This window comes from Kosakonia oryzendophytica (assembly GCF_027886705.1).
Taxonomy (GTDB): Bacteria; Pseudomonadota; Gammaproteobacteria; order Enterobacterales; family Enterobacteriaceae; genus Kosakonia; species Kosakonia oryzendophytica.
Genome location: NZ_CP115659.1, coordinates 1208804 through 1261839, shown reverse-complemented (window position 1 = coordinate 1261839; position 53036 = coordinate 1208804). Strand labels below are relative to the sequence as shown.

72 protein-coding genes, 1 other RNA gene and 1 pseudogene (2 of these 74 running past the window's edge) are annotated in these 53036 nt (G+C 54.9%); 37 read left to right on the top strand and 37 right to left on the bottom strand.

Going from position 1 to position 53036, the window contains the following annotated elements:
- A protein-coding gene (locus O9K67_RS06245) for a site-specific integrase (protein WP_061493614.1) crosses the window boundary here: on the bottom strand, positions 1-900 show its 5' portion. 150 nt of this gene lie to the left of the window's left edge; the window shows 900 of its 1050 coding nt (coding positions 1-900); the start codon lies at positions 898-900; its stop codon lies off the left edge, out of view.
- Positions 901-907: 7 nt separating this feature from the next.
- Positions 908-1759, bottom strand: a complete 852-nt coding sequence (locus O9K67_RS06240; protein WP_061493613.1) for a phage repressor protein CI — start codon at positions 1757-1759, stop codon at positions 908-910.
- A gap of 193 nt (positions 1760-1952) precedes the next feature.
- Between O9K67_RS06240 and O9K67_RS06235 the strand changes: the two genes are divergently transcribed.
- From O9K67_RS06235 to O9K67_RS06100, 28 genes are all read left to right on the top strand, one after another.
- Entirely contained in the window at positions 1953-2252 is a 300-nt protein-coding gene (locus O9K67_RS06235) for a Cro/Cl family transcriptional regulator (RefSeq protein ID WP_408612866.1), read from the top strand.
- A 38-nt stretch (positions 2253-2290) separates the two neighbouring features.
- Positions 2291-2629 carry a DUF5347 domain-containing protein gene (locus O9K67_RS06230; protein WP_061493611.1) on the top strand — a complete coding sequence of 113 codons (339 nt, stop codon included), beginning with the start codon at positions 2291-2293 and terminating at the stop codon, positions 2627-2629.
- A gap of 95 nt (positions 2630-2724) precedes the next feature.
- Positions 2725-2946 (top strand): TraR/DksA C4-type zinc finger protein, encoded by a 222-nt coding sequence (locus O9K67_RS06225; RefSeq protein ID WP_061493610.1) that lies wholly within the window; start codon positions 2725-2727, stop codon positions 2944-2946.
- Positions 2947-4953, top strand: coding sequence for a replication endonuclease (locus O9K67_RS06220; protein ID WP_082794140.1), 2007 nt, complete (start codon positions 2947-2949; stop codon positions 4951-4953). It abuts the gene before it with no gap.
- 47 nt (positions 4954-5000) lie between these two features.
- Positions 5001-5186: a hypothetical protein gene (locus O9K67_RS06215; protein ID WP_061493609.1), complete on the top strand. Its 186-nt coding sequence runs from the start codon at positions 5001-5003 to the stop codon at positions 5184-5186.
- Between the two features lie 218 nt (positions 5187-5404).
- Positions 5405-5608 (top strand): tail protein X, encoded by a 204-nt coding sequence (locus tag O9K67_RS06210; protein ID WP_061493608.1) that lies wholly within the window; start codon positions 5405-5407, stop codon positions 5606-5608.
- Positions 5599-5820 (top strand): HP1 family phage holin, encoded by a 222-nt coding sequence (locus tag O9K67_RS06205; RefSeq protein WP_061493607.1) that lies wholly within the window; start codon positions 5599-5601, stop codon positions 5818-5820. Before O9K67_RS06210 ends, O9K67_RS06205 begins: the two co-directional genes overlap by 10 nt.
- Positions 5804-6313, top strand: a complete 510-nt coding sequence (locus O9K67_RS06200; RefSeq protein WP_061493606.1) for a lysozyme — start codon at positions 5804-5806, stop codon at positions 6311-6313. The genes O9K67_RS06205 and O9K67_RS06200 overlap by 17 nt, the downstream gene beginning before the upstream one ends.
- Entirely contained in the window at positions 6310-6723 is a 414-nt protein-coding gene (lysB, locus tag O9K67_RS06195) for an Rz-like lysis system protein LysB (protein WP_061493605.1), read from the top strand. The genes O9K67_RS06200 and lysB overlap by 4 nt, the downstream gene beginning before the upstream one ends.
- Positions 6623-6892, top strand: coding sequence for an Rz1-like lysis system protein LysC (gene lysC / locus O9K67_RS06190; RefSeq protein ID WP_082794139.1), 270 nt, complete (start codon positions 6623-6625; stop codon positions 6890-6892). The genes lysB and lysC overlap by 101 nt, the downstream gene beginning before the upstream one ends.
- Positions 6831-7298: a phage tail protein gene (locus O9K67_RS06185; RefSeq protein ID WP_061493604.1), complete on the top strand. Its 468-nt coding sequence runs from the start codon at positions 6831-6833 to the stop codon at positions 7296-7298. The genes lysC and O9K67_RS06185 overlap by 62 nt, the downstream gene beginning before the upstream one ends.
- An 86-nt stretch (positions 7299-7384) precedes the next feature.
- Positions 7385-8020: a phage baseplate assembly protein V gene (locus O9K67_RS06180; RefSeq protein ID WP_061493603.1), complete on the top strand. Its 636-nt coding sequence runs from the start codon at positions 7385-7387 to the stop codon at positions 8018-8020.
- On the top strand, positions 8017-8364 hold the full coding sequence (locus O9K67_RS06175) for a GPW/gp25 family protein (protein ID WP_061493602.1): 348 nt from the start codon (positions 8017-8019) through the stop codon (positions 8362-8364). Before O9K67_RS06180 ends, O9K67_RS06175 begins: the two co-directional genes overlap by 4 nt.
- A gap of 4 nt (positions 8365-8368) precedes the next feature.
- Positions 8369-9277 (top strand): baseplate assembly protein, encoded by a 909-nt coding sequence (locus tag O9K67_RS06170; RefSeq protein ID WP_061493601.1) that lies wholly within the window; start codon positions 8369-8371, stop codon positions 9275-9277.
- The gene (locus O9K67_RS06165) at positions 9270-9881 is read left to right on the top strand and encodes a phage tail protein I (protein ID WP_061493600.1); all 612 of its coding nucleotides are present in this window, start codon (positions 9270-9272) and stop codon (positions 9879-9881) included. Before O9K67_RS06170 ends, O9K67_RS06165 begins: the two co-directional genes overlap by 8 nt.
- The gene (locus tag O9K67_RS06160) at positions 9878-10912 is read left to right on the top strand and encodes a phage tail protein (protein ID WP_061493599.1); all 1035 of its coding nucleotides are present in this window, start codon (positions 9878-9880) and stop codon (positions 10910-10912) included. The genes O9K67_RS06165 and O9K67_RS06160 overlap by 4 nt, the downstream gene beginning before the upstream one ends.
- A 177-nt stretch (positions 10913-11089) precedes the next feature.
- Entirely contained in the window at positions 11090-12163 is a 1074-nt protein-coding gene (locus O9K67_RS06155) for a phage tail protein (protein WP_061493598.1), read from the top strand.
- Positions 12163-12759 (top strand): tail fiber assembly protein, encoded by a 597-nt coding sequence (locus tag O9K67_RS06150; RefSeq protein ID WP_061493597.1) that lies wholly within the window; start codon positions 12163-12165, stop codon positions 12757-12759. Before O9K67_RS06155 ends, O9K67_RS06150 begins: the two co-directional genes overlap by 1 nt.
- Before the next feature lie 129 nt (positions 12760-12888).
- Positions 12889-13812, top strand: a complete 924-nt coding sequence (locus O9K67_RS06145) for a phage tail protein (protein ID WP_082794199.1) — start codon at positions 12889-12891, stop codon at positions 13810-13812.
- Position 13813: 1 nt separating this feature from the next.
- A complete protein-coding gene (locus O9K67_RS06140) occupies positions 13814-14245 on the top strand; it encodes a tail fiber assembly protein (RefSeq protein ID WP_061493596.1) in 432 nt (143 codons plus the stop codon).
- Positions 14246-14376: 131 nt separating this feature from the next.
- Positions 14377-15558 (top strand): phage tail sheath protein, encoded by a 1182-nt coding sequence (locus O9K67_RS06135; protein WP_061493595.1) that lies wholly within the window; start codon positions 14377-14379, stop codon positions 15556-15558.
- Between the two features lie 12 nt (positions 15559-15570).
- Complete coding sequence (locus O9K67_RS06130) at positions 15571-16089, top strand: phage major tail tube protein (RefSeq protein ID WP_061493594.1); 519 nt, start codon at positions 15571-15573, stop codon at positions 16087-16089.
- Positions 16090-16151: 62 nt separating this feature from the next.
- Positions 16152-16433 carry a phage tail assembly protein gene (locus O9K67_RS06125; protein WP_061493593.1) on the top strand — a complete coding sequence of 94 codons (282 nt, stop codon included), beginning with the start codon at positions 16152-16154 and terminating at the stop codon, positions 16431-16433.
- 32 nt (positions 16434-16465) lie between these two features.
- Positions 16466-16585, top strand: coding sequence for a GpE family phage tail protein (locus tag O9K67_RS06120; RefSeq protein ID WP_061493592.1), 120 nt, complete (start codon positions 16466-16468; stop codon positions 16583-16585).
- A complete protein-coding gene (locus tag O9K67_RS06115) occupies positions 16578-18308 on the top strand; it encodes a phage tail tape measure protein (protein WP_061493591.1) in 1731 nt (576 codons plus the stop codon). The genes O9K67_RS06120 and O9K67_RS06115 overlap by 8 nt, the downstream gene beginning before the upstream one ends.
- Positions 18309-18310: 2 nt before the next feature.
- A complete protein-coding gene (locus O9K67_RS06110) occupies positions 18311-18772 on the top strand; it encodes a phage tail protein (protein ID WP_061493590.1) in 462 nt (153 codons plus the stop codon).
- Positions 18769-19923 carry a contractile injection system protein, VgrG/Pvc8 family gene (locus O9K67_RS06105; protein WP_061493589.1) on the top strand — a complete coding sequence of 385 codons (1155 nt, stop codon included), beginning with the start codon at positions 18769-18771 and terminating at the stop codon, positions 19921-19923. The genes O9K67_RS06110 and O9K67_RS06105 overlap by 4 nt, the downstream gene beginning before the upstream one ends.
- An 83-nt stretch (positions 19924-20006) precedes the next feature.
- On the top strand, positions 20007-20201 hold the full coding sequence (locus O9K67_RS06100; RefSeq protein WP_061493588.1) for a DNA-binding transcriptional regulator: 195 nt from the start codon (positions 20007-20009) through the stop codon (positions 20199-20201).
- A 176-nt stretch (positions 20202-20377) separates the two neighbouring features.
- On the opposite strand, the gene rplS is transcribed toward O9K67_RS06100, so the two are convergent.
- The 5 genes from rplS to ffh all read right to left on the bottom strand — a co-directional run bounded on the left by rplS (position 20378) and on the right by ffh (position 23996).
- Positions 20378-20725, bottom strand: a complete 348-nt coding sequence (gene rplS, locus O9K67_RS06095; protein WP_002914145.1) for a 50S ribosomal protein L19 — start codon at positions 20723-20725, stop codon at positions 20378-20380.
- A gap of 39 nt (positions 20726-20764) precedes the next feature.
- Entirely contained in the window at positions 20765-21538 is a 774-nt protein-coding gene (gene trmD, locus O9K67_RS06090; RefSeq protein WP_061493587.1) for a tRNA (guanosine(37)-N1)-methyltransferase TrmD, read from the bottom strand.
- A 30-nt stretch (positions 21539-21568) separates the two neighbouring features.
- On the bottom strand, positions 21569-22117 hold the full coding sequence (gene rimM, locus O9K67_RS06085; RefSeq protein ID WP_061493586.1) for a ribosome maturation factor RimM: 549 nt from the start codon (positions 22115-22117) through the stop codon (positions 21569-21571).
- An 18-nt stretch (positions 22118-22135) separates the two neighbouring features.
- Positions 22136-22384, bottom strand: a complete 249-nt coding sequence (gene rpsP, locus O9K67_RS06080) for a 30S ribosomal protein S16 (RefSeq protein ID WP_061493585.1) — start codon at positions 22382-22384, stop codon at positions 22136-22138.
- A 250-nt stretch (positions 22385-22634) separates the two neighbouring features.
- Positions 22635-23996 (bottom strand): signal recognition particle protein, encoded by a 1362-nt coding sequence (gene ffh / locus O9K67_RS06075; protein ID WP_061493584.1) that lies wholly within the window; start codon positions 23994-23996, stop codon positions 22635-22637.
- Between the two features lie 168 nt (positions 23997-24164).
- Between ffh and O9K67_RS06070 the strand changes: the two genes are divergently transcribed.
- Together O9K67_RS06070 and O9K67_RS06065 are read left to right on the top strand one after the other, a co-directional pair.
- A complete protein-coding gene (locus tag O9K67_RS06070; protein ID WP_061499811.1) occupies positions 24165-24953 on the top strand; it encodes a cytochrome C assembly family protein in 789 nt (262 codons plus the stop codon).
- A gap of 16 nt (positions 24954-24969) precedes the next feature.
- Positions 24970-26256, top strand: a complete 1287-nt coding sequence (locus O9K67_RS06065; protein ID WP_061493583.1) for an HlyC/CorC family transporter — start codon at positions 24970-24972, stop codon at positions 26254-26256.
- 51 nt (positions 26257-26307) lie between these two features.
- Here the strand turns inward: O9K67_RS06065 and grpE are convergent, their stop codons facing one another.
- Positions 26308-26904, bottom strand: coding sequence for a nucleotide exchange factor GrpE (grpE, locus tag O9K67_RS06060; RefSeq protein ID WP_148654693.1), 597 nt, complete (start codon positions 26902-26904; stop codon positions 26308-26310).
- Between the two features lie 121 nt (positions 26905-27025).
- On the opposite strand from grpE, the gene nadK reads away from it, so the two are divergent.
- From nadK to O9K67_RS06040, 4 genes are all read left to right on the top strand, one after another.
- Positions 27026-27904, top strand: coding sequence for an NAD(+) kinase (nadK, locus tag O9K67_RS06055; protein ID WP_061493581.1), 879 nt, complete (start codon positions 27026-27028; stop codon positions 27902-27904).
- Positions 27905-27991: 87 nt separating this feature from the next.
- A complete protein-coding gene (recN, locus tag O9K67_RS06050; protein ID WP_061493580.1) occupies positions 27992-29653 on the top strand; it encodes a DNA repair protein RecN in 1662 nt (553 codons plus the stop codon).
- A gap of 148 nt (positions 29654-29801) precedes the next feature.
- The gene (bamE, locus tag O9K67_RS06045; protein ID WP_061493579.1) at positions 29802-30146 is read left to right on the top strand and encodes an outer membrane protein assembly factor BamE; all 345 of its coding nucleotides are present in this window, start codon (positions 29802-29804) and stop codon (positions 30144-30146) included.
- Between the two features lie 56 nt (positions 30147-30202).
- Positions 30203-30721, top strand: a complete 519-nt coding sequence (locus tag O9K67_RS06040; protein WP_061493578.1) for a ClbS/DfsB family four-helix bundle protein — start codon at positions 30203-30205, stop codon at positions 30719-30721.
- A 6-nt stretch (positions 30722-30727) separates the two neighbouring features.
- Here the strand turns inward: O9K67_RS06040 and O9K67_RS06035 are convergent, their stop codons facing one another.
- Both O9K67_RS06035 and O9K67_RS06030 read right to left on the bottom strand, forming a co-directional pair.
- The gene (locus tag O9K67_RS06035) at positions 30728-31024 is read right to left on the bottom strand and encodes an RnfH family protein (RefSeq protein ID WP_061493577.1); all 297 of its coding nucleotides are present in this window, start codon (positions 31022-31024) and stop codon (positions 30728-30730) included.
- Complete coding sequence (locus tag O9K67_RS06030) at positions 31014-31451, bottom strand: type II toxin-antitoxin system RatA family toxin (protein WP_061493576.1); 438 nt, start codon at positions 31449-31451, stop codon at positions 31014-31016. The genes O9K67_RS06035 and O9K67_RS06030 overlap by 11 nt, the downstream gene beginning before the upstream one ends.
- Before the next feature lie 159 nt (positions 31452-31610).
- On the opposite strand from O9K67_RS06030, the gene smpB reads away from it, so the two are divergent.
- Positions 31611-32093, top strand: coding sequence for an SsrA-binding protein SmpB (smpB, locus tag O9K67_RS06025; RefSeq protein WP_061493575.1), 483 nt, complete (start codon positions 31611-31613; stop codon positions 32091-32093).
- A gap of 167 nt (positions 32094-32260) precedes the next feature.
- Positions 32261-32624, top strand: a transfer-messenger RNA (tmRNA) gene (ssrA, locus tag O9K67_RS06020).
- Between the two features lie 175 nt (positions 32625-32799).
- Here ssrA and O9K67_RS06015 read toward each other — a convergent pair.
- From O9K67_RS06015 to O9K67_RS05890, 26 genes and pseudogenes are all read right to left on the bottom strand, one after another.
- Positions 32800-33117 (bottom strand): S24/S26 family peptidase, encoded by a 318-nt coding sequence (locus tag O9K67_RS06015; protein ID WP_061493574.1) that lies wholly within the window; start codon positions 33115-33117, stop codon positions 32800-32802.
- Positions 33117-33356, bottom strand: a complete 240-nt coding sequence (locus O9K67_RS06010; protein WP_061493573.1) for a hypothetical protein — start codon at positions 33354-33356, stop codon at positions 33117-33119. The genes O9K67_RS06015 and O9K67_RS06010 overlap by 1 nt, the downstream gene beginning before the upstream one ends.
- A 1066-nt stretch (positions 33357-34422) precedes the next feature.
- Positions 34423-34741 (bottom strand): annotated as a pseudogene (locus O9K67_RS06005) (gp53-like domain-containing protein); the annotation flags it as partial.
- Positions 34742-34743: 2 nt separating this feature from the next.
- Positions 34744-35328: a YmfQ family protein gene (locus tag O9K67_RS06000; protein WP_061493571.1), complete on the bottom strand. Its 585-nt coding sequence runs from the start codon at positions 35326-35328 to the stop codon at positions 34744-34746.
- Positions 35319-36377 carry a baseplate J/gp47 family protein gene (locus O9K67_RS05995; RefSeq protein WP_061493570.1) on the bottom strand — a complete coding sequence of 353 codons (1059 nt, stop codon included), beginning with the start codon at positions 36375-36377 and terminating at the stop codon, positions 35319-35321. The genes O9K67_RS06000 and O9K67_RS05995 overlap by 10 nt, the downstream gene beginning before the upstream one ends.
- On the bottom strand, positions 36364-36789 hold the full coding sequence (locus O9K67_RS05990) for a phage GP46 family protein (RefSeq protein ID WP_061493569.1): 426 nt from the start codon (positions 36787-36789) through the stop codon (positions 36364-36366). Before O9K67_RS05990 ends, O9K67_RS05995 begins: the two co-directional genes overlap by 14 nt.
- Complete coding sequence (locus O9K67_RS05985; RefSeq protein ID WP_061493568.1) at positions 36789-37337, bottom strand: phage baseplate assembly protein V; 549 nt, start codon at positions 37335-37337, stop codon at positions 36789-36791. Before O9K67_RS05985 ends, O9K67_RS05990 begins: the two co-directional genes overlap by 1 nt.
- Positions 37337-38407 (bottom strand): phage baseplate assembly protein, encoded by a 1071-nt coding sequence (locus tag O9K67_RS05980; RefSeq protein WP_061493567.1) that lies wholly within the window; start codon positions 38405-38407, stop codon positions 37337-37339. Before O9K67_RS05980 ends, O9K67_RS05985 begins: the two co-directional genes overlap by 1 nt.
- The gene (locus O9K67_RS05975) at positions 38404-39714 is read right to left on the bottom strand and encodes a DNA circularization protein (RefSeq protein WP_061493566.1); all 1311 of its coding nucleotides are present in this window, start codon (positions 39712-39714) and stop codon (positions 38404-38406) included. The genes O9K67_RS05980 and O9K67_RS05975 overlap by 4 nt, the downstream gene beginning before the upstream one ends.
- Positions 39715-39801: 87 nt before the next feature.
- Positions 39802-40482, bottom strand: a complete 681-nt coding sequence (locus tag O9K67_RS05970; protein WP_061493565.1) for a DUF7424 family protein — start codon at positions 40480-40482, stop codon at positions 39802-39804.
- Positions 40483-40558: 76 nt separating this feature from the next.
- Positions 40559-42334 (bottom strand): phage tail tape measure protein, encoded by a 1776-nt coding sequence (locus tag O9K67_RS05965; protein WP_061493564.1) that lies wholly within the window; start codon positions 42332-42334, stop codon positions 40559-40561.
- A 141-nt stretch (positions 42335-42475) separates the two neighbouring features.
- Positions 42476-42745 (bottom strand): phage tail assembly protein, encoded by a 270-nt coding sequence (locus O9K67_RS05960; protein WP_061493563.1) that lies wholly within the window; start codon positions 42743-42745, stop codon positions 42476-42478.
- On the bottom strand, positions 42742-43098 hold the full coding sequence (locus O9K67_RS05955; protein ID WP_061493562.1) for a phage tail tube protein: 357 nt from the start codon (positions 43096-43098) through the stop codon (positions 42742-42744). Before O9K67_RS05955 ends, O9K67_RS05960 begins: the two co-directional genes overlap by 4 nt.
- A complete protein-coding gene (locus tag O9K67_RS05950; RefSeq protein WP_061493561.1) occupies positions 43098-44597 on the bottom strand; it encodes a phage tail sheath subtilisin-like domain-containing protein in 1500 nt (499 codons plus the stop codon). The genes O9K67_RS05955 and O9K67_RS05950 overlap by 1 nt, the downstream gene beginning before the upstream one ends.
- Positions 44587-44760: a DUF2635 domain-containing protein gene (locus O9K67_RS05945; RefSeq protein WP_071889894.1), complete on the bottom strand. Its 174-nt coding sequence runs from the start codon at positions 44758-44760 to the stop codon at positions 44587-44589. The genes O9K67_RS05950 and O9K67_RS05945 overlap by 11 nt, the downstream gene beginning before the upstream one ends.
- A gap of 7 nt (positions 44761-44767) precedes the next feature.
- A complete protein-coding gene (locus O9K67_RS05940) occupies positions 44768-45340 on the bottom strand; it encodes a phage tail terminator protein (protein ID WP_061493560.1) in 573 nt (190 codons plus the stop codon).
- Positions 45337-45843: a hypothetical protein gene (locus tag O9K67_RS05935; RefSeq protein WP_061493559.1), complete on the bottom strand. Its 507-nt coding sequence runs from the start codon at positions 45841-45843 to the stop codon at positions 45337-45339. Before O9K67_RS05935 ends, O9K67_RS05940 begins: the two co-directional genes overlap by 4 nt.
- The gene (locus O9K67_RS05930) at positions 45818-46228 is read right to left on the bottom strand and encodes a phage head closure protein (protein ID WP_061493558.1); all 411 of its coding nucleotides are present in this window, start codon (positions 46226-46228) and stop codon (positions 45818-45820) included. Before O9K67_RS05930 ends, O9K67_RS05935 begins: the two co-directional genes overlap by 26 nt.
- On the bottom strand, positions 46225-46548 hold the full coding sequence (locus O9K67_RS05925; protein ID WP_061493557.1) for a head-tail connector protein: 324 nt from the start codon (positions 46546-46548) through the stop codon (positions 46225-46227). Before O9K67_RS05925 ends, O9K67_RS05930 begins: the two co-directional genes overlap by 4 nt.
- A 74-nt stretch (positions 46549-46622) precedes the next feature.
- A complete protein-coding gene (locus O9K67_RS05920) occupies positions 46623-47849 on the bottom strand; it encodes a phage major capsid protein (RefSeq protein ID WP_061493556.1) in 1227 nt (408 codons plus the stop codon).
- A 9-nt stretch (positions 47850-47858) separates the two neighbouring features.
- Positions 47859-48458, bottom strand: a complete 600-nt coding sequence (locus O9K67_RS05915; protein WP_061493555.1) for an HK97 family phage prohead protease — start codon at positions 48456-48458, stop codon at positions 47859-47861.
- A complete protein-coding gene (locus tag O9K67_RS05910) occupies positions 48451-49677 on the bottom strand; it encodes a phage portal protein (RefSeq protein WP_061493554.1) in 1227 nt (408 codons plus the stop codon). Before O9K67_RS05910 ends, O9K67_RS05915 begins: the two co-directional genes overlap by 8 nt.
- A complete protein-coding gene (locus O9K67_RS05905) occupies positions 49667-49828 on the bottom strand; it encodes a hypothetical protein (RefSeq protein WP_263099679.1) in 162 nt (53 codons plus the stop codon). Before O9K67_RS05905 ends, O9K67_RS05910 begins: the two co-directional genes overlap by 11 nt.
- Positions 49825-51558, bottom strand: coding sequence for a terminase large subunit (locus O9K67_RS05900; RefSeq protein WP_061493553.1), 1734 nt, complete (start codon positions 51556-51558; stop codon positions 49825-49827). Before O9K67_RS05900 ends, O9K67_RS05905 begins: the two co-directional genes overlap by 4 nt.
- Positions 51555-52049, bottom strand: a complete 495-nt coding sequence (locus tag O9K67_RS05895) for a phage terminase small subunit P27 family (RefSeq protein WP_061493552.1) — start codon at positions 52047-52049, stop codon at positions 51555-51557. Before O9K67_RS05895 ends, O9K67_RS05900 begins: the two co-directional genes overlap by 4 nt.
- 127 nt (positions 52050-52176) lie before the next feature.
- Positions 52177-52527, bottom strand: coding sequence for an HNH endonuclease (locus tag O9K67_RS05890; protein ID WP_071889891.1), 351 nt, complete (start codon positions 52525-52527; stop codon positions 52177-52179).
- Positions 52528-52594: 67 nt separating this feature from the next.
- On the opposite strand from O9K67_RS05890, the gene O9K67_RS05885 reads away from it, so the two are divergent.
- The gene (locus O9K67_RS05885; protein WP_061493551.1) at positions 52595-52798 is read left to right on the top strand and encodes a hypothetical protein; all 204 of its coding nucleotides are present in this window, start codon (positions 52595-52597) and stop codon (positions 52796-52798) included.
- A gap of 87 nt (positions 52799-52885) precedes the next feature.
- Here the strand turns inward: O9K67_RS05885 and O9K67_RS24730 are convergent, their stop codons facing one another.
- A protein-coding gene (locus tag O9K67_RS24730) for a DUF551 domain-containing protein (RefSeq protein ID WP_082794137.1) crosses the window boundary here: on the bottom strand, positions 52886-53036 show its 3' portion. Its footprint extends 2 nt past the window's final position; 151 of the gene's 153 nt are visible here — the last part of the coding sequence; its start codon straddles the right edge of the window (only 1 of its three bases is visible, at position 53036); the stop codon is at positions 52886-52888.

Here is a 53036-nt window from a genome sequence, read left to right as displayed (position 1 = left end):
ATTGCCGCCATTGGTCATGAAATGCGCGGCAAAGGTATGGCGCAACACATGGGTTTTCTGCCCCTCGGCCAGTGCGATATCGGTGGACGCCAGCATTTTGCTGAACGCCGGATAGCACGGCTGGAACATCTGCCCCTGCAATGGCGCAAGCTCGTCATACAACCACTGCGGAATGGGCACGGTACGGTTCTTGCCGCCCTTGGTTTTCACAAACGTGATTTTATTGGCCGAAAGCTGCGTGCGCTGAAGGTTTTCCGCTTCGCGCCAGCGCGCGCCGGTGGCAAGACACACCTTCACCACCCGCGTTAAATCGCGATTCCCGAACGCGTCACAGGCCGCCAGCAGTGTGGCGATTTGCGGCGGTGTCAGCCACGTCATCTCGCGCTCTTTCTCGCGAAACGTCCGTACCCCCTCGAGCGGGTTCGGTAACTGCCACTCCCCCAACCGACTCAACTCGTTAAACACCGCACTGAGATACTGCTGCTCGCGGTTCACCGTCACCGGCTTCACCTTCCAGTTCGCCGGATCGCGCGTGTAACCATTATCGATTTCGCCACTCAAACGCCGATCGCGATAGTGCGCCCACACTTTCGCGGTCAGCTCCGTCGCCAGCGGGTCGCCGAGCCCCCGGCAGACAATCTCCAGCTTAGCCATCCGCGATTTCCCGGCCGCCAGCGACTGCCCATGCAACTTAAACCACAGCGCAATCAGATCGCTCAACCGACGGCGGTCCTCTTTTTCGCCAAGCCAGGGCTTCTCCTGCGCCTCCTGCTTTGTCCAGCGCTCAAATGCCTCGGCTTCACCTTTGGTAGGAAACTGCCGACGAATACGTCGCCCCTCCCGTCCCTGCGGATAGAGCTCGCACAGCCACTTCCCATTTTTCTGTTTGCTGACCGTCATGGTTACCCTAAACGTGTTTTTCCAGCGTAAAAATCACCACGCCAAACGGCTCAATCTCTGTCACGTTGCACTCAAAATCCGCCGAATGATTGGTAAGACGCACCTTGCCGCCCGGCAAGCGCACCACATCAAACACATCCAGCACATCATCAATGCGGATAAACCAGCGACCGTTACCGATTTTTTGCGCGGAAGTGTCCACCAGCCAGCCCGCATTCAGCCCTTCAATAAAATTCAGGCTGTCGACGGACGACGGTGCCAGGCTACGATCCAGCAACCACATGCCCGCCTCTTTCAGTTCGCCGGACTCATGGCGATATTTCGGGATACTCAGCGCCGCCTCGTGTTGCACAGCCGACGTGGACGCGGCGGGATACATCTCGCCTTTGCCGGTCGCCAACCAGTTGAGCGACACGCCGGTATCCAGCGCGCACGTCACCACCACATCGCCGGGGAAAAACTCACGCCGCACCCAGGTACTGATGGTTCCGGAAGAGATATCCAGCAAATCACCGAGATCTTTTTGCATCTGAAACCCGTATGCATCGAGGATTCGGCGCAGCACCGGGCGCCCGCCGGTCGATAAAATCTCGTTGTACAACGCTTTGCCTTTCGGTGCGGGTTTATCGGTTAATTTTGCATTTGCAAACTCACCTTCCACCAGCCAGTGCAGATCGGCCCCGGTATCGAGCGCACATTTGACCACTGCTTTATAGGGCACGCTCTCGCGCTGGATCCAGCTACTGATATTGTTCGCCGGCACATCCAGCGCTTCGGCGAGCGCTTTCTGGCTGGAGACGGAATAGGACGCGGCAATGCGCTCAATCACATCCTGAACACTCATCTTGTTTTCACTCATGCATACCAACTTCGAAAAAGTGATTTACACAATCGCATTTGCGATTTATATTGCTGTGCATAGACCAAAATGCACACCAGTGCAGTACATTTCAAACCACAGGAGATAATGCGATATGTCAGATGCAAAATCAACGCCGTCTCATCCGTTATCCGACTCTCAAATGCAATCCGGAAATTTCACCCATGGCCAAATGGATGAGCTGATGTCCGCCCTGTTGCCAGCGTTGCAAACGCTGATCCGCTCGGCGATGTCCGACGCGATGACGGTGAAAGATTTCGCCGCCATGCGCGGTATCAGCGAACGTCTGGTCTGGCAATGGCTTGACGAAGGCATATTGCTCAAAGCCCCGACACGCGACTATTCCGTGGCGCAACATGCCGGGAAACGTAGCCGTACGTTGATCAATGTGAAAGCCTGGCGCGACAAATTAACGCAGCAGGCCATCGACTGCCGCTATATCGATCACCGCGCCGGCACATCCTTTAACTGAGTTTGCTTTTGCAAGCTCAGAAGAAAACAGGAGAGAGTATGGCTATCACAGCAGACCGCATCAGCGTACCGCTCAGCGCCGGAGAACGACTTAACGGGCTGAACCATATCGCCGAACTCCGCACCAGTCACTGGGGCGATAGCTGGCCCGAAGTGGCGCGTTTTATCGAGGATTTGTGCGATAAGCGCGACGCGCAGTACGACGAAAACAGCCGCGCACTGGCGGCGATCTTCTTTCTCGCCCGCGTGCCCGCGGCCCGCCAGGCTCTCGGCCCACACGCACTGACGCTTGAAGAGAAGAGAGCCGTGATCAGTGCAATGAACCATTTCCGCGCGGTCGTCAGCCTGTTTCCGAAACGCCTGACCCTGCCGCGCTAACCCCCAATCCGTAAGCCATGGCGTCCACCCGCCAGGCCCCCTTTTGCCCGCAATCAGGAGAAACCCAATGCACCACACCCTAAGGAGCGTTACCGATGGCCGATGAAATGGATCTCGTACAACAGCGTGAGCTGGAAGAGCGCGAACGGTACATCCGCCAGGCACGCAACCGCCTGCTGTTACCATCGCGTCTGACCTGCGAAAACTGCGATGCGCCTATCCCCGAAGCCCGCCGTATGGCGCTGCCCGGCGTGACCTGCTGCGTAACCTGCCAGCACCGCGCCGAACGGCAAGATAAACACTACAGGAGGCGCTAATTGGCGATCTCGTGGGCTTTTCCGTGGAACGCGCCGCGTCCGGCGATTGCCAGCCCCTACCTCACGCATGCCGAACTCCACCGTCGCAATCAGCTGATTGCGGCGTTGTTGCAAGCCCGTCATGCGCTGGCGCTGCAACCGGAGTGTGTACGCCTGCCAATCATGCGCACGGCGGATACGCTGGAGAAGCACCACGGCGAGGCGCGCGCCAACGCCTGGCTGCGCCACGTTGTGGCGCGTACGCTGCCCCGCCTCAACGCGGTCACACAGCGTTACCAACTCACCTGCATTCACCAGCGCGTATCGAAAGCGGTATTTAATGGCCACTTCGATACACAGGTTCAGCGCGACCTCGCGAGCCGGCTGGTGAATTTACTCGCCCGCTACAACCGCCTACCGGACATGACGAAAAAAGCGATCGACCGGCTGTCGGCGGACATCGCCAATTTTATTCGCGGCGAACTGGCAGATATCGATAACGCCGACGACGCCGAGCTGAAAACCCTGCATCGTTGGTATATGCGCGCGGGGATCATCGCCCTGCAATTCAACGTCACACCGCCGCACTGGCAACGAGTCACCCGCAAACTGGCCAACGCCAGCGACCTCGCCCCGGCCGTGATCCGCCTGTTCAGCGAACAGTGGTGGCGCGGGCATTTACGCCGCATCGCTGCACAGTGGCGGGAACATCTCCAGATCGCACTGGGCAACGTCAGCAAGAAAAAACACCCCTACGCCAGCCAGGATTGCGTCAGTGCCTGGCGCGAGCAAAAACGCCGTAACCGTGAGTTTCTCAAAGGCATGGAACTCGAGGACGAAGAAGGTAACCGCATCAGTCTGATCGATAAACACGATGGTTCGGTAGCCAACCCGGCGATCCGCCGCAGCGAGCTGATGACGCGCATTCGCGGGTTCGAGACCATCTGCCAGAACCTGGGTTACGTGGGCGAGTTTTACACCCTGACCGCCCCTTCCGCCTGGCACGCCACCACCCGCACCGGCTACCGCAATCGGAAGTGGAACGGTGCCAGTCCGGCGCAGACCCAACGTTACTTCACCGCGCTGTGGGCGCGTATTCGCGCCAAGCTGCACCGCCATAATCTGCGCGTGTTCGGCATTCGCGTGGCGGAGCCGCATCACGATGGCACCCCGCACTGGCATCTGTTGCTGTTTATGCAGCCTCAGGATGTTGCTCGCGTACGCGATATTACGAGCGAGTACGCAAAACTTGAAGACAATCATGAGCTTAATAGTGAAAAAGCGAGGAAGGCGCGCTTTGACGCGCAGGCGATAGATTCACGGAAGGGCAGCGCAACCGGTTATGTGGCGAAGTACATCGCTAAGAATATCGACGGTTATGCGCTGGAAGGTGAAACCGATCACGAGAGCGGTTCACCGTTGCAGGAAACCGCTTGCGCAGTGGCGGCATGGGCCTCGCGCTGGCGTATCCGCCAGTTCCAGTTTATCGGCGGCGCACCGGTCACGGTGTACCGCGAACTGCGGCGCATGGCCGACAGCGAAACCGCACGCGGGTTAAGCGTGGAGTTCGCACAGGTGCATGACGCCGCCGACGCCGGTGACTGGGCTGGCTATGTGAATGCGCAGGGCGGGCCGTTTGTACGCCGCGACGACCTGCAAGTGCGCACATGGTACGAGGAGGAGAACATGTTTAATCAGTATGGCGAAACGATTGTAGCCATTCGCGGCCTGTACGACACCACCGTCGGCGCGGGTTCGCCGGTGCTCACGCGGCTGAAGAAATGGAAGATTGTGCCGAAGCGTACGGACCTTGACCTTCAGGGCGCATCTGCGCCCTCTTGGAGTTCTGTCAATAACTGTACGCCCCGGCGGGAATGGCAGGCGGGCTGTTGCCAGTCTCCTGACAAAATTGCGGCGCAATTCACAAAAAACAGAGGAGAGAAACCGTTATCAGAAAACAACAATACTTTTTCTAATCATCAACATAGGTATCAAGATGAAATATTTTTCGCTTCCCATTACTATTAGGCTTATGATACTGTACATCCATACAGTAAAAGCACATGAGGGGATTCATGGTGTCTGAACGTTTCGAAAAATCGCAGTTTAATTGGGCGTGCGTCAAACTGATTACTGATCTGGCGCTACTTCATCGCTGTACCAGGGAAGAGATGGAACTCGCCATGACCATGGTGTCGAACATCGCACACAGCGAAACCCCAGGGGTAGCAGATAAGGAGCTTTTTTACCCCGCCGAATAACGCTCTGCCGCCTTCCTCAGGCAGAGGCATTTACAGCATTGCGCGCCAGCCGCCACCGGTCTGGCGCGCGCTTTTGTTGTTCTCCCCTTTCTGCATCATTACGGCTTTCTCACGTTGTGCCAACGCTTAACCAGCCCTGACAGATGGCGTCTGTCTGCCCCACCCACGACACTTGAAGCTGGAAACACTCCCTCCAGACCGCAAGAGATCCGAACACGATGAATGCAATTACACAACAGGGCGACACCCTCGACATCCTTTGTCTGCGCTATTACGGCCGCACGGAAGGCGTGGTCGAAACCGTACTTCTGGCCAACCCTGTACTGGCGGAACTCGGGGTGATCCTGCCCCATGGCACCCGCGTTGAACTGCCGGAAGTGGCGGTCGCCACGGTGAACGAAACGGTGAACCTATGGGCATGACCATCGAAAAAGTCACCTCGTCGCTGGCGTATTGGATCAGCGTCGCGCTGACGTTTTTTGGCGCGATGACGCCACAAGACTTCGCCGCCTGGTTTGGCGCGCTCGGCGTTGCCGTTACCGTGGCGGTGAACTGGTATTACCGCCGAAAGAGCTATCTGTTTCTCAAATCCTGCGCCACGAGCCAGGAGGTGATCAATGGGCTTACCCGTTAAACGCTGTAGCGCAGCGGTCGTGCTGGCGCTGGCGGCACTGATACCGGACTTCCGCTTACTCCATACCTCGCAGCAAGGGCTGGCGCTGATTGCCGATCTCGAAGGTTGTCGGCTGCGCCCTTATCAGTGCAGCGCTGGCGTCTGGACGTCCGGTATTGGCCATACCGCCGGCGTCACGCCGAAACGCGATATCACGGAAAAAGAGGCGGCGGTCAACCTGGTCGCCGATGTCCTGCATGTTGAGCGTCGACTGTCGGAGTGCGTAACGGTGGCGATGCCGCCGCAGGTCTACGACGCGGTGATCAGCTTTGCGTTTAACGTCGGTACCGGTGCCGCCTGCCGCTCAACGCTGGCGTTTTTCCTCAATAAAAAACAGTGGCAACAGGCCTGCGATCAGCTGCCACGCTGGGTGTTTATCGACGGTGTGCGCAATACCGGGCTGGAAAATCGCCGCCAGCGTGAACGCGCCTTATGTCTCCAGGGGACGTTATGAAAACCTGGCTAATTGCCCTGCTGTTGGGCGTCTGCGGCCTGCTGTGGCTGTTGCAGCAAAACCACACGCTGCGCACGTCGCTGGCACAGTCCCGCCAGCTAACCCAGGCGCAAAACAGCGCTATCGCACAACTGAACGCGCAGCTTACCGCCTCACGCGAACTGGCGGACAGCAACGAGCAGGCGCAGGTGGCGCTGCGCCAGCAACTGGATTCCGCCAGTGCGCAGGCGGTGCAGCGCGAACAGGCTATTACGAGGTTAATCAATGAAAACGATGCGTTTCGCCGCTGGTACAGCGCTGAGCTGCCTGATGCTGTGCGCCGGGTGCACCAGCGCCCCGCCTGCGCCTCTGCCGGTCACTGTTTACAACCGTTGCCCGCAGGTCAGTCTGTGCCCGATGCCGGCAAGTAATCCCCAAACCAACGGCGACTTAAGCGCCGATATTCGACGGCTTGAGCGCGCGCTGGAACAGTGCGCGTTACAGGTCGAAACCGTTAAACACTGCCAGGATGAGATAAATGCTAAAACCCGATACGCTGCGCAAAGCCCTGATGGACGCCGTCCCGGCCCTGCGCACTAACCCTGCCATGCTGCGACTGTGGGTGGATAAAGGCAAAAATATTGCCACCCTCTCCCACTCACTGTCGTTTGAAAAACAGTTCAGTCTGAATGTCGCCGTCAGTGGTTTTTCCGGCGATATCGACACGATCTTCGTGCCGGTGATGCTGTGGCTACGCGACAACCAGCCCGATATCCTCACCGTGGAAGCCGGCCAGCAAGCCTGTTTTAGCTGGACGCTGGTTACCAATAGCGACAGTACGCAGGATCTGGCCCTCACGCTGCAACTGACGGAACGCACACAGGTGAAGGAAGTGGATGGCGCGCTGTATGCCGAAACGCTGCCGGAACCGTTGCCGCCGGCGTTGGTGACCCGCCCGAAAGAGCTGTATGTTCACGGCGAGCTGCTCAGCAGCTGGTCCTCCTGATAACCCATTGCTCCCTGGCGTTGTGCCAAAACCCGGACAGCGTTGTCCGTTTTCCAAAGCCGGGGGCGCATAGCATCATTTCGCGTATGAATACACAACTCTCGCTCCAGGAAATGGCCCGCGCGCTGCGCAATATGATCCGCACCGGGATTATCGTCGAAACCGACCTTAACACCGGGCGTTGTCGTGTGCAGACAGGCGGCCTTGTTACTCAGTGGCTGCAGTGGTTAACCCACCGCGCCGGTCAATCACGTACGTGGTGGGCGCCTTCCGTCGGCGAGCAGGTGTTAGTGCTGGCGGTCGGTGGCGAACTCGACACCGCCTTTGTTCTGCCCGGGATCTATTCCGACGATCGCCCGGCACCGTCCACTTCGGCGGATGCCTGGCATGTTGCCTTCCCGGATGGCGCGGTAGTTGAGTACGAACCCCAAACCAGCGCCCTGAAAGTCAGCGGCATCAAAACCGCCGAGATCAGCGCCTCACAATCCATTACCGCCAGCGTGCCGGAGGTGTTAGTGAAGGCATCCACCCGCGTCACGCTGGATACCCCGGAAGTGGTCTGCACCAATAAGCTCATCACCGGCACGCTGGAGGTAAAAAGCGGCGGCACGATGCGCGGCAATATCGAGCACAGCGGCGGTTCGCTGTCGTCCAACGGCAAAGTGCTGCATACCCATCAACACCCTGGCGACAGCGGCGGCACAACAGGAGCACCTCTATGACAGTTCGTTACAGCGGGTTAAACCGCACCACTGGCGCGAGCCTGACCGACACTGCGCATATCCGCCAGAGCATCAGCGACATCCTGCGTACGCCGATTGGCTCGCGGGTGATGCGCCGCGATTACGGCTCGCAATTGTTTGAGATGATCGACCAGCCGCAAACCCCGGCGCTGGCACTGCAAATTCAGGCGGCGTGCTATATGGCGCTGCTGAAATGGGAGCCGCGCATCCGCGTCAGCGCGGTGACCGTTGAGCGCCAGTTCGACGGCAAAATGATTGTCAACCTGACCGGCCAGCTTGCCAGCACCGGTGAATCCCTTTCGTTAACCCTTCCTGTGAGTTAAAACCATGCCGATTATCGATCTGAGCCAGCTTCCTGCGCCGGACGTGGTCGAGGAGCTGAATTACGAAACTATCCTCGATGCGCGTAAAGCAACGCTGATTTCCCTGTTTCCAACGGATGAGCAAGAGGCAATCGCCCGTACGCTGGCGCTGGAATCTGAGCCGTTGACCAAGTTTCTTGAAGAGAACGCCTACCGCGAAGTGATGTGGCGCCAGCGCGTCAACGAAGCCGCACGCGCGGTGATGCTGGCCTACGCCGCCGGGAATGACCTCGATGTGGTTGCCGCCAACAGCAACACCGCGCGTCTGACCATCACCCCGGCGGATGACAGCACCCTTCCGCCGACCGCCGCCGTGATGGAGTCCGATAAGGATCTGCGTCTGCGCGCGCAGCAGGCGTTTGAAGGATTAAGCGTCGCCGGGCCGGTGGGCGCGTATGAATACCACGGGCGCAGCGCCGACGGACGGGTGGCGGATATCTCCGTGGTCAGTCCGAATCCGGCGTATATCACCGTGTCGGTGCTCTCTCGCGAAGGCGATGGCAGCGCCAGCGACGAACTGGTCGCCATCGTCGATAAAGCCCTAAACGCGGAAGATGTGCGCCCGGTGGGTGATCGCGTGACGGTGCAAAGCGCACAGATTGTGCCGTACCAGATTAACGCCACGCTCTATTTCTACCCTGGACCGGAATCCGAACCGATTCGCCAGGCCGCCGAAGCGCAACTGAAAGCCTATATCAATGCCCAGCGCCGACTTGGCCGCGACATTCGCCAGTCGGCGATTTATGCCGCCCTGCATGTTGAAGGCGTGCAGCGTGTCGAGCTGAGCGCCCCGCAAAGCGATCTGGTGCTCGACAAACATCAGGCGTCGTATTGCACCGCGTGGAGCATTCAGGCCGGAGGTACCGATGAATGATGACCGCCTGTTACCGGTTGGCTCCTCAGGACTTGAGGTAGCGGCAACCACAGCGGCGGCGCAAATCGAACGTGTGCCGGTGCCGCTGCGTACCTTGTGGGACCCGCAAAAATGCCCGGCTGAGCTGCTGCCTTACCTGGCGTGGGCGCTGTCGGTCGATCGCTGGGATTACACCTGGCCGGAAGCCACCAAACGCAACGTGATTGCCGCCTCTTTTTATGTTCATCAGCACAAGGGCACCCTCAGCGCCCTGCACCGCGTTGTCGAACCGCTCGGTTTTCTGATTGAGCTGCGCGAGTGGTGGCAGGACAACGCCGAGCCTGGCACCTTTAAGCTGGTGATTGGCGTGCAGGATCACGGCATCACCGAGGCGATGTACGAGGAGCTGGAGCGGTTGATTGATGACGCCAAACCCGCGAGCCGCCATCTCACCAGCCTGAATATTAGCCTGAGTACGCAGGGTGAGTTTTATGTCGGTGCGGGCTGTTACCTGGGTGAAGAGCTGACGGTTTACCCCTACGCGCCGGAAGAGATTGTTGTTGGCGGTGAGAGCTTCCCGGCTTCCGCTGTTCATTTGATTGATGACCTGAGAGTTAACCCATGACCACCAAATATTTTGCCATTCTGACCAACCTGGGGGCGGCGAAACTGGCGAACGCTACCGCGCTTGGCCGTCAGCTCAAACTGACGCAAATGGCGGTCGGCGATGCTAACGGCGCATTACCCACGCCGGATGCCGCGCAAACCGCATTGATTAACCAGAAACGTATTGCGCCACTGAATACGCTGACTCTCGATCCCGGCAATGCCAGTCAGATTATTGCCGAACAGGTGATTCCGGAAACCGAGGGCGGTTTCTGGATCCGCGAAATCGGTCTGTATGATGATGAGGGCTCGCTGGTTGCCGTCGCTAACTGCCCGGAGACCTATAAACCGCAGATGCAGGAAGGCAGCGGTCGCACGCAAATTGTGCGCATGCTATTGGCGGTATCGTCGCCGTCGTCGGTGACGCTGACCATTGACCCGGCGGTGGTGCTGGCCACGCGTAAGTATGTGGATGATAAAGTCATTGAGGTGAAAGCCTATGCAGACAGCCTGCTGGCGAATCACCTGGCTGCTGCCAACCCGCATCCGCAATACGTGAAAGTGGCGGATATCGCCTACTACACGCCGATTGGCGTGCCGGTGCCTTACCCTGCGGCAATGCCGCCTGACGGCTGGCTGTTGTGCAATGGCGCGGCATTTGATAAAGCCACCTGGCCTGGGCTGGCAGCGGTGTACCCGTCTGGCGTGTTGCCTGATCTGCGCGGCGAGTTTATTCGCGGCTGGGATAATGGGCGCAAGGTGGATACCGACCGGGTGCTGTTAAGCGCACAGGGAGATGCCATTCGCAATATCACTGGCTCAATAATTGCCTATCAATCAGGTTCTAACGGCGTGGTAATTCCAACTGGTGTCAGCGGCGCACTGGCCACTTTTAACTCTGGCACCAATAACACGATCACGCCTGTGCCCCAGTCCGTATCTCCAACCACTAACTATGGTGTCAGATTTGATGCGTCGCTCGTTGTGCCAACATCAACTGAAAACCGCCCACGCAACATTGCTTTTAACTATATCGTCCGGGCAGCGTAATGCCCGTATTGCCATTCTGTTAAACACAGCGCCATCTGGCGCTTTTTTTTATCCCTCGTCGTTGTGTCAGCCCGTAATAAACCCCGTTAAATGGTGTTCGTCTGTGGCTGAACGGAAAATAACGCCTGTCTTAACCGCGATGTTTCATTCATCCACAAACAACCAGAGAGTTAACGCATGTCCGCAAAATATTTTGCCATTCTGACCAGTCAGGGTGCAGCGAAGCTGGCGAACGCAACGGCGCTAGGCACAAAACTTACTCTTACGCAGATGGCGATCGGCGATGCCAACGGCGTGTTGCCGACCCCCGATGCTTCGCAAACGAAACTGATTAACCAGAAACGTATTGCGCCGCTGAACCGGCTTTCTGTTGACCCCAACAACGCCAACCAGATTATTGCCGAGCAGGTGATTCCGGAAACCGAAGGGGGTTACTGGATCCGCGAAATCGGCCTGTATGATGACGACGGCGTGCTGATTGCCATTGCCAACTGCCCGGAAACCTATAAGCCGCAGATGCAGGAAGGCAGCGGGCGTACGCAGACGATTCGCATGGTGGTGGTGGTCTCGTCAACGGCGGCGGTCACCCTCAAAATTGACCCGTCGGTGGTGCTGGCCACACGCCAGTACGCTGACGACCTGATGAATAATCATATTAAGGCCAGCAACCCGCACACTCAGTATGCGCCGCTTGCCAGCCCGGTATTCACCGGCGCGCCGACCGTGCCCAATACTCCTGTCAGCAACTACGGGCAGCAAATCGCCAACACCAAATATGTGCGTGATGTTATCGCCGATTATGACGGCATTCTTCCTGTCGGCGCGCCAGTCGCCTGGCCGCAGGCAACACCGCCGGGCGGTTGGTTCAAGTGCAACGGTGCCACGTTCGATAAAGTGCAATTCCCAAGGCTGGCTGCAGCCTACCCTTCTGGCGTACTGCCGGATCTACGTGGGGAATTTCTTCGTGGCTGGGATGATGGACGTGGGGTAGATGCAGGAAGAGCGTTATTAACTGCACAAGGAGACGCTATCCGCAACCTGGTGGGGTCGATTCCTTGTGTTGCCCCCTACGGATTCGAGCAACATGTCAGCGGGATTTTATACGGAATGGGAATGCCACAAGGCGGGGGATCGTCAGAAACCCTGGCTAACGGATATGGAATTGGTGTTAACGCCTCACTCTCCGTCCCTACCGCGGCAGAAAACCGACCGCGCAACATTGCATTTAATTACATCGTGAGGGCTCAATAATGTCGCAAGCAACGCTGAACCAGAACCTGATTGCCACCGCTGCCGGGGAGATCACTGTCTATAACTTTGATGGTGAGACGCGCGAATACTACTCTACGTCGGTAGAGTACCTGGCGATTGGCGTGGGTATTCCCGGCAATTCGACCGTTGAACCACCGCTGGCGGCGAAAAACGGTTTCGCGGTGTGCTGCGCGACCGATGGCCGCAGTTGGCAATACGTTGCCGATCATCGCGGCGAAACCGTTTATAATCTCGAAAGCGGTGAAAAAACGTCTATTACCACGCTGGGTGATTACCCGGCGAACGTGACCACGCTTGCCCCGGCAACGCCGTACGATAAGTGGAACGGCAGCACCTGGGTCACCGACAGCGCCGCACAGCATGCCGCGCAAATAGCCAGCGCAGAGCAGAAAAAAACGCAGTTGCTGAATGAAGCGAAAAACACCATCAGCCTGTGGCAGACGGCCCTGCAACTGGGCCGCATTAGCGATGCCAATAAAGCGCGGCTGATCGCCTGGATGGATTATATTGATGCCGTGCAGGCAATGGATAGCGCGCAGGCACCGGATATCAGCTGGCCTGTGCAACCGGCATAATACGCAACGGGCTTCGGCCCGTTTTTTATGCCGGGTTGTACCAGACCGCAGCCAACCCCGACCGATAGCCCCCTCCCACATCTGCACCGGACAATGTCGTTTACTTATCCGATAACCGAGAGTGAACGCATGACTGCGAAATATTATGCCATTCTGACCAATCAGGGAGCAGCGAAGCTGGCGGCCGCCACGGCGCAAGGCACCCGGCTTAACATTACCCGCATGGCAGTTGGCGACGGTAATGGCACGCTGCCCTCACCGAACGCCACGCAAACCAGCCTGGTGAACCAGAAACGCATCGGTGCACTGAATGTGCTGATGGTGGATAGCATCAACAGTAACCAGATTATCGCCGAGCAAATTATTCCGGAAAATGAAGGCGGCTTCTGGATCCGCGAAATGGGTCTCTACGACGATGCTGGGGTACTGGTGGCCGTGGCGAACTGCCCGGAAACCTATAAACCGCAACTGGATGAGGGCAGTGGCCGCACGCAAACCATCCGCATGGTGCTGACGATTTCGAATACGTCGGCCATCACCTTAAAAGTGGATGCCACGGTGGCGCTCGCCAGTCGTCAGTACGTGGATGACCACCTTAGCGATCATATTAAAGCCCCCAACCCGCACAGCCAGTATTTGCAAATTTCCCAGTCGCTGAAAGAGATAGCCGATTCGGGCCCCGCAGCCGTCGCTGCGGCGGTTAAAAACCTGGGGATTGAAGCATTGATTTCTGCGTTGTTGCCTAAAGCCAGCTTTACCCAATCTGATTACATTCGGATTCCGGATAAACCCGGCGGACTGATTATCCAGTGGGGGAATGTCATGTCCAATGCCAGCGGAGACGCCACCTGGACACACCCCACACCGTTTCCAAACCAGCGGCTCGGGGTTTGGGGAACCTTTAAACGTCTGGGTGTGGCAGGGACAGATTACCCGACTATCTCCTTTAATAACGTTTCAGATCCTGACCCGAGAGTGATGACCAATTTTCATCTGCGGATAAACGGCACGCCGGGCGTGTATGGCGCATTTACCTTTGCATTGGGGTATTAATATGACAACAGCCTTTTTTTCTCCCGCTATGAATGCGTTTATTCCAGCAGCATGGAAAGATGACGGGACCTATAACAACGAGACATGGCCGGTTGATGCTGTCGAAGCAACCGATGCAGAAGTCAGCGCCTATTGGTGCCAGACCCCGCCAAATGGTAAACAACTCGGCGCGGTTGATGGGCGTCCGGCGTGGGTTGATATTCCGCCGCTGTCCTCAGAGGAGGAAAAAGCGTTGGCGGATCAGCATAAAACGTTTCTGCTCAATGCCGCCACCGCAAAAATTGTTATCTGGCAGACGAAGTTATTAATGGGACGGAAACTCGCAGACAACGAAACCGCGCAACTTAATAACTGGATAGATTACATCGATAGCGTAACCGCGATCGACACCGCTACCGCGCCGGATATCAGTTGGCCCGCGCTGCCGGAATAAAACCGAACGGGCTGCGGCCCGTTTTTTTTGCCCGTCACTGTTGTTTCAGCCCAGCCCCAACGCCGATAAATAGCGCCCGACCCCGCCGCCCTGGAGAATAGCACTCACCCCAAAACCACGGAGTTAAACGGATGAGTGACTATCATCATGGCGTCCAGGTCGTCGAAATCAACGACGGCACACGCGTCATTTCCACTGTCTCAACGGCCATTGTCGGCATGGTATGTACCGCCAGCGATGCAGACGCTGAGATGTTCCCCCTTAATGAACCAGTGCTGATCACCAGCGTGCAGAGCGCCATTGCGAAAGCGGGCGTCAAAGGTACGCTCTCCTCTTCTCTGCAAGCCATTGCTGACCAGGCGAAACCGGTCATCGTTGTGGTGCGCGTTGCGGAAGGCACGGGCGACACCGCGCAGGCGCAGACCATTTCCAATATCATCGGCACCACCGATGCAAACGGTAAATACACTGGCCTGAAAGCACTGCTGACCGCTGAAGCGGTAACCGGCGTGAAACCGCGTATTCTTGGCGTTCCGGGTTATGACACCCAGGAAGTCGCCACCGCACTGGCCTCTGTCTGCCAGAAACTGCGCGCCTTCGGCTATGTCAGTGCCTGGGGCTGCAAAACCCTTTCCGATGCAATGAAGTATCGCGAAAACTTCAGCCAGCGTGAGCTGATGGTGATCTGGCCAGATTTCCTCGCCTGGGATACCGTCGCGAACGCGACTTCCACCGCCTACGCTACTGCCCGCGCGCTGGGTCTGCGTGCTTACATCGACCAGTCCGTTGGCTGGCACAAAACCCTGTCCAACGTTGGCGTTAACGGTGTGACCGGCATCAGTACTCCGGTGTTCTGGGATTTGCAGGAATCCGGTACCGACGCGGATCTGCTCAACGCGGCTGGCGTGACCACGCTTATCCGCAAAGACGGTTTCCGCTTCTGGGGCAACCGCACCTGCTCCGATGATCCGCTGTTCCTGTTTGAAAACTACACCCGCACCGCGCAGGTTATCGCCGACACCATGGCCGATGCGCATATGTGGGCGGTGGACAAACCGATCACCGCAACGCTTATCCGCGACATCATCGAAGGCATTAATGCGAAGTTCCGCGAGCTGAAAAGCAACGGGTACATCGTGGATGCCACCTGCTGGTTCGACGAAACCGCCAACGATGCCGTCACCCTGAAAGCCGGGAAACTGTATATCGATTACGACTATACGCCGGTGCCGCCACTGGAAAACCTGACCTTACGCCAGCGCATCACCGATAAGTACCTGGTGAATCTGGTCTCCTCGGTCAACAGCAATTAAGGAACCTGATAAATGGCAATGCCGAGAAAACTGAAATACATGAACGTGTTCCTCAATGGCTACAGCTATCAGGGGATCGCCAAATCCATCACGCTGCCGAAACTGACCCGCAAGCTGGAAAACTACCGCGGCGCAGGCATGAGTGGTGTCGCGCCTGTCGATATGGGGCTGGATGACGACGCCATGTCGATGGAGTGGACGCTGGGCGGTTTCCCGGATACGGCTATCTGGGAACTGTATGGCGCAACCAGCGCAGACGCCGTCCCTGTGCGTTTCGCCGGTTCCTACCAGCGCGACGACACCGGTGAAACGGTGGCAGTCGAAGTGGTCATGCGTGGTCGCCAGAAAGAGATCGACACAGGCGAAAACAAAGTGGGCGAAGACACCGAATCCAAAATCTCCGTCGTTTGCACTTATTTCAAACTGACGATGGATGGCAAGGAACTGGTGGAAATCGACACCGTTAACATGATCGAAAAAGTCAACGGCGTAGACCGCCTCGAGCAGCACCGCCGCAATATCGGCCTGTAATGCGCATCCCGGTCAGCCTCGCTGGCCGGTTCTTCCCCCGCTAATGGAACCACGAGGAACTCATGAGCAACGAAACTGACAACGTCATCACCCTGGAAAACCCGATCACACGCGGCGAACAGAGCATTACTGTTATTACCCTGATGAAACCGAACGCCGGCACGCTGCGTGGCGTGAGCCTGGCGGCAGTGGCGAATGCCGAAGTGGATGCGCTGATCAAAGTGTTGCCGCGCATTACCTCGCCGTCGCTTACCGAGCAGGAAGTGAGCGCGCTGGACCTGGTGGATATGGTGGCGCTGGCCGGCAAGGTGGTTGGTTTTTTGTCACCGGCTTCGGCACGGTAAGCTTTCCGGCGAACCTGTCGGTTGACGATCTGATGGCGGATATCGCGGTGATTTTTCACTGGCCGCCGTCAGAGCTCTATCCCCTGAGCCTGAGCGAACTCATCACATGGCGCGAAAAAGCGCTGCAGCGAAGCGGAAACACACATGAGTAACAGCGTAAAAATAGAAGACTTGCTCACGGCTGTTGATCAGGCGACGCGCCCGTTTAAAACCTTACAGACCGCGAATGTGTCGCTGTCTGATCAGGTTAAAGAGACGCAGACCACCTTACGCGGCCTGTACAGTCAGGTGGCGCAAATCGACGGTTTTACCCGAACGCAAAACGCCCTGACTGCCGTCAGCCAGGCGCTGAACGTCGCCAAAGAGAAAACCCGCGCGCTGGCATCTGAACTGAAAAAAGTGGACGAGCCCTCCCGTACGCAAATAAGCGAACTGGAGAAAGCCCGCAGCCGCGTCAGCACCCTGCAACAACAGCATGATGACCTGCGTCAGTCGGTGAAAAACCAGCGCCAGGTACTGAGCCAGGCAGGCATCAGCACCCGCGCACCGGCAAGCGCACGGCAGCGTCTGCAAAACAGCATCAACGAGCATACCGGGCAACTGACCACCCAGCGCGATGCGCTGGCGCAGGAGAACCGGCAAAACCGCATGGCGAAAATCAAAGCGGGACAGCAATCCATTCTGGGTATTGCCGGGAACCTCTCCACCGTCGGCAAAACCGGCATGTCGGTTGCTACCACCGGGGTTAACCTCGGCAAAAAACTGCTGCAACCGGGTTACGAAGCGTCGCTGAAAGAGGCACCGGCGGCCATCCCTGCCAGTCCAGCCAACCCCGGTGCGAACGTGGCAACCACGCAGAGCGGCGGCAATCTCGGCACCGATTTACAAGCGCTGCAAGCGGCGTATCAGTCGCTGAGCGTGGATATTTTCCGCACTCAGGAATCCTCTTTACGCCAGCTGGTACAAACCGCTACTCAGTATCTGGGCCAGCTACAACAGTGGGTACAGAACAACCAGGGACTGGTGCAAACCTTCGGCATGATCGCCACCGTGGTGGTTGGCGTCGCCGGGGCCATTGGCACCGTGGCCAGCGTTATTGCGCCCTTCTTTACGGGCATCAGTACGCTTATCACCATCGCCACCACCCTTGGCAGCGTCTTTACCACCGTGTGTGGCGCTATTGTAGCGGTACTTGGCTCGCTTACCCTGCCCATCATCGGCATTATTGCCGCAGTTGCCGGCATAGCGCTGGGCATTTACGCCCTCTGGGAACCGATTAGCGCCTTCTTTGGCGGCGTGGTCGAAGGCATCAAAGCCGGATTAGCCCCACTTGCCGGACTGTTCGCGCCTTTACAACCCGTTTTCGACGCCATTGGCAACGGCCTGACGTGGATAAAAGACCTGTTTGGCGCGCTGCTCTCCCCGATTACATTCAGTCAGGAAGCGCTAGAGAAATGCGGCAATGCCGGGCAATCCTTCGGCAAGTTTCTGGCCGATGGGCTGATCGGTTGCTTATGGCCGCTGAAATTGCTGATCGACGGCGTCGGCTGGCTGCTGGAGAAACTCGGCATCGTGAACAAGCAACCGGCGATTGCGATCCCCAAACCGCAGGTGGACGCAACGGCGGCGGGGACAACATTCGGTTACGTCCAGCCAACCAGCACAATGCCGGGATTCAACAACTACCAGGCAGCCAGACCCGCAGGGGGTAATTCGTATGTCGACCAGAGCAAAACGGAATATAACGTCACGCTACAGGGCGATATCACCCCCGGTAGCACTAACGAGCGCTACCTGCAGGATCTGTTCCGCCAGGACGCGGCGAACAAACGCAACAGCACCCTTTCGCAATTCTATCCATCAGGAGGGTTTTAATTATGATGCTGGCGCTGGGACTTTTTGTCTTTATGCGGCAAACGCTGCCGTTTCAGAACCTGAACCGCACCTCGACGTTTACCTGGAGCAGCAACGCGCGCGTCGGTAAACGCGCGGCGTATCAGTATATCGGTCCGGGCGAAGATACTCTCGAAATTACCGGCGCGCTCTACCCGGAACTGACCGGCGGCGTGCTGTCGCTGGCGGCCGTGCGTCTGATGGCTGAACAGGGCGGACAATGGCCGCTCATCGACGGCACGGGCATGATTTACGGTGTGTATGTCATCAGCAGCGTCAAAGAGAACGGCTCCGAGTTTTATAGCGACGGCTCGCCGCGCAAAATCAGCTTCACCCTGAATTTAACCCGGGTCGACGAGTCGCTGCTCTCCGAGGCAGAAGCGCTTTACACGAAAGGCAGTAAGCTGCTCGACGATGCCACTAAAATGCTGGGGAGTCGCGGATGATTGACGCTCTCGACAACGATCTGACGCGGGGAGATGCCCCCGCGTTTAAGCTGGAGCTGAACCAAAAACCCGCCAGCAGCAGCGCCTCTGCGGCAAAAAACAACACCAGCAAAGACGAAAAAAAAGACATTACCGCCAGGCTCGCCCCGCGATTAATCGCGCTCACGGTCACGGACAACCGCGGTTTTGAAGCTGACACGCTGACACTGACGCTGGATGACAGCGACGGCAAAATCGAGATGCCAGAGCGCAACGCGCAGGTTAACGTCTCGATTGGCCGACAGGGCTCGGTACTGACCAATATGGGAAGTTTCATTATCGACCAGGTCACGCACCGGGGCACGCCGGATCAACTGGTGATTACCGGGCGCAGCGTCGATTTTCGCAATGACATGAATACCCCAAAAGAGTGGTCATGGCATGACACAACGCTTGGCGAGATTGTGAAAGATATTGCCTGGCGCAATTCGCTGAGCGCCAGCGTCTCGCCGGCGTTGGCCGGTATTACGATAGCGCATATTGACCAGTCCAAAGAAAGCGACATCGCCTTTCTCACCCGGCTGGCTATCCGCAACGGTGCTGAAATCGCCGTAAAATCGGGCGTACTGATTTTTCTTGTGCCGGGTAAATGCGTACGAGGCGGTAAGGCCATCCCAACGGTGACCATCAGCCGTAGCGATGGCGATGCTCATACGTTTGATTTGGCCGATCGGACAGCATACGGCAGTGTCATCGCTCGCTGGCAGGATACGAAAACGCCGCAGAAACAGGTGAAACAGGTAAAACTGACGCGCAAAAGCGCCGGCACGCAGCAGGCAACAAAGGATTACCTCGCCGGTTCACGCGAGAATGTCAGCATCCTGCAAAACATGTTCGCCTCCAAAGATGAAGCCATCCGTGCGGCAGAAGCGGAATGGCAACAACGTCAGAGAAATGCAGCGCAATTTAGCCTGACTCTCGCGCAAGGACGGGCCGACATCGCGCCGGAAACGCCTGTCCGGTTATCGGGTTTTAAGGATGTGATCAATAAAACGCCATGGGTGATCAAAAAAGTGACTCATGGCATTGATAAAAAAGGTTTTATTACAAAACTGGAGCTGGAAGCCGACATCCGAAACGTGGAGTACGACATGGAGGAATCTGGCGCCTGAAAACGTCAAATGCAATTGTTAACTTGCATTTGCGAGTTAATGGTTTATTATTACTGGCATAAACACGCTGGAGAAATCACAAAATGATGCATTGCCCGTTATGCCAGGAAGCGGCTCATGCGCGTTCAAGCCGCTATCTCAGTACCGAAACCAAAGAACGCTACCACCAGTGCCAGAACATCAACTGCGGCTGCACCTTCGTGACCCACGAATCGTTGGCACGCTACATTGTCCGTCCTGGCGCGACACAAGCCGCACCGCCCCACAGTGTGCGGTAATACCGGCATTACCCCATCCCAAAGCCTGCGCAAGCAGGCTTTTTTTTGCCTGCCATTCAGTGCCGCCAGTGGCGATCCTCTGCCGCCATTCTGCCGCCATCGCCAATAAAAAAGGGGTTGGCATTACGCCAACCCCTTGTTTTACACTAACTTTTCGGATGTCGCGAAAGCGATCCTTAGTTAAGACGCTCTTTAATACGAGCAGACTTACCGGTACGCTCACGCAGGTAGTACAGTTTAGCTTTACGAACAGCACCACGACGTTTAACAGCAATGCTGTCAACTACCGGAGAGTGAGTCTGGAAGACACGCTCAACGCCTTCGCCGTTGGAAATTTTACGAACAGTGAATGCAGAGTGCAGACCGCGGTTACGAATAGCGATAACCACGCCCTCGAATGCCTGCAGACGTTTTTTGGAACCTTCAACAACCCATACTTTCACTTCCACGGTATCGCCCGGACGGAAGGAAGGTACGTCCTGCTTCATCTGCTCTTGTTCAAGTTGCTTAATAATGTTGCTCATAATTTAATCTCTTATCCTGGGTAAACTGATATTGGGGGCTTACGCCGTCCCATCATGTTTCTGTTGCAGTTGCTGTTTTGCGTGTTCGCTTTGGAACTCCGCCAGCAACCTTGCTTGCTCTTCAGTCAGAGCCAGGTTTTCCAGAAGTTCAGGTCTTCTAAGCCAGGTGCGGCCCAGCGACTGTTTCAAACGCCAGCGACGTATCTCAGCATGGTTCCCCGACAGTAACACCGCCGGTACTTCCATCCCTTCTAACACTTCAGGCCGGGTATAGTGTGGGCAGTCCAGCAACCCGTCAGCAAAGGAATCTTCCGTTGCTGAAGCCTCATGTCCCAGTACGCCCGGAATAAACCGGGAAACTGAGTCAATCAGCGTCATCGCTGGTAACTCACCACCGCTGAGAACGTAATCGCCGATAGACCATTCTTCGTCGATCTCGGTTTGAATTACGCGCTCATCTATCCCTTCGTAGCGACCGCACACCAGAATCAGTTTCTGATTGGTAGCCAGTTCACTCACGCCCGCTTGATCAAGCTTGCGTCCCTGAGGCGACAGATAAATCACTTTGGCGCCTTCACCCGCCGCGGTTTTTGCTGCATGAATAGCGTCCCGCAAAGGGTTCACCATCATTAGCATCCCCGGTCCGCCGCCGTAAGGACGATCGTCCACGGTACGGTGCCGGTCGTGAGCGAAGTCACGCGGACTCCAGCTCTGGATGCTCAGCAGGCCATTTTTTACTGCCCGGCCAGTTACCCCGTAGTCGGTAATCGCGCGGAACATTTCAGGAAACAGGCTAATTATGCCAATCCACATAGCGCCGTCTTTTACCGTATATCCGGAGGTTTAAAAACCAGGATCCCAATCTACTTCAATGGTTTGAGTAGTGAGATCGACTTTCTTGATAACCTGCCCATCGAGGAACGGGACCAACCGCTCCTTGATACCAAATGCATCTTTCAGGTTTGCTTTGATGACGAGAACGTCATTAGACCCGGTTTCCATCATATCGACGACTTTACCGAGGCTGTAACCTTCCGTAGTCACTACCTGGCAACCCATAAGGTCTTTCCAGTAATAGTCACCCTCTTCCAGTTCCGGCAACTGCGTGGAATCAACGACAATTTCGCAATTAGTCAGCAGATTCGCCGCATCTCTGTCATCAACACCTTTCAGTTTGATGACGATATCCTGATTGTGGTAGCGCCAGCTTTCCAGCTCAATGCTCTGCCACTGACCCGCCTTCTGAATAAACCAGGGCTGATAGTCAAAAATGCTTTCGGCGTCTTCGGTGGAGGAAAACACTCTGAGCCAACCACGAATTCCGTAAGAAGAACCCAGTTTGCCAACGATAATTGGCTCAACAGGCGTCTGTGCGGTTTGTTGCTTGCTCATCATGACCACCGTGACAGATTAAGCTGCTTTCTGTACTTCTTTGATCAGCGCGGAAACGCGATCGGAAACGGTAGCGCCCTGGCCAACCCAGTGCTGAATACGATCCAGATCCAGGCGGGTGCCTTCTTCTTTCTCGGAAGCGATCGGGTTGAAGAAACCAACGCGCTCAATGAAGCGACCGTTGCGTGCATTACGGCTGTCGGTGACAACAACCTGGTAGAACGGACGCTTTTTAGCGCCGTGACGTGCTAAACGAATAGTTACCATAACATCCTCTTGTGTGAATAAAACACCAGGCCCCATCGAGGAACGGAGCCCGGTGTCATATTAAAAGCCCGAAAATTTTACTCATTTTTTGCTAAAAAGCAATCGACAGTTATGAAACTGTGAGGTCTGAGGCCGTCGGCGTTGCAGCCAATTTGACATCGGCGTGTGCGCAGTCACCGGAGCGTACACGCAGTACGTGAGCATGTTGAGCACACCCCGGCAGCAAAATGGCAAAGAAGATAGCCCGATATTATCTACCCGGGAAGCCTGGCGGCATCATCCCCTTCATTCCACGCATCATCTTCGCCATCCCGCCCTTCTTCATCTTCTTCATCATGCGCTGCATATCGTCGAATTGTTTGAGCAGACGGTTTACATCCTGCACCTGCATACCACAGCCTGCGGCGATGCGGCGTTTACGAGAACCTTTGATAATGTCCGGATTAGCGCGCTCTTTTAGCGTCATGGAATTAATAATGGCTTCCATGCGCACCAGCACTTTATCGTCCATTTGCGCTTTAACGTTGTCCGGAATTTGCCCCATGCCAGGCAGCTTGCCCATCAGGCTCGCCATACCGCCCATGTTTTTCATCTGGCGCAACTGCTCAAGGAAATCGGTCAAATCAAAACCGTCGCCTTTCTTCAGTTTATTTGCCAGTTTCTCCGCCTGTGCGCGGTCAACTTTGCTCTCAATATCTTCGATCAGCGACAGCACATCGCCCATACCGAGAATACGGGAAGCAATGCGATCCGGATGGAACGGCTCCAGCGCCTCGGTCTTCTCGCCAACACCAAGGAACTTAATCGGTTTGCCGGTGATATGACGAATCGACAACGCCGCACCACCGCGGGCATCACCATCGACTTTGGTCAGCACAACCCCAGTCAGCGGCAGCGCTTCATTAAAGGCTTTCGCCGTATTTGCCGCATCCTGACCGGTCATGGCATCGACCACAAACAGCGTTTCCACCGGCTTAATCGCCGCGTGGACCTGTTTGATCTCATCCATCATCGCTTCATCAACGTGTAAACGACCGGCGGTATCCACCAGCAGTACGTCAAAGAACTTCAGCTTCGCTTCTTTCAGCGCCGCGTTAACGATATCCACTGGTTTTTGCGCAACGTCAGAGGGGAAGAACTCCACCCCCACCTGCTGAGCCAGCGTTTCCAACTGTTTGATTGCCGCCGGACGATAAACGTCCGCAGAAACCACCATCACCTTTTTCTTGTGCTTTTCGCGCAGGAACTTACCGAGTTTACCCACGCTGGTGGTTTTACCGGCCCCTTGCAAACCCGCCATCAGCACGACGGCTGGCGGTTGCGCGGCAAGGTTCAGGCTCTGATTTTCTTCGCCCATCGCCGCAACCAGCTCATTGCGCACGATTTTGACGAACTCCTGCCCTGGGGTCAGACTCTTATTGACTTCATGCCCCACCGCCTTCTCTTTCACGCGGTTGATAAAGTCACGCACGACCGGCAGCGCAACGTCCGCTTCCAGCAGCGCCATACGCACTTCGCGCAGGGTATCTTTGATGTTGTCTTCAGTGAGGCGCCCACGGCCACTGATATTGCGCAGCGTGCGCGACAAACGATCGGTTAAATTATCAAACATGGTCTCTCGCCTGAGGTGATACGATTGGCCGCCAGGGCGACGCATTACAAAAATTTTCCGCAGTATAACATGAACGTCCCGCTCCTGTATGTGATGCAACTGTTGGAGCCAACGTCCCGTGACGCTATACTGTTTTTCTTTCTTCTTCAGTCAACTGCCGACACCCATATGCCCGTTTTCGCTCTGATCGCTCTTGTTGCCTATTCCATCAGCATTGCGCTGATCGTTCCTGGCCTGCTGCAAAAAAACAGCGGCTGGCGCAGAATGGCCATTCTTTCAGCAGTGATTGCCCTGATTTTCCACGGTTTTGGGCTGAAAGAACGCATTTTCCCCGATGACGGTGGGCAAAACCTCAGCTTATTAAACGTAGGCTCGCTGGTCAGTCTGATGATCTGCACCGTCATGACCATTGTGGCGTCTAAAAATCGCGGCTGGTTACTGTTGCCCATCGTTTACACCTTTGCATTGATCAACCTCGCTTTCGCTATTTTCGTCCCTAACGAATACATCACCCATCTGGAAGCGACGCCTGGCATGATGGTACATATTGGGTTATCCCTTTTCGCCTATGCCACCTTAATTATTGCGGCAATGTATGCCCTACAATTGGCGTGGATTGATTATCAGCTTAAGAACAAACGGCTGGCGTTTAGCAGTGAAATGCCACCGCTGATGGTGATCGAGCGCAAGATGTTCCACATCACTCAGGTCGGTGTGGTATTGCTGACTCTGACATTGTGTACCGGGCTATTCTTTATGAAAAACCTGTTCAGCATGGACAATATCGACAAAGCGGTGCTCTCTATCATCGCCTGGTTTGTCTATATCGTTTTGCTGTGGGGCCACTACCATGAAGGCTGGCGCGGTCGTCGGGTCGTCTGGTTCAATGTCGCGGGCGCGGGGATCTTAACGCTGGCCTATTTCGGCAGCCGCGTCCTGCAAGAGTTTCTGAGCTAAAACAAAGGAGTTCCCCCTGGAACACATCTCCACCACGACATTGATCATCACGCTGGTCATTATGGTCGTGGTTTCGGCGTATTTTTCCGGTTCTGAAACCGGGATGATGACGCTCAACCGCTATCGCCTGCGCCATCTGGCAAAGCAGGGTAACCGGGCCGCCCGTCGCGTAGAAAAGCTGCTCCGCAAACCGGATCGCCTGATAAGCCTGGTGCTGATCGGCAACAACCTCGTCAATATTCTCGCTTCGGCTATTGGCACCATTGTCGGCATGCGTTTGTACGGCAACGCCGGCGTTGCTATCGCCACCGGGGTACTGACTTTCGTGGTGCTGGTGTTTGCCGAGGTGCTGCCCAAAACCATTGCCGCCCTCTACCCGGAAAAGGTCGCCTTCCCCAGCAGTTTTCTGCTGGCGCCGTTACAGGTGATCATGCTGCCGCTGGTCTGGCTGCTCAACGGCGTTACCCGCATCTTAATGCGCATGGTGGGGATCAAAGCCGATGTGGTGGTCAGCGGCGCGCTCAGCAAAGACGAACTGCGCACCATCGTCAACGAATCGCGTTCGCAAATCTCCCGTCGCAATCAGGATATGCTGCTGTCGGTGCTCGATCTGGAAAAGGTCAGCGTTAACGACATTATGGTGCCACGCAACGATATCGTCGGCATCGATATTAACGATGACTGGAAATCCATTGTTCGCCAGCTCACGCACTCGCCACACGGTCGTATTGTGCTGTATCGCGACTCGCTGGACGATGCAATCAGTATGCTGCGCGTGCGCGAAGCCTATCGCCTGATGACCGAGAAAAAAGAGTTCACCAAAGAGGTGATGCTCCGCGCTGCCGACGAAATCTACTACGTACCGGAAGGCACACCGCTCAGCGTGCAACTGGTGAAATTCCAGCGCAATAAAAAGAAAGTCGGCCTGGTGGTCGACGAATATGGTGATATTCAGGGGCTAATCACGGTAGAAGATATTCTCGAAGAAATTGTTGGGGACTTCACCACCTCTATGTCACCGGCGCTCGCAGACGAAGCCACGCCGCAGAATGACGGTTCGGTGATTATCGAAGGCGGTGCCAGCGTGCGCGAACTGAACAAAGCCTTTAACTGGCGGCTACCAGAAGAAGAAGCCCGCACCATAAATGGCATGCTGCTGGAAGCGCTGGAAGAGATCCCCGCCATCGGTACGCGCGTGCGTATTGAGCAGTACGACATCGATATTCTCGACGTACAGGACAATATGATCAAACAGGTGAAAGTGATCCCGGTAAAAGCCCTGCGAGAAAGCGTAACCGAATAAGGCGGATGAAAAAAACCCTCTCCGAAAGAGAGGGTTTCTGCTCAGGGAAGCTTACGCCTTCGCTTTTGCTACGGTGACCATCGCAGCACGGATGGTGCGGCCGTTCAGGGTATACCCTTTTTGCATCACGCCCAGCACTTTACCGGCGTCAATCTCATCAGACTCGACCATCGCAATGGCCTGATGCACGTTCGGATCCAGCGGAACGTTGGTATCAGCAATCACTTCCACACCGAATTTTTTCACCACATCCAGCATGGACTTCAGCGTCAATTCGATACCTTCAACCATCGGTGCCATATCAGCGTTGTTTTTGTCCGCCACTTCCAACGCGCGATCCAGGCTGTCGACGACCGGCAGCAGTTCGTTGATGAATTTTTCCAGCGCGAACTTATGCGCTTTCTCAACGTCCTGTTCGGTACGGCGGCGCAGGTTTTCCATTTCCGCTTTGATGCGTAAAACGGCTTCGCGCTCACGGTTTTGCGCTTCAGCTAATTGCGTTTCAAGATTCGCAATTTTCTCATCGCGCGGATCCACCTGCTCAGCAGAATCGTCAGACTCAACAACGGCCTCAACATCATCGTGCTGTTCCATGATAATTTCTTCCGGGGCTTGCCCGTCAGGCGTTTTCTGTTCTTTACTACTCATGAATTTCTCCGCGTTTTTTTGCATTCATCTCGCTAACCTGGCTTATTATGGGGATCAGTTTCCGGGATTCAAGGGAACGTGACAGATTGTCATCATTCATTCGCCACAAGGACCGCAGAACATGACTCACCATTTCAAGTGTATTGGTATTGTCGGGCACCCACGGCACCCTACCGCACTGACCACACATGAAATGCTTTATCGCTGGCTCAGCGCAAAAGGCTACGATGTCATTGTTGAACAGCAGATTGCCCAGGAACTGCAGCTCAAAAATGTGCGAACCGGCACGCTGGCGGAAATTGGTCAGTATGGCGATCTGGCGGTGGTGGTCGGTGGCGACGGTAATATGCTTGGCGCGGCGCGCACCCTGGCCCGTTATGATATCAATGTTATCGGCATTAACCGCGGCAATCTCGGTTTTCTCACCGACCTCGACCCGGATAACGCCCAACAGCAGCTTGCCGATGTGCTGGAAGGGCATTATATCGCTGAAAAACGCTTTTTGCTGGAAGTGCAGGTCTGCCAGCAGGAGTGCCAAAAACGCATCAGCACCGCCATTAATGAAGTGGTGCTGCACCCGGGCAAAGTGGCCCATATGATCGAATTCGAAGTCTATATTGACGAAGTTTTTGCGTTTTCTCAGCGTTCCGACGGACTGATTATCTCGACGCCAACTGGCTCCACCGCCTATTCGCTTTCTGCAGGTGGGCCGATTCTGACGCCGTCGCTGGACGCCATCACACTGGTACCGATGTTCCCGCATACGCTGTCGGCACGCCCGCTGGTTATCAACAGCAGCAGCACCATTCGCCTGCGTTTCTCGCATCGGCGCAGCGACCTGGAAGTCAGTTGCGACAGCCAAATCGCCCTACCCATTCAGGAAGGCGAAGATGTGTTAATCCGCCGCTGCGACTATCATTTAAACTTAATTCACCCTAAAGATTACAGCTATTTCAATACGCTAAGCTCAAAACTCGGTTGGTCGAAAAAATTGTTCTGAAAATCATCACACAACACTTTACTGTATATAAAACCAGTTTATACTGTACGAAAACACAGTTATGGTTTTTCATACAGGAAAGCAACCATGTTGGCACAACTGACCATCAGTAATTTTGCTATCGTTCGTGAGCTTGAGATCGATTTTCACAGCGGGATGACGGCTATTACCGGCGAAACCGGGGCGGGTAAATCCATTGCCATTGACGCACTCGGCCTGTGCCTGGGTGGCCGCGCCGACGCTGACATGGTGCGCGCAGGTGCGCCCCGCGCTGATCTGTGCGCCCGCTTTGCGTTGAAAGACACCCCGGCGGCTCAACGCTGGCTGGAAGAGAACCAACTCGAAGACGGGCGTGAGTGTTTACTTCGCCGCGTCATCAGCAGTGACGGGCGTTCCCGCGGTTTTATCAACGGTACGGCGGTCCCCCTTTCTCAGTTACGCGAACTGGGCCAGCTCCTCATCCAAATCCACGGGCAGCACGCGCATCAGTTGCTGATCAAACCCGAACACCAGAAAACGCTGCTCGATGGTTACGCGGGTGAGTATGCGCTCACTTTGCAAATGTCGGAGAACTATCGCGCCTGGCATCAGAGCTGCCGTGAACTGGCGCAGCACCAGCAGCAGAGCCAGGAGCGTGCAGCCCGTGCAGAGCTGTTGCACTATCAACTAAAAGAACTGAATGAATTTAACCCGCAACCGGGCGAGTTTGAGCAAATCGACGAAGAATACAAACGGCTGGCGAACAGTGGACAACTGCTCTCTACCAGCCAGCACGCACTGAATGTACTGGCGGATGGCGAAGACGTTAACCTGCAAAGTCAACTCTATGCCGCTCGCCAGTTACTGACGGAGCTGGCGGGCATGGACACGCGCCTTTCCGGCGTGCTGGATATGCTGGAAGAAGCCGCCATCCAGATTAGCGAAGCCAGCGATGAGCTACGCCACTACTGCGACCGCCTGGATCTCGATCCGAATCGCCTCTACGAACTGGAACAGCGCATCGCCCGGCAGATCACACTTGCTCGCAAACACCATATCAGCCCGGAAGAGCTGCCGCAGCTCCACCAATCACTGCTTAATGAACAGCAGTTGCTGGACGATCAGGCGGATTCACAAGAAACATTGACGCTGGCCGTCAGCCAGCATCATCAACTGGCACTGGAGAGCGCCCGGCTTCTGCACGACCAACGCGTGAAATATGCGCAGGAGTTGAGTCAGTTGATCACTGATAGCATGCACGCGCTTTCTATGCCTCACGGTGTGTTTGATATTGATGTCACCTTTGATGATCGTTCACTGACTGCTGAAGGTGCCGATCGCATTGAGTTTCGTGTCACCACTAACCCTGGGCAACCGTTGCAATCTATCGCCAAAGTCGCCTCTGGCGGTGAACTGTCGCGCATTGCACTGGCAATCCAGGTGATTACCGCACGGAAAATGGAAACCCCGGCACTCATTTTCGATGAAGTGGATGTGGGTATTAGCGGGCCGACCGCCGCTGTGGTCGGCAAACTGTTGCGTCAGTTAGGGGAATCAACCCAGGTAATGTGTGTGACTCACCTGCCACAGGTAGCAGGCTGCGGGCATCATCACTTCTATGTCAGTAAAGAGACCGACGGCGCAATGACCGAAACGCATATGCAGCTGCTGGATAAACGTGCCCGTTTACAGGAGCTGGCCCGCCTGCTGGGCGGCAGCGAAGTGACAAGGAATGCGCTGGCGAATGCAAAAGAGCTGCTGGCAGCGTAAACTTTTTTGAATTCTCAGGGTCAGAGTTCCCGACAAAAACGACAACAGACTCCGCCACAAAGGTTTTAAACTGGCTAAAGGTCTATTATCATCGGCATATTACATATGAGCCACGTATTGTTCGGGCCCGAAAAGGAATCAAATCACTATGCGCTGTAAAATGCTGACTGCTGCCGCAGCGGTTCTCCTGATGTTGACCGCTGGTTGCTCTACTGTAGAACGCGTGGTTTACCGCCCTGATATCAATCAGGGGAACTACCTGACACCTAACGACGTTGCAAAAATCCACGTGGGTATGACGCAACAGCAGGTTGCTTATGCATTGGGTACGCCGATGATGACAGACCCGTTTGGTAGCAACACCTGGTTCTACGTGTTCCGCCAACAACCGGGACATGAAGATGTAACCCAGCAGACACTGACACTGACGTTTAACAGCAATGGTGTATTAACCAACCTGGATAACAAACCCGCGCTGACCAAACAACAGTAAGCCATAACCACAAAAAGGTGCCAAAGGGCACCTTTTTTGTTTTCAGGGAGGAAACAATGGCTGTACCGCAAAGCAAAGATGAACTGCTGGCTTCAATGGAGAAATCCTGGCTCACTTTGCAGAAAAAACTCGATCGCATTCCTGTGGATATCGCATTTACCCCTCTTCTGGAAGGGCATGCATCCGGCACCACAATGAGCGCCGCAAACCTTGTTAGTTACTTACTGGGTTGGGGAGAACAGGTGATCTACTGGCATCAACAGGAAGCGTCAGAAAAGCAAATCGATTTTCCGGCAGCGGGATTCAAATGGAATGAGCTCGGCAAACTGGCGCAAAAGTACTACAGCGATTACGCGGATATCACCGACTGGTTAACACTGCGCGCAAAGCTGGAGCAGTGCTATCACGCTCTGGTAATGCTGGTTGAAAGCTACAGCGACGAAGCGCTCTATCAGCAGCAGTGGTACGGAAAATGGACGCGAGGTCGAATGATCCAGTTTAATACTGTCTCGCCATGGAACAACGCCACCTCACGCCTTAACGCATTGTTAAAAACCAGCACAGCGGCGAAATAAACAAAATTACTTTTTCGCACTGGCGGATTTTTCCGCACGCTGGCGACGCAATTCTTTTGGGTCAGCAATCAGCGGGCGGTAGATCTCCACGCGATCACCATCGCGAACCACATCCTGTAATTTAGCCGGTCTGCTGTAAATACCGACTTTATTAACGTTCAGATCGATATCGTCACGAAGATCCAGCAAACCCGAAGCCACAATCGCTTGTTCAACGGTTGCGCCATCGTCCAACGTCACCCGTTGCAGATACTGCTTTTCTGGTAAAGCATAGGCAACTTCAACGGCAATCTTACCCGACACGGTAAACCTCTTTCGCCCGAAGGGTAAAGGCCTGCACCATATTTGCCGCCAGCTCTTTAAAGATGCGGCCAAATGCCAGTTCGATCAGCTTGTTGGTAAACTCGAAATCGAGCTGGAACTCAATACGACAGGCGTCGGTACTGAGCGGTGTAAATTTCCAGCCACCGATCAACGACTTGAACGGGCCATCCACCAGGTGCATCAAAATGCTCTGGTTAGTTTCCAGCGTATTGCGTGTGGTAAAAGTCTTGCTGATCCCGGCTTTGGAAACATCCACGGCAGCGGTCATCACCGACGGCCCGGACTCCAGCACCCGGCTGCCTGTACAGCCTGGCAGAAACTGCGGGTAGGACTTTACATCATTCACTAACTGATACATTTGTTCTGCGCTATAAGGAACCAGCGCAGTCCGGCTAATCTGAGGCATTCGGTTCTTCCACGTTCACACAATCGACAAATAATAACATCTCCCCAGGATGAAAGGAAAACGCTACGCCGGAACTCATGCTAAGATAACGCGTTAAACCTCACAGGACGCAATGAGGTCAGTTTCAGATATCAGATTACCGGATGGCTTCACGACATTATGACGAAGAAAAAAGCATATAAACCAGGTTCAGCAACCATCGCGCTCAACAAGCGCGCCCGCCATGAATACTTCATCGAAGAGGAATTTGAAGCCGGGCTGGCATTGCAGGGCTGGGAAGTAAAATCCTTGCGCGCCGGTAAAGCAAACATTGGCGATAGCTACGTTATTCTGAAAGACGGCGAAGCCTTTCTGTTTGGCGCCAACTTTACACCGCTGACCGTGGCGTCCAGCCACTATGTTTGCGATCCGACTCGCACACGCAAACTGTTGCTTAACCAACGCGAGCTCGATTCACTCTACGGACGCATCAACCGCGAAGGTTACACCGTGGTAGCGCTGTCGCTGTACTGGAAAAATGCCTGGTGCAAAGTGAAAATCGGCGTAGCGAAAGGTAAGAAACAGCATGATAAACGCTCCGATCTGAAGGAGCGTGAATGGCAGCTCGATAAAGCACGTATCATGAAAAACGCAGGACGCTGATAGCGCCCTGTTCCGCCCTCTCACGCCGGGAGAGGGCATCATTTCCCACGCACCCTCGTTCTGGTTATTCCTCTTCACACGCCATGTAAACATCACCCAATGAAATGCAGCCACGATATGGACTGGTGTGCTGCATCATAAAAGTGTTATACTCATTTCACACTTTTGGGGCTGATTCTGGATTCGACGGGATTTGCGAAACCCAAGGTGCATGCCGAGGGGCGGTTGGCCTCGTAAAAAGCCGCAAAAAATAGTCGCAAACGACGAAAACTACGCTTTAGCAGCTTAATAACCTGCTTTGAAGCCCTCTCTCCCTAGCCTCCGCTCTTAGGACGGGGATCAAGAGAGGTCAAACCCAAAAGAGATCGCGCGGATGCCCTGCCTAGGGTTGAAGCGTTAAAACTAATCAGGCTAGTTTGTTAGTGGCGTGTCCGTCCGCAGCTGGCAAGCGAATGTAAAGACTGGACTAAGCATGTAGTACCGAGGATGTAGGAATTTCGGACGCGGGTTCAACTCCCGCCAGCTCCACCAAATATACATGGACAGTGGCAGGACAGAGTCTTAAAAAACAGTAAGTTAGCCACTTACCCCGGACGGTGACCGGACACCAAAGGGACAAAAAAGGATACGTAAAGGAGCCGCGGCTCCCACGTTACAGAAAAGCCCGCACGCGCGGGCTTTTTTATGGCTTAAATCCCATGACGAGTTAAACCACCCAGTCATCATCTTTCACCCGGTTAATTGTGTACGTCAGCACGCCGAAAACCGTCACTTCGTCCAGTTCATCACCCTCAATCGCTTCACCGTCATCGGTGATCAGCGCAGCACTCATCCATTTTGCGAACTGGCTACGACCGTCATACAGTGCCAGCACCATATCACCATCGCCTGGTTGTAGTGACCGATCAATAACCGCATAGCCGGTGCTCGTCTCTATCACCTGACAGTTTGCATTCACCCGACACAGAATTTCAGGCGTAATAGTCCGGTCGGCATAGTCTGCCGCAGGAGACGGAAATCCCATTAGCGAACCCTCCCCATGTTGCGCAGTATCCAGTAACGGTTTTCACTGAAATCTGTAGTCCTGTCGGCAAAGTCTGGTTGATAGCGCTCTATCCAGCCGTTCGCATCCTTCTGGCTGAAGTGCCAGTTACGCTGGCTGAGTTCGCGGATAAAGTCATCCGTACGCAGACACTGAAACCCTTTAGGGTTGAGTTGGACTGCGGCCACAAAGGCGGCGTTAATGTCTGGTTTACGCGGCATGATCTACACCTTCAAAAAATACTGTATATGCAAACAGTAGTTGTTTTGTCAGTGCAGATCAATACCGGAACGAACGTCAGAAACGTACTAAATCGATATTTTCTTTTTGTAAGATTGAGTTATGGATGTGAATTTTTACCCCTGTGATTCAGGGCCCTCCGGATCTGGCAGAGACCAGCGAATAAACTCCGGCATACGATAATAAAACTCATGATAGAGGTCGCTTGATAAATCCAGTTGCACATAACCTGGCTCAGGCTGTGGACCCTGGACTATATAAACGATCTTCCCGTCTTCTCCGATGAATCCGTACCACTCGCTAAGTGCCATTAGAATGAATACCCCTCTACGACAACGGTGTAAGCAATACTGGCGGAAAGCGTGTGCCAGTACATAGTTTTTGAGTTATTGAATACAGGCATTTGAGAGAAGGACGTATTACTGATTGTCCCACCTGTTGAAGAACCACCAACGCTGACTCTGCGGGCACCAACCAGATTACTTGCAGGAGCGATTTCTATAGAGCCAGTCGTGTCCGCTGTGATTAGCCCTGCAGTAATGACCATATCCAGTGATACCGCATTATATGGAACACCAGACATAGAAAGTGCGACAAGCGATCCCGGTGCTCCGTTGCCTGACAGTACGCTTACGCCCACAATTGAAACATTGCGACCTGCGACAGAAGCGGCGGAAAATTGCAAAGATGAAACAGGCAATACTGCGACAAGCGCTGACGCGATATACCCGGCTGGTATGTTTGCACTGGCACAAATTTCCGGCACCGCGGCTGCTGTGGCGTTAACACCCAGCAACCCGTCAGTGTCCGTCGTTGGGTTATAAATCGTATACACCGCGACGAACCCATTAGATGGTGCTGCACCTGAGTCCATTCCGCCAACACCAGTGATAGCAAGATTAATTGTCTTGTTAACATTTGACAGGCGGTAAACCTTACCGCCTAACGCCGTTGAAACAATCAACTCATCAGCAGTAAACGTTGCTGTCGTGGATGCGGCAGCAATGTTCATTCGCGCATTGCGGGATGAGCCAACCACGCCCACACCGGTGGCGGCCTCTTTTAATCCAAGGTTTGAAAGAGCCAGCGCCACAGCCGCAGCGCCATCGGCTTTAATGTCACCAAATGGATTCGCGCGGCTGAGCAGCAGGGCTTTAAGGGCTGTCAGTAGTTGGTTGTGTTTGGTTTTATCAAGGACAGCCCCGGAAGCTTCAACAACGCCAGCCAGTTCCTCCTGGAGCATGTCGAAAAAGGCTTCATCGAGATCGGTTGCTGGCGTTCCGGTTTGCGGGTTCCCCGCAGTGAAGCCGTTTTTGCCCGCGCCAAATTTATCCACCTGCGCGGTAGACGTATCAATACGATGCATGGTTACTCCGGATATTTAAAAATTACGTAGGTATGTGACGGACAGAGTTTGCTGATCACGCATTCAACAACCGTATCCCCCCACCAGCGCAACGGGGATTCGCAGTTATCGACACAGGTCATGCTTGTGACATTAACCGCGGCGGGCATATTAACCTGCCAGTAATAGCGCCACTCCGGTGACCAGAGCGCGTCTGTACACTTCGACGTGCATTTAAATGCGCTTTTGTCGTACCGGGTTATCGTTGCGCCAGGCATGCCAAGTGCTGCAAGTTGTGAAAGGTAAAAATCTTCGTTAATGCCGCCGGTCAGATTGAGTTTTGAATCAAGACGCCGCTGGCGCTGCCTGAGCGTTTGTGTGCCCGCCGGGATACACTCATCAGGTAACCCTGCAATTTTCTCCCAACGATCTATAAGTTCGGTTGTGGTGCGCGGGTCAATCTCCTGCATCAGCGCATCCGCGCGCTGATGTGCCCGAAGCAAAGAGGGTGCTGCGCCCTTGATCGCCGGATCATCAGACGACCAGGCAGGACCGGGTGGCAACAGCGCTGACAGCAGGCTGATGTAATCATCATTGGTTACAGCCATGTGATAGCTCCCAGCACTGCCAGCTCGTTTTTCGCGATAGCAATATCCGCGGCAGGCGAAATCAGCGTATGACTGTATTCGCCGGTGGCGATGGAGATCGCCTCATTAATTCGGGATAACTCAAGCTTTCCTTCCGGGTAACCATCACGCAGCAGGAATGATCTCAACTCGGCTTCCACCTCGGCCCGCACTGTCGCAGTATCGGGATTGAGGTCAATCGTGAAATTGACGGTATGTGGCACGGCGGTAAACACATACAGGTCAGATCCCGCTACCGGGGCCAGTGGTTCGATATAGGCCTGCACGGCTGCAACGGTCACGTCGTCCAGTATTGGATTAACAAGGTCACTGCTGGCCACCATCACGCCAACCGTTCCGGTACCGAGCCAGTGCCGGTATGTCCATGCACGCGTGACGCCGGAAACCTCTTTTGCCCAGACGATGTAATCACCATCAGCACCGCCAAGCGGCGTCCAGTAATAACGTTCCAGTACGCGGGCACGCCAGGTTTCCAGATCCTCAACGTCAAAGCCGCCGGTAACCGTGTCAGCCAGGCCGCCAGACGGCAGCCCGGTAACAGGGGTGACCAGTGACAGCGCGGTGCCATCATCTGCATTGCCGATTACTCCCGTTTCGCTGCATGAAATGGGTAGCCTCAGAATCCCGCCCGCGCTGGTTGCATCAGCGGCGGCAGTATATTGCACAAGGTCATCGCGCTGGATAACCGCACCGGCAGAGACGGTGATGTCGTTGGTTACACCATCCCAGCGCATATAACCGGTGGCGGCCGTTGCATTCTTTCTCGGGCATCGCTTCATCGCGGCATGACGCGCCAGCCAGGTTTCATCGCAGAGATCCGGCAGCATGTTCATTGCCAGATAATCGATATAACCGTAGACCGTATGCAGTGCGGCGGCGTACACCTTTGCCCGGACATCCTCATCCATACGGCGCAGCGTGTCGCTCACATCCAGCATCGCGAAAAGGTCGGTGCGGATCATGCTGATATTTTCGGCCAGCGTCGGGCGCTGAAATTCACTGTCCGCCATCTGTTATCGCGCTCCATAAATCGTTAAAAGAAACAGTGACCGGACCATCCCGGCGCCACAGGGTGATGCTGTTGGCCAGTTCGTTGATGCCGGTGCGCTGGATATCCAGGTCGATGCGTGAAACTACCCCGTCATCGATAAGCCACTGCAGGCACTCGCGGATATAAACCCGTACGGTCTGCACTAACTGGTTGGTCAGTTTGCTGCGCTGCAGCAGCCAGAGGCGGGAACCATAGCGATCATTCTGTACAACAGGCCAGGTATCACCCCACCAGCCCATCGGGACATTCGCGTTATCGTCGGGTTCAGCTCGCCGCCATGTGAAGAGTGAAATAACCACCGCGCGAGTCAGCATGTCCAGCGATGAGCTGGCGCTGACGCGCTGCCCGTTTACCACAAGCCAGAGCTCCATCACGCCCCCATCTGTGTTGTTGGTATGTCCGTGTTATTGCCCTGCCCGTTCTCTTTGTGACGGTGTCCGTTGTAGGCAACCCGCATCGCGGCCATAGTCAGGCCATTGCTGTCACACAGATCTTTAATCTGCCCGGTCGCCTCGATGTCCATCTCAAAGCGTGCTTTCGGTGCGTTGATGAAGGTGATCGGCTTACCGCCGCCATCCACGACAATCCCGTCGCGCGAGAGTTTTATCACCAGTCCCTGGTCGTCGAAGATGGCAACTTCCTTGTTGGCCAGCCCCTTCAGACGATAACGCCGGTCAGCAACGACAATAGCTACAGCATGCGAGCGGTCAGCATCGGGAAACAGAAGCACTGCCTCGGCGCCCGCATCGGCGCGGGATGTAAAGCCGTATGGCTCCAGATGTTCAACCCCGGTTTTCTCTTCGCTGGCAATCAGCGAAACATCCACCGTCTGGCACTTTGTTGCCGCATTCACGCTGCCGATAACCGCACGGGTGATAAGGCTCTGTACCTGCCGTTGCAGGTTCTGCAATGCGCGCATCAGAATGGGTCCTCGTCAGATGATTTTTTACGTTTCTTCGGATCTTTCGGTTCCGGCAGATAGGCATCCGGTGGCCCGATACGTAGCTCTGCCCGCGTGCCGTTGTTGTCTTTGGAGAAAGTGACTTCGGAGATCAGCATTTCCCGGTTGTCAAAGCCACATACCGGATCAAACACAATCACCCGCTGGTTTGGTTGCCATAACGTTCCGTCGCCCTGACGCCAGCCCCACACGGTGTATGTGGTCTCGTCGGTACGCGCCGCGCGCTGGCGGGCTTCAAACTCTGCACGGGCAATACAACTTGCGCCGGTGGCCTGCCCGGTCTGCTGGACAGCCATTGGCCGGTAGCGTGAGATCCCGGCATCTTCGGTTTTTGCGCGTAATGCCGTCGTGGTGGCCGCGCCAAAGTCGTCATCGTTTCCGGAGCGCTGCCCGCTCACCTGATAGGTTGAAAACCGCTCGCGGATGCTTTTCTCTGTGTCACAACTGATGATGTTTTGCCCGAGCACCAGCGCTGTAGTGGCACGTGTTGAGCCAATACCGCCAATAACCAGCCGCCCGCGCGGGTCGTCGTACGCCAGCGCCTGCTGCTTACCCAGCATTTTGTTAAGCACCTCCAGTACGGTTTCACCGTGATCTGGCTGCACTGACGGGATTGATCCCGTCGGCGCGCCGGAGTTAATCACCTCAATACCAAACGGTGCGGCCAGTGTGGTGGCCACCTGAACAAGTGACCGACCGTTAAGCTGTTTGGGATCGGCAGCGCAGTCGATAAGGTCCGCTGTAAGGCTTCTCCCGCTGATGCCGGTGCTGATCGACCCGGCGTCGTAGCGTACCGGAGTCGCCTCAACCCATCCGGTGATCACCAGGTCAGCGCCAATGAGCACCTCTACCTTTGCGCCGTTTTTAATGCGGGGCTGCAGTGATTTAGTGCCATCGCTGCCCGGCCATTCGCGGGTTATTTCCACGCTGAAATCCCGGGCGAGACGCTCAATACCGGCACCAATGCGAACGGAGGTCCAGCCTCCCCACTCACGGCCATCCACCCTTAGCGTTACGTTGTCATTCATTGAACCGGTACCCTCAGTGCTGATGCAGGGACAAAGCCAGGATGCGCAACGGCGTTACGACGAACGATATCGTTTTCCCGCGCGGCGTTGTCATACCATGTCGCCGCCAGCACCAACGCCGGCGTAACTTCCGAAGGCGTACGAATAACCGTTTTTTGTGTCTGCTGAAGCCGGTCATTGATGTCAGCATTGACATCCACTTTCACACGACGCAGTGCAAGAAAGAGCTGGTCATCATTCGTGCGGGACATCTCTTTATCGATCGCCTGATTCAGCGTGTCGCGGATATCCACCAGTTCGTCCCACGTTGGCAGATCGGTAGTGGTGGTTTCTTCTGCCGCATTATTCAGTGCCGGATGTGAAACCGCGGGCCATCCTGCTGTCTGCTCACTGGCCGTCGTAGAGGTCACTGTCGAGGATGTCGGTGATGGAAGGTTTACCACTGCCGCTGCGGCTTCACTGATCGCCGTGGTACGGATAGCGCTGGCAACATAGTTGCTTTGCTGCTTTATGGTTTTGGTCGTAACACTGTCTGTTTTCCACACGCCTTTGGGTTGAAGATCGCTACCCAGGCTGATGCCTGAAAACGTTTTAATCATCGTGAAAAGATCGCTGGCATTTCCATACAGGCGATTCCCCGCGCGCCACATAGTTTGTAGCTGATTTACAAACGTTTTTCCTGATGAGGGTGGCGGAAGTAAAACAGAGATATCCCCCTGCATAAGCCTGGCGGCATCAGAAACGACGGCATCCACAACTTTCATTGCGCCGGTGACATAACCCATCATTTCTGTCGCCGTACCGATCACATCGTTCTGAATAAAATCAGCCACACCATCGATGCTGAAGTTGTCGAAATTATTACTTATGCAGTCATCAAGCGCAGAGCAGGACGTTGTCAGATTCTGCGCCGTCGCAGCGCCTGATGTCGGGTAAGAAAGTTCGCCAGCCTCAACAAATCGCAGGTCGAATCGCACCATGCGCCCATCGCTGGCAGAGGTGCTTACGCGTGCCTCTCCGTCGACGCACACCTTCACTTCGCCATAGCTCGGGTGGATCAGCGTGCCAGGGCCGGGCTTATTCAGCGCCTCGATTAAACGGTCGCGCTGGTCATAACAGTCTTCACCAATAACATAAGCTGAAATGTTGGGGCGAAAGCTGACCTTGCCGAGATCCTCCGTATACGGCTTGTCACGGTTGGGGAATTCGTGAGTTTCAACACGGCGACCCACCCCGGCATCTTCGCTTTCAACTTTAAACGCGACGCCGCGAAACGACGCATCAACAAGCCTGTCTTTCCACGCCATAGGTTCTCCGGGCATAAAAAAACCCGCAGAAGCGGGTTTGTTTCGAGCAAAAAGCCCACCTGAGTGGGCTTTATAAATTTAGCACTATTAATTATTAATGTTTGACATAAACCATGCTCGATTATTTTCAGAAGCATCAAACATTACAGCCGTCGTTACGTCAGATAATTTCAACACCATATTTTTTGCGTTTGGTAGATTAACCTCAGCAGCGTGTATTATAGGTGTGCCAGCAATATAAGTACTAACATAATCTGCTTTGATATCTTTCCCAGTGTCATTAACCAAATTAACAAATAATGAAACATCTGAGGGAGAGAACCCGCCCGATATAGATGGTTTATTTTTAGCGTTATTTATTCTGCTTTTGAGCCCTGAGCCTAAGTCAAAATAAACATAATTTTTTTCATTAAACAAAACTCTTAACTGAGGAGTATCTTTAGCAACCTTACCATCAGGCCCATATGCTATAGGCACTGAAAATAATGCAATGCTATCAAGCTTTTTCTTAAAGCACTCTTTGAACTCACTATCGGTAAATATTTGTGATATTTCTTCTTTTGCTTCAATAAGGCTTTTTGAAGGCTTCCGCGAGTCCTCATAGTCATTGCAAGAAGGAACTTCTACGTATAGCTCTGCAGAGCCTGTTTTAATTTCCTGTCCTAATAAGGCAGACAATGGAACGGAAGACGATAGCTCAATTTTGCAACCTGCCAGAGTAATAACAGCTATAGCACAAGCCGTTCTAAAAATAACTTTTTTAGACATAATGCATTCTCCAGTGCGTAATTGTTTCCAAGCATAACACAGTGTAAAAAATTAACACACCTGAGAGCGGTAGTGGCTAACGCCAAGACAAGCTGTTATATCCTACATCCGTGTTGAGGTTCATCCCGCCGCCCTGGGCCTCTGTCACCCTCATGCCGGGCGGTGCGTCTTTAAACTGGACAGTGACCGTGCCATTAGACTGCTGAGAAACCGGCTTTATGCCGTAAGGGTTATATCCCTGGCTGGCAACCCCGGTACCATACGCGCCATAACCACCAGCGCCCCACTGTGCTGAATTCATTGCGTTAACCGTATCGGTCGCCTCTTCAGTGAACCATTTTATGATCGGCTGCAATTTGTCCCACATGTCCTGGAACCACTTAACGATCGGACCCCAGTTATTAATAATGATCCCCAACGGGCTCCACGCAAAAACCTTTTTGATAATCTCCCAGCCCTTTTCGAAGTAGGGGCTGACCACATCCCACATCTCTTTAAAATATGGGCCAACGACATCCCAGTTAGAAATAATTAACCCGGCTGCCAATGCAATCGCGGTGAGGATCATACCAAGGGGTGTCATTGAAGCCAGACGGCTCGCCAGCGTAATGGCCTGGCCCACCCCCATAATGCCAAGCTTAAGCGTGACGAGACCCGCTGCGAGACCAGCGACACTGCGAATAACCCGCGGGTTCTGATCAGCAAAGGTTGTGAATCGCGCGCCAAGATCACCAAGCCAGGTTGTGAGGTTCTTGGTGTCACTCGAAAATACACTACCGATGGCCGCCAGGCCATTGGTTGCTGTGCCTGTCATGGCTTCCCACAGGTTAGCCAGTGTTCCGAGCTGAGCCTCAACGCGTTTGTTGAGGGTGGCCTGCTGGTTCATTTTCTGCTGTATCTGGTCGTAACCGTCCTTGCCTTTATCAATGAGCGCGTTAACCACCTGGAGGGTTTCTGCATCATCACCAAAGATGGCTTTAAGCACGCCGGTGCGTTTGACGTCCGTTAATTTGCGCAGTTTTGATAACTGCTTAAACAGGTTATCAAGGCCACCAAAAGCACCTTTCCCGTCAGTAAAATCCAGATCCACGCCGAGGTTTTGACGCTTCAGGACTTTATTCACGCCCTTAACTTTTTTGACATCCAGACCAGACTGAATAACTTTCCGTAACGCGTTACCCGCCGATTCCCCCTCCATCCCCATCTGATCCATCATGACACTGATCGGTGCCAGACCCTGCGCAGCTTTCAGCCCGTCTTTATTCACCATCTTCAGGACGGAGCTAGTTTTAGTGAAAAACGAGAGCATGTTGGTATCGTCGACACCGAGATAGAACGCCTTCTGAATGGTATCAAACAGACCCATCATGTCGCCCGCTGCTGTCCCTGTGGCGTCCTGCATTTTTGCAGCAAACTCTGCTGCAGCCTCCGGGGTCTTTTTAAGCTGGACTGCAAGATAAGCCGTGGCTTTGCCTACCCCGCCGAGGATATTTTCAGCGGGGATGCCCTGGCGAACCAGCATCTGCATCATGTTCTGGAAATCAGCAGTTGTCCCCGGTAACTGATTACCGAGCCCGACGGCAAGCTTGTTTATTTTTTCAAAGCTGCTGCCGACCTCACCATTGGCCTGCATCATTGCCACTTTCAGGCCCGTTGCCGCATTCTCCTGGTCGGCATAAGCTTTCATGGACACAGTCAGCCCGGCAGCAAGTCCACCAGCGAGAGCGAGACCACCTTTGGATGCCTCTTCTGTCTGTCGCCTGAATCCACGAATATTTTTCTGCATCCTGGAAAGCGCGGGGGAAAGTTTATCGACGCCTGTGATTAGCGCTTTCAGTTCAAACTCAGCCATTACCTTGCTTCTCCCGCTCTATTCTGTTTGCCTGGCTGACCAGTACGGGGATCTCACTGATTGGCATATTCAGCAATTCAAAGGGGTTAATGCGCCAGTAACTGGCGCAGTCGAAATAGCTGTTAGTGAGATACTCAGCCGTCAGCCCTGGAGGAAAAAACCAGCGACAATCCATCCGGCAGCATTGAGATCACCGGGTGACATCTGATCCACCGTGCTCAACGGTACCTTTGCCAGTTTGACGATGTATTTGGCGACGATGTGCGCCTGAAGTTTGATTGATTCGTCCTGGTTCATCTGGTACGGATAACCCAGCTCGCGCACATCTTTCCCTGTCGGCTCTTCGAATTCCAGCACGCTCAGCGTTTCACCATGCGCCTGAATCGGCTTTTTCAGTTCAAGCTCTGTCACTGGTAACCCCCCTCTTCACCATGGAATTCAAGATCCACAGTGCCTTCTTCGGCATTGTGGTTTGCTTCGCCATGCACCCAGGCATTAGAAAGGACATACACCTGCCCGTTCGCCAGTTCGGACGTAATGGTCATAGAGTCCGAATCAAAAAGTTTGCTGACGGGGAAGTCCTTTGGAACCTTCGCTGTCAACTTGGTGTACGGTGCGCGGTGGGTTTCTTTATAGTCGACATCACCCGCCAGGCCGACGACGTCATCCTTGACGTTGGTATTCATCGGCACTTCTACGCCCCCCGTAGCGGACAACTGAAGCCCGTCAACTTTGATGTAACAGGTACCGCCAATCTTGGCCATTATTCAGTCTCCTCGGAATATTGCAGGCGGAACTGGTTAACAACGGCGAAGACACGCAGCTGGTTAACGTAATCCGGCGGGAACAGGGTATTGAGGCGATTCGGGTCATTCTCATCGCGCTCAACGATCAGGTGCTGCTTAAACAGGTCATAATTTTCAACGATCCCGGCGCGCTCCATCTGGCGATACGCTGCCAGCAATTCCCCCTTGATCACAGCGGGGGTGACAATCGCCTGACCGGACCCAAAGCGGGTACCATCATTTGCCAGTTTGTGGCGGCCATATTTGCTGGTAATCACCGATTTCAGCTTGCGCAGGACGTAGGCGCTGGTATGCAGCGTCTCGCTGTCGAGGTAACTGTTGTCAGCCACGCCGTAAGCGTTCGTCTTGTAGGTGGTCACATCGCGCTGGATGCGCAGCACACCGCTTTCGACGTAGGCGGTCGCGATGCCGTGGGTCAGCAGAGACTGCTGCTCAGTCATCGTGAAGCGCTTGCCCTTCGGTGCCGGCAGCATATCCACCAGTTCACCAGTCTGCGTCGGGCGCGCCGGATCGTTACGGATAAACACCGCCGCGCGCGCGGTACGGCTGGCCGCCAGTTCATCCGCCGGGGTCTGCGTTTCTTTTTCGTAGCCCGCCAGGGTGATGTGTTGCAGGTTGAACAGGTCACCGGCCGTCACCAGTTCGGACAGGGTTCCGAGCTTAGCGGTGTACACATGCCCGTAGAGCTGACGCGCATAGCTCCAGCGACCACTGGTATCGTTCATCTCGCTGGCAATCGTATTAATCGACGCCTGGTCGTTGAACGGATGACCGATATAGTCAAAAGGTTCATCCCCCATTGCTGCAATCGCGGAAGTCAGCACCGGCGCACCGGTACCGGCAGTGCCAGTCGCGATCGCCACGGCCACACCTGCGGGTAACACTTCACCACTTCCGTAGCCGTAGTAATTCAGGGATACCGGGATTTCGTTGCCGCACAGCCCCTTATGCCGGGCGGTGAGCGTAACAACACCCATGGCAGAAGCGGCAGTGAACGGAAGTGAGCCAGCGGCGTTAACCGCATCTTTGATACTGGTGGCAATCGCGGTGACATCATCACCATTGACCACCGCCACCTGCACGCGGGTGCGCCCGACATAAAGGCTCAGCGTGCCGCTCTCTGTCGCCGCACCTGTCACGGTCAGGGTGATTGTTGCAGCAGCGCCTGCGGCAGGTTCCGGCACAGCGATAACGTACAGTTCACCAAACGGATCCGTGGCGCGGTACGCTTCAACCATGCGGGCAAGCTGGCTTCCCAGGCCACAAAGCTGTTTTGCATAATCGGCGGACGGCATGATCACCAGCGTATTGGCAGTGATCGTGGCGCCGGTATTGGCATACCCAATCAGCAGCGAGGGCGCAGTATCCTGCGAGGTGTTCGCCGCCGAATTATCCATCTCGGCATAGAACAACGGCACCCGGGTTGTTGAGGGGATGTTGTTAAAACTAATTGTCATCGGTATTCACCTTCTTCGGTTTAGCGTCCACACGCTGGATGTCGCCGGCGGCTTCGCGACGCAACCAGTAGTTGTTCTCTTCGACGTTCCGCCCTTCTTCAGGCAAAAGGTCACCACGGGCGGGGTCAGGTACTGACCGCCCGGTAACAGGTTTTACAAACATGAGGCCCTCAGTTGCCGGTTGTGCCTGGCAGGTTAATTTCGGTGTGGTGTTCGATATTTCCGTCCGGGCCCTCGCCGGGGTCGATGAAGTCAACATCAATGGACAGCGTCAGGAGATCACTCAGCGCATCAAGATCATCAGGCTGGCGGGTATCGTCATCAGACAGTTCGGTATCGACAACAAAATCAAACTGGTAAGTAAGTTCGTAGCGGTTAACGTCGAGCAACGTGCCACCGTCATAAGTGATCGGTTCGCCGCGTTCCTCTGGATTCCAGCCTAAAAGCGCCTTAAATAGCATGTTGCGGATGTCGTGAACAACGTCATAAGAGGCCCATTGCCCTCGCTCATCACGCCCATTGCTGACGAAAACAATAACGGAGAATCCCTCGCGCAGATCCTGCCAGTAGTCGGTCTGGCTTTTTTGCTCACCAGGGGAATCATCACCCGGCAGCACGTAGGCCGACGGCAGGGGGAGCTTCCCGGCCTCCGGCAGATTCTTGAACTGAGCAGCGCCCGCGACCCGGTTTTCAAATATCTGGCAACGGTCGCGCAGCGCAGCAATAATCGGGGTCAGTTTCATTTTCGGCGTTTCTCCGGCTTCAGTGAGAGCCGCAACTCGCGGGCGAGAAGATAACGCGTCCAGGATGCGTTTTGGTTGAGCGTTTCAACCATGAAGTTGTTACGCGGTGCCATGCGCCAGCCACTGCCGCCAGACGCTCCGCGATGATGACTGCGGCGACGCCGTGCGCCACCACGCACACCGTAGAAAAGAAACGCCGGGTAGAAATCGCCGGTGATCAGCCTGTTACCCTGCCCGTTGCGCTGGTTAGGCGCGATACGCGTCATAAAGCCAGGGCGACGTTTACTTGCCTTTGGCACCATAAAGCCGATCGACTTCGCCAGACGTCCGCTCTGAAATCCCGGGTTTTCGCCTGGTTCCGAGCGACCGCGACGCATCACCAGGCGGCGGGCATCGCGCATATGCTTCTGACCAATGCGAATAAACGCCCGTCGCACCCGCGCGCGGTTGAAGCGCATCTCATTGGGCTGCTGAAAATCAACGTGAAAAAAGGGTGTTGCCATTGCTGCTCCCTCCGCTGTTGGACGGCACGCCGAGATCGGTACATTCCAGCAACAAAAAACGCCGCTTGCTGTTGAGATCGCGGGCGCGCTGAACACGAAACACCTCGTCACCGCACACGACTTCAAAATCCTTCGTGATACCGGAACGCCAGCGGATCGTGATGTAATGCGTTATCGCGTTGTCGGTCTGGGCCGTTTCCTGGTATGTGGTTGCGCTGGTCTGTGTCACTTTAGCCCAGGCATAAAACTGCACCGGATACGTCGGCTCAGTCCCCATATCATCCGATGGGGTGTCGACTCGCTGGCGGATCTGCACCCGCTTATCGAGTTCACCTGGGTCGGGGAGGATATAAGTTGCGCTGGTCTGCGCCTGCCGTAACTTCATAGCGGGATAAACCTGTGTGGACCAACCAGCCAGTTATAGGCCAGCGGCATTTCAACTTTCTCTATCTCGCTGACGGAAGACCGGTTTTCATAGTAGTGAGTTAACAGAAGAAGCATGCCAAGTTTCACATCGTCAGGCAGTGCCAGCCCTTCCGGATCAGTGTCAGGCACTGTTGTGTTTTTCTCGTACAAGGTGCGGTTCAGGTATGACTCTGTCCGGGCCTGCACCGCGTCGCCAAGCAGCCCGAGAAGGGTATCCTCTTCAGTGAAATCCTCATCAAGCCGGAGCTGCGCCTTGATTTCTGAGAGTGTCAGCAGCATGAAAATCTCCATGCCCGCCAGATGACGGGCATAAAAAAACCGCTTTCGCGGCTATGACTGTGCTTTTTTGCCGGTTATGCGGCTGGTTTGCCCACCAGCGCCTTGATAGCAGCCACGTCTTCCAGCACGCAATCGAAACGATGGAACGCCAGGAAGGCGGTCTGATCGTATTCAGCATAACGTTCAACAAGGCGTTTCAGCGTCATATAGGTAATACGGCGCACGATGAAGCGGTCAAAGTCACCGAGAAAGGCGAATTTTTTACCCGCCGCGATACTGTCAATCGCCTGGTCAATCACGTACGGAATATTCAGAATGGTGGCCGGAGTGCCGCCTGCCACATCCGGCAGCCACAGCGGGCGGTTCTGCCCGTCCACCATCTCTTCGATCACCTGGAGCGTGGAATCGTTGAACGCCCAGCGGAATTTAGGACCGCCGCGGTAAGCCGGGTCGATCGCATGTTTCAGCTTGTTCATTTCCTGCCAGGTGAACGCAGCCGCAGCGGCCGTGTTTACCGTTCCGGTAACGGAAGCCACCAGGCCTTTTGGCTGCACCGGTGCGCCTGCCCCGGTGCCTTGCACCAGGTATTTTGCTTCACCGCGCCCGATACGCTGACCGATGCGTGATGCCAGGTAAGCTTCAATATCCACACCGCTGTCCTGCAGCAGTTCATTGGATACGCGGATAATTTTCGAAGACAGTTTTTTTGCACCCAGAGTTGCGGAGCCAAACGTCGCATCTTCTTCGGAGGCTTCCGTGTTTTCACCCAGCAGTTCACCCTCTTCCGCCGTACCGTCGGACGTGGACCAGGTAATATCCTGCCCGTTCGACGTGTTGAGGATTTGGGCCACGCTGGCGATACCGCCGTAGGCTTTCATCGCGTCGACGATTTTATTCAACATCTGCGTCGGCACGGTGTAACCGCCTTTGTCATCCGTGGAAGTTCCCTGGGCACGCAGCTCTTTAAGTGCCGTGCGCTCTTCGGAGGACAGTTCACCGAAGCCATGACGAAGGAACTTATCAAACGTAGCGGCGCGGCGTTCAGCATTCTGCCCTTCCGGCGTGTTGTTACGCTGCTCCCGGCGTTGCTCGTCTTCCTGATTTTCAACGTGGATCTGATCGAGGCGGCGCAGTTCCTCCAGGCGTCCGATCTGCTCATCGAGCGCATCCAGTTCAGATTTAGCAGCGTTCCACTGGGTGCGCTGCTCATCAGTCCAGGTTGCGTCGCCGATTTTTTCGTGCAGCGCACGCATGTCGGTGGCGATGGTGTTACGTTTTTGCTTCAGTTCGTGCAGTTTCATGTTTTTTCCTTACGCGTTAAGAAGGTTCAGCAGGCGCTCGCGCGCCATTCGTTGATTAATGGCTTGCGCCAGCGCGCCACTGTCGCGCGCCTCCTGCCAGGCTTTCATGGATCGGACACCGGAATCGGCTTCCTGATAGGCCGGGTAGGTCACCGGGCTCACATCAAAAAGCCGTGAAAAGCGGGAGATTTCACGGATAACAATGCCTTCATCATCTTCGAACCAGTGCTCACCATCACGCGCCACGCGGAACGCAAAGGAAGACTGGTTGATGTCGCCGCGGAACATCGGGGCCAGGACAAGATCACGAATGGTCTGCGTCTCCGGGGCCACAATGTCGTAACGCAGCCCCTTATCATCAACCGACAGTGAAAGCGTACCGGCGGCGCTGCGGCCAAGAATAAAGTTCGGGTCATGGTTAAACAGACCGCGCACATCATCATTCAGCACGTCGTCAAACGCGCCTGGCTTGATGATTTCACGGAATCCCCATAACGGCTCGGAACGGCTGTTGAACACCGAGCCATAACCGATAATGTGCGTCGGCTGCTCACTGTGTTGCTCCGCCCGAACCTCGCCGCTGTAACAGCGGACTTCGCGATCATCCATTGGGTTGCTCCTCGCTTTTTGGGTCGGTGGTAAAGTCTTTAACGGGATTGGCGGCATTGACGCTGACAAGCATTTCGTCAAGGCCATCGACCGGGTTCATGTCTTCGAACGCACGGGCTTCATTGCGGCTCATCCAGCCATCCGTGATGGCGAAGTGATAGAACTGCGCGCGCTCCTGAGGCGTACCGCGCAGAAGCCCGGTCAGGTTAAAGCGCGTGTAGAACCCCGCCGCCAGTTCAGCGCGGGTGAAAATCCGCCGGTTAAGCTCCTGCTCCCAGTTGGTAACCCAGGGCATCATGGTGTAGCGGACAAACTGAATGGCCTGCTGGGTGATGTTGGAGAACGTGGCTTTTTCAAGATCGTTAATCATGTGCGCCGGCACGTTGAAAATCCCGGCGATCATGGAGCGGTTCAGTTTGGTCATATCGATTATCTGGGCATCGACGGGTGAAACCGTCAGCGCTTTGTAATCGAGATCCGCCGGCAGCAGCATGGTTTTGTTTTCCTGACTGCGCAGCGCTAACGCTGCTTTCTTCCAGGAATCCTTTAGCCAGCCCCAACTCTCTTTCTGAAGAGGTGTTTTCACCGAAACGATACCGGCAGGCCGAGCATTGCCACTGAAAAAGCTTTCGGTATACTTCTGCCCGCTCATGCCCAGGCCGATGGTTTCGGCATGCTGCATAATCGGACTGAGCCCCATTTTCTGGTTATTGCCCAGCGCCCGGATATGGATCATGTCATCCGGGCTGATGGCAAAGCTCCCCTCTTCGTTGTACATCCCATAGGTGTAGCGACCGCCCGTTTTCAGCAGCGTAGTTTCCCACGGCATGCAACTCTTTAGCTCGGTGACTTCGCCGCGACTGTTACGCTTCACCCATGAATAGCCGTTGCCCCAGCCGAGAATATGGCGCTGTTTTAGCTCACGCCATTTGTAGCTGGTCTGCCATGTATTTGGCTCGTCGTGAATGATGTAAAACGCCGGGTGATCGCGCGCTGGCTCTACTTTGCCGCTACTCTTTCGCATAACGTGCAGCGGCATCTGGGCCAGGTTCGACGACAGCACATAAATACAGGCGTAGACCGCCGCCAGTTTCATGGCCGTTTCCGGGCTGACGTACACATCAGATTTAAAAATCCCGTCCGTATCGACCAGATCGCCGCTTATCGGCGTGGCGGGATTCTCCAGGGATTCACTTCTGAACATGGCATCAAGCAGCACGTTTCCCCCTTCTGGCCATTGCCAGTGCAGCCACCAGCAGCAGGCCGCCGGAGAACATCAACGCGGGAGCCAACCCAAATTGCAGGTAGAACCCCGCCGTGAGCAGTCCAAAACCGGCCAGCCCGATCACATCAGTAATGATTGATTTCATAGAATTAAGAGGTCTTCGTCTGGATCCAGTGATGAAAGGAAATCACCAGGCTCTTTAAGCATGGCCCGGCCAATTGCCATAATCAGCGCCACCGCGCCGTCAATTTTGTTTTCGTTCTGCTCTTTAATAGGCTTAACCACATCGTCATTGCCGGGGATGTTTTTGCCAACGACGTTACCAATACACCAGGACATGATCGGGTTGCCGTCATGATGAAAACGCCCGGACTCGATCGCCGCTTCCAGTTCTTTCATCGGGTCTGACATGTTGGTGAAGTTCTGGATGATGGTGATCGGGTTAAGCTCTTCATCTGCCAGATCGTGCGAAAGACCGGTTGCACCGAAAGGGTCGATCGGCGATTCGCTGACGGGGTTCAGTTTGTTAGCAGCTTTGGCTTCTTCCAGAATGTAACGGTAATCAACCTCCGCGCCATCAGTGACGGTGAGGTAACCCATCTCCACCCATTTCTGGAAGCGTTCAGCGGTACGGCGATCCTCGTTTTTTTCCACGCTGTACACCGTGTCGTAGGGCACCCAGAAACGCGGCGCGACACTGTAGTAATGCGTTTTCCCGTCAATCTCGCGGGTAAACAGCCGCGCCATGCTGTTCATGTCGAGCTTGCGCGCCAGGTCGAATGCCAGCACACATGGCTGTCCTTCGAAATGCTCGAGCGTCAGCGTTTTGTCTTCGCAGTTCTGCCAGGACACAAGGTTGTAGAAGGCCGCGCGCGCCGCCACCCAGATATTCAGATGCTTGGTTTTAAAAACGCCAGCCTGCCGGGCGTTGTTGATCGCCCGAACCTGCTGACTGAGAAGGAAATCACGGTACACCGACACGCCCATATTCGGGTTTGCCTTCTCCAGCACCTTCGGATCCGTCCAGTCGTCGCCCTCGTCAACCGTGTAGATAATGCCGAAAAGCTCTTCATTTGGTACCGAGCCGTTCAGCATCTCGATCACTTCGCGGCGTTTGTCGTAGCACGGCCCTTCAATGTTGTAACCGGCGGTGGTGATCGCCCACATCAGCGGCTGCCGCCGCGCGCCCATCCCCGTCAGCATGGTGGTATAGAGCGCATCGGTCTGGTGTTCGTGGTATTCGTCGACAATCGCGCAGTGTGGCGAGGCACCGTCGCCAGGGTTGCCAATCAGCGGCTCAAACCGCGCACCGTCCTCGGGGCGGTTCAGGTTGGAGGCATTCACCTCGATACCGAATGCTTCCACCAGCAGCGGCGTGCGCTTGCACATCAGGCGCGCCGGACGGAACACTTCCCAGGCCTGTTTTTCAGTCGTGGCGCCGGAATACACCTCCGCGCCGAACTCGTTATCACAGGTAAAACAGTACAGCGCCACACCAGCGGAGATCGCTGACTTCCCGTTTTTGCGGGGGATCTCGGTGTAGACCTCGCGGAAACGCCGCAGCTTTGTACTCTTCTGCACCCATCCAAATGCACAGCAAACAATGAAAAGTTGCCATGGCTCCAGAGTGATCGGCATCCGCTTGAATGCCCATTCACCCTTTGTGTGGGGCAATAACTGAATAAATTTCGCCGCTTTCTCGGCCATGTCTTTATCGAAGCGGTACCGGAATTTCCGGCTTTTCTCCTGCGCCATGTCATCGATGTGACGCTGGCAGGCCTGAATGACAAACTGGCACGCCGGGATTTTCCCCCGCACAACGTTGCGGGCGTACTGATTCGCGGCGTTGACGTTGGGGTAAGATTTCCGGCTCATGAATTGATCATCTTCAGGAATGGGTTGGAGGTTTTCTTCTGTCCTGCCAGGCCGATAAGACGCTGGCGGCTGCTCGGGTCAAGACCCAGCATTGAACCGGTAGAGCTCATCTCCGATTCCTGTTCTTTTTTGGCGGTGAGCTCAGGGTTTTTGATCTTGCCGCCCATGGCACCGAAGATAGTGTTGCCCTCCGCAGCAATATTTTTTACAGCGCGGCGCCAGAACTCGTAGGCCACACACCAGCGTTCAAGCACAGCCAGATCAGTAACGCACAACAACCCCTGCCCGCATAACTCTTTTGTGGTCAGTTCCCACATGATTGACGCCAGCGGGAGATCGTCTTCTGTGAACCAGTCCGGCGGCGCCACGCCTTTGATCGGCGTGAATACCGGTTCCTCTTTGTTCAGGGCTCGCTTGCCGGGGTTCCCGGCCAGCTCCTTGCGCGCCGTTGGCTTGGGGCGACGCCCGGAACGCCCCGCCGTTCCAGCCATATGCGGCACTCCTGGTTAAATTTCATTTTTCGCGGGTATAAAAATTCGAGGGGGCTGGCAGTCCGGAAGGCAGGGGGTTGCAGAGATTTATCCTCCCCCTCCCCATGTCACATGATGATACTGGTTCTCACTTGAACCGCTCACGACCGGTCTTCGTGGCATGGCATGACCAGCACAGTGACTCAAGGTTGCTGTCCTCATCGGTGCCCCCGTTGGCCTTTGCGGTGATGTGGTCGACACACGCAGCAGGCACAGCCAAACCTCTACGCAGATGCTCCTGGCACAACCCTTTGTCACGCTTCAGAATACGCGGGCGTATCAAGTCCCACTTGGAACCATAGCCGCGCTGGTGGCGTGACTGCCCCGGCTTGTACTGCCGCCAGCCTTCGCCTTTGTGCGATTCACAGTAGCCAGATGGATCCGTAGTTGTGTTGCGGCAGCCTCGCGCGCGACAGGCTTTTGGTGTCCGTGGTGGCATAAATATTCATCCGAAATGAAGTCTGTTATAAGATTATTCAGCAAAGATCAACAAAGGAGCCATCGCAATGAAAGAGCGGATTTCAAAAGGTTTTCACCGTGTAGGAATAGCACTTGCTGTTGTTTTATTGGTTCTCATGTTTCTGGCTCTTTCCTCTCAATATGAGAGGATGTCGATATTTCACATATTGGTTATCTTCATCATCAGTGCTGCCTCATATGTAGCGATGCGCGTTATTGGTTGGGTTATTAATGGGTTTGTTAAGGGCTAAGGTTTTCACGCTGCCATAAATAAAAAAGCCACCAGCGGATGCCAGTGGCTTTGTTCAAATTAAAAAGAAACAGGTTTGTTTAATATTTTAATTTTTAGGTGGTTCAGGTAATGGCATCCAGTACGTTACCTCGTAACGGCCATACTGTGTATTACCTGGGATCATTACTTGATTCATCGTGTCGTGAAAAGCATCATATTTTGCACATCCCACACCATGATTAGTTACAACCAATACC

Coding starts and splice junctions, on each gene's coding strand:
- O9K67_RS06070 (WP_061499811.1), top strand. CDS start 24,165: ATGCCCGTTTTCGCTCTGATCGCTCTTGTTGCCTATTCCATCAGCATT.
- O9K67_RS06210 (WP_061493608.1), top strand. CDS start 5,405: ATGAATGCAATTACACAACAGGGCGACACCCTCGACATCCTTTGTCTG.
- rplS (WP_002914145.1), bottom strand. CDS start 20,725: ATGAGCAACATTATTAAGCAACTTGAACAAGAGCAGATGAAGCAGGAC.
- O9K67_RS06010 (WP_061493573.1), bottom strand. CDS start 33,356: ATGCCGCGTAAACCAGACATTAACGCCGCCTTTGTGGCCGCAGTCCAA.
- O9K67_RS05965 (WP_061493564.1), bottom strand. CDS start 42,334: ATGGCTGAGTTTGAACTGAAAGCGCTAATCACAGGCGTCGATAAACTT.
- recN (WP_061493580.1), top strand. CDS start 27,992: ATGTTGGCACAACTGACCATCAGTAATTTTGCTATCGTTCGTGAGCTT.
- O9K67_RS06105 (WP_061493589.1), top strand. CDS start 18,769: ATGATTGACGCTCTCGACAACGATCTGACGCGGGGAGATGCCCCCGCG.
- O9K67_RS06140 (WP_061493596.1), top strand. CDS start 13,814: ATGACAACAGCCTTTTTTTCTCCCGCTATGAATGCGTTTATTCCAGCA.
- O9K67_RS06225 (WP_061493610.1), top strand. CDS start 2,725: ATGGCCGATGAAATGGATCTCGTACAACAGCGTGAGCTGGAAGAGCGC.
- O9K67_RS06115 (WP_061493591.1), top strand. CDS start 16,578: ATGAGTAACAGCGTAAAAATAGAAGACTTGCTCACGGCTGTTGATCAG.
- O9K67_RS05890 (WP_071889891.1), bottom strand. CDS start 52,527: ATGCCACCACGGACACCAAAAGCCTGTCGCGCGCGAGGCTGCCGCAAC.
- O9K67_RS06040 (WP_061493578.1), top strand. CDS start 30,203: ATGGCTGTACCGCAAAGCAAAGATGAACTGCTGGCTTCAATGGAGAAA.
- O9K67_RS05950 (WP_061493561.1), bottom strand. CDS start 44,597: ATGACAATTAGTTTTAACAACATCCCCTCAACAACCCGGGTGCCGTTG.
- O9K67_RS05930 (WP_061493558.1), bottom strand. CDS start 46,228: ATGAAGTTACGGCAGGCGCAGACCAGCGCAACTTATATCCTCCCCGAC.
- nadK (WP_061493581.1), top strand. CDS start 27,026: ATGACTCACCATTTCAAGTGTATTGGTATTGTCGGGCACCCACGGCAC.
- O9K67_RS06000 (WP_061493571.1), bottom strand. CDS start 35,328: ATGGCTGTAACCAATGATGATTACATCAGCCTGCTGTCAGCGCTGTTG.
- ffh (WP_061493584.1), bottom strand. CDS start 23,996: ATGTTTGATAATTTAACCGATCGTTTGTCGCGCACGCTGCGCAATATC.
- bamE (WP_061493579.1), top strand. CDS start 29,802: ATGCGCTGTAAAATGCTGACTGCTGCCGCAGCGGTTCTCCTGATGTTG.
- O9K67_RS05920 (WP_061493556.1), bottom strand. CDS start 47,849: ATGAAACTGCACGAACTGAAGCAAAAACGTAACACCATCGCCACCGAC.
- O9K67_RS05945 (WP_071889894.1), bottom strand. CDS start 44,760: ATGTTTGTAAAACCTGTTACCGGGCGGTCAGTACCTGACCCCGCCCGT.
- O9K67_RS06170 (WP_061493601.1), top strand. CDS start 8,369: ATGCCGATTATCGATCTGAGCCAGCTTCCTGCGCCGGACGTGGTCGAG.
- O9K67_RS05900 (WP_061493553.1), bottom strand. CDS start 51,558: ATGAGCCGGAAATCTTACCCCAACGTCAACGCCGCGAATCAGTACGCC.
- O9K67_RS06235 (WP_408612866.1), top strand. CDS start 1,953: ATGGATGAGCTGATGTCCGCCCTGTTGCCAGCGTTGCAAACGCTGATC.
- O9K67_RS06110 (WP_061493590.1), top strand. CDS start 18,311: ATGATGCTGGCGCTGGGACTTTTTGTCTTTATGCGGCAAACGCTGCCG.
- O9K67_RS06120 (WP_061493592.1), top strand. CDS start 16,466: ATGGCGGATATCGCGGTGATTTTTCACTGGCCGCCGTCAGAGCTCTAT.
- trmD (WP_061493587.1), bottom strand. CDS start 21,538: ATGTGGATTGGCATAATTAGCCTGTTTCCTGAAATGTTCCGCGCGATT.
- O9K67_RS06240 (WP_061493613.1), bottom strand. CDS start 1,759: ATGAGTGAAAACAAGATGAGTGTTCAGGATGTGATTGAGCGCATTGCC.
- O9K67_RS05955 (WP_061493562.1), bottom strand. CDS start 43,098: ATGGCCAAGATTGGCGGTACCTGTTACATCAAAGTTGACGGGCTTCAG.
- O9K67_RS06135 (WP_061493595.1), top strand. CDS start 14,377: ATGAGTGACTATCATCATGGCGTCCAGGTCGTCGAAATCAACGACGGC.
- O9K67_RS06165 (WP_061493600.1), top strand. CDS start 9,270: ATGAATGATGACCGCCTGTTACCGGTTGGCTCCTCAGGACTTGAGGTA.
- O9K67_RS06125 (WP_061493593.1), top strand. CDS start 16,152: ATGAGCAACGAAACTGACAACGTCATCACCCTGGAAAACCCGATCACA.
- O9K67_RS05885 (WP_061493551.1), top strand. CDS start 52,595: ATGAAAGAGCGGATTTCAAAAGGTTTTCACCGTGTAGGAATAGCACTT.
- O9K67_RS05980 (WP_061493567.1), bottom strand. CDS start 38,407: ATGAATGACAACGTAACGCTAAGGGTGGATGGCCGTGAGTGGGGAGGC.
- O9K67_RS05975 (WP_061493566.1), bottom strand. CDS start 39,714: ATGGCGTGGAAAGACAGGCTTGTTGATGCGTCGTTTCGCGGCGTCGCG.
- O9K67_RS06205 (WP_061493607.1), top strand. CDS start 5,599: ATGGGCATGACCATCGAAAAAGTCACCTCGTCGCTGGCGTATTGGATC.
- O9K67_RS05915 (WP_061493555.1), bottom strand. CDS start 48,458: ATGGATGATCGCGAAGTCCGCTGTTACAGCGGCGAGGTTCGGGCGGAG.
- O9K67_RS05995 (WP_061493570.1), bottom strand. CDS start 36,377: ATGGCGGACAGTGAATTTCAGCGCCCGACGCTGGCCGAAAATATCAGC.
- O9K67_RS06230 (WP_061493611.1), top strand. CDS start 2,291: ATGGCTATCACAGCAGACCGCATCAGCGTACCGCTCAGCGCCGGAGAA.
- O9K67_RS06180 (WP_061493603.1), top strand. CDS start 7,385: ATGAATACACAACTCTCGCTCCAGGAAATGGCCCGCGCGCTGCGCAAT.
- O9K67_RS05925 (WP_061493557.1), bottom strand. CDS start 46,548: ATGCTGCTGACACTCTCAGAAATCAAGGCGCAGCTCCGGCTTGATGAG.
- O9K67_RS06100 (WP_061493588.1), top strand. CDS start 20,007: ATGATGCATTGCCCGTTATGCCAGGAAGCGGCTCATGCGCGTTCAAGC.
- lysB (WP_061493605.1), top strand. CDS start 6,310: ATGAAAACCTGGCTAATTGCCCTGCTGTTGGGCGTCTGCGGCCTGCTG.
- O9K67_RS05985 (WP_061493568.1), bottom strand. CDS start 37,337: ATGCGCGCATTGCAGAACCTGCAACGGCAGGTACAGAGCCTTATCACC.
- O9K67_RS06160 (WP_061493599.1), top strand. CDS start 9,878: ATGACCACCAAATATTTTGCCATTCTGACCAACCTGGGGGCGGCGAAA.
- O9K67_RS06200 (WP_061493606.1), top strand. CDS start 5,804: ATGGGCTTACCCGTTAAACGCTGTAGCGCAGCGGTCGTGCTGGCGCTG.
- O9K67_RS05905 (WP_263099679.1), bottom strand. CDS start 49,828: ATGAAATCAATCATTACTGATGTGATCGGGCTGGCCGGTTTTGGACTG.
- smpB (WP_061493575.1), top strand. CDS start 31,611: ATGACGAAGAAAAAAGCATATAAACCAGGTTCAGCAACCATCGCGCTC.
- O9K67_RS06185 (WP_061493604.1), top strand. CDS start 6,831: ATGCTAAAACCCGATACGCTGCGCAAAGCCCTGATGGACGCCGTCCCG.
- O9K67_RS06145 (WP_082794199.1), top strand. CDS start 12,889: ATGACTGCGAAATATTATGCCATTCTGACCAATCAGGGAGCAGCGAAG.
- O9K67_RS06030 (WP_061493576.1), bottom strand. CDS start 31,451: ATGCCTCAGATTAGCCGGACTGCGCTGGTTCCTTATAGCGCAGAACAA.
- lysC (WP_082794139.1), top strand. CDS start 6,623: ATGCTGTGCGCCGGGTGCACCAGCGCCCCGCCTGCGCCTCTGCCGGTC.
- O9K67_RS05895 (WP_061493552.1), bottom strand. CDS start 52,049: ATGGCTGGAACGGCGGGGCGTTCCGGGCGTCGCCCCAAGCCAACGGCG.
- grpE (WP_148654693.1), bottom strand. CDS start 26,904: ATGAGTAGTAAAGAACAGAAAACGCCTGACGGGCAAGCCCCGGAAGAA.
- O9K67_RS05935 (WP_061493559.1), bottom strand. CDS start 45,843: ATGGCAACACCCTTTTTTCACGTTGATTTTCAGCAGCCCAATGAGATG.
- O9K67_RS06155 (WP_061493598.1), top strand. CDS start 11,090: ATGTCCGCAAAATATTTTGCCATTCTGACCAGTCAGGGTGCAGCGAAG.
- O9K67_RS06015 (WP_061493574.1), bottom strand. CDS start 33,117: ATGGGATTTCCGTCTCCTGCGGCAGACTATGCCGACCGGACTATTACG.
- O9K67_RS05970 (WP_061493565.1), bottom strand. CDS start 40,482: ATGTCTAAAAAAGTTATTTTTAGAACGGCTTGTGCTATAGCTGTTATT.
- O9K67_RS06215 (WP_061493609.1), top strand. CDS start 5,001: ATGGTGTCTGAACGTTTCGAAAAATCGCAGTTTAATTGGGCGTGCGTC.
- O9K67_RS06130 (WP_061493594.1), top strand. CDS start 15,571: ATGGCAATGCCGAGAAAACTGAAATACATGAACGTGTTCCTCAATGGC.
- rimM (WP_061493586.1), bottom strand. CDS start 22,117: ATGAGCAAGCAACAAACCGCACAGACGCCTGTTGAGCCAATTATCGTT.
- rpsP (WP_061493585.1), bottom strand. CDS start 22,384: ATGGTAACTATTCGTTTAGCACGTCACGGCGCTAAAAAGCGTCCGTTC.
- O9K67_RS05940 (WP_061493560.1), bottom strand. CDS start 45,340: ATGAAACTGACCCCGATTATTGCTGCGCTGCGCGACCGTTGCCAGATA.
- O9K67_RS06150 (WP_061493597.1), top strand. CDS start 12,163: ATGTCGCAAGCAACGCTGAACCAGAACCTGATTGCCACCGCTGCCGGG.
- O9K67_RS06175 (WP_061493602.1), top strand. CDS start 8,017: ATGACAGTTCGTTACAGCGGGTTAAACCGCACCACTGGCGCGAGCCTG.
- O9K67_RS05990 (WP_061493569.1), bottom strand. CDS start 36,789: ATGGAGCTCTGGCTTGTGGTAAACGGGCAGCGCGTCAGCGCCAGCTCA.